This is a genomic window from Streptomyces sp. NPDC058371 (assembly GCF_042723265.1).
Taxonomy (GTDB): Bacteria; Actinomycetota; Actinomycetes; order Streptomycetales; family Streptomycetaceae; genus Streptomyces.
This window is the reverse complement of the sequence record NZ_JBHXJC010000024.1, coordinates 1-56380: the sequence shown is the minus strand read 5'-3', so window position 1 is coordinate 56380 and position 56380 is coordinate 1. Positions and strand designations below refer to the sequence as shown.

Below are 56380 nucleotides of genomic sequence, written 5' to 3'. Positions count from 1 at the left end.
GGCCTCGTGGAAGGCGTTGGACCTGGGGTCGTAGAACTGCGCCTTGAGGATGTTGCTGGAGCTGCGGCCCCGGTAGTCCTCCGAGCCGTTCGTGGTGAACACCGAGTCGTCCGGCATGATCACGCTGTTCAGATACCGCGTTCCCTGGGGGAGGTTGGGGCCGTCCTTGAAGGACGGGCTGTCCTTCGTCAGGTCGACCACGGCCGTGCGCGGGGTCGACCTCTTGGACTCGCCGACCCCTCCGCCGCCCAGGATCATCACCTTCTGGTCCTGGGCCGGGGGCAGCAGCAGGGAGGCCGAGGTCTCGGTCTCCTCCGCGTCCCGCAGCCCGGGCACCTTCTCGAACTTGTTGGTCTTCAGATCCCACAGCCCGGCCTCGCGGCCCTTGTCGGCGGGCCCGTAACCGGCGTTGGACGCCGGGTAGAAGAGCTTGCCGCCCTTGGTGAGGAAGAGCGCGGGATAGGTCGGGAAGTAGCGCTTGGGGCCGGGGGTCCACTTCTTCTTCTTCGGGTCGTAGATCTCGTTGTCGCCCGGGTCGATCACCCCGACGTCGTCGAGACCGGAGACCGCGAGCACCCGGCCGTCGTCGAGACCGACGAGCGTCGGGTACCAGCGCGCCTTGGCCATCGGGTCGACCGAGATGTACTTCTCGGCCTTCGGGTCGAACTCGTAGGCCGCCCTGATCCCCTGGAAGTCCTGCTTCTCGAGGGTGATCTTCTCGGAGAGCCCGTAGGTGTTGTCGGCGTCCTTGCCGCGCAGGCCGACGATCTCGTACTGGGCCTGCTTGTCGGTGGCCGAGAGCGGGCCGTCCTCGGTGGCCTCGACGAAGACCCGGGCCTCGCTCGCGGTGACCTTGGTCTTCCAGGGCTGCATGACGCCCGCCCGGTTGTACGTGATCTGCTGAGTGCGCTTGGCCTTGGGGAGCTTGACGTCGAACTTGCTGACGTACTCGACCCCGGCCGGTGAGCGGAAGCGGGTGCCCTTCTTCAGGACCATCGCCTTCTCGGGGTTCTCGTTCTTCACCCGCATACCGCCGCCGGCCCGCTGGACCTCGGCGCCCAGCCGCTCGTAGCGGGCGGTGCCGCCCGCCACCAGGAGCCTGCCGTCGGGGAGTTGGGCGTGACCCGAGCAGAAGAAGTCGTCGGGAGTCGGGATCTTCTTGAAGGTGTCCGTCCTCGGATCCCACAGGATGGTGTCGAAGGACCCCTTGTCGAACTTCTTGATCTCGTTCCCGGAGCCCGCGACGATGAGGACCTTGCCGGTGTGCAGCAGGGCCGCGTGGATGGCGTTGGTGCGGAACTCCTTGGGGATGCCGAGCTGCGTCCAGGAGCCGTACTTCGCCTTGTACGCGGGCTGGGCGATCTTGTACTCGTAGTACTGCTTCTCGGCGAAACCGAGCGCGGCCGGGGCGTTGAGGCCCGCGAGCACGGCGATGCCTCCGATGCCCAGGACGGTCTTCTTGGTCTTCTGCGAGGGCTGGTAGGCCATGGCCTAGTTGCCTCCTGTCGTGGAACCGGAGACCGAGGTCGGGGTGCCGCCGGTGGCGAGCGCGGGCTCCTTGGCGTCGGTGAGCCGCGCGGTCGAGCGCCGCGTCGCGACGGCCCTGCGGTCCTTGAACTGGGTGGACAGCCACACCCCGACCGGGGCCAGGGAGATCGCCATGGCGAGGACGGCCCAGGTGCGCATGGCCGCGTGGGTGTGGTCCAGGACGAACGACGCGACCAGCGAGACGCCGAGGAGCGTCGCCCAGAACAGATGGATACGGAAGGTCAGCGGCCGGTCGGGGCTGGCGTCGCCGCCCTTCGGGGTGACCACGAACCGGCAGGGCCGGCGGACCAGGGCGGACCCCAGCGACTTCAGGTAGATGGGGGCCGACAGAGCCGACATCGCCATGCCCGCGAGGCCGCCGGATCCCTCCGGTTCGTGCGGGGAGACGTTGTGCCGCCGGTTCCAGAGGTACAGCCCGATCTGCAGGGCCGCGGCATCGCTGTACAGCATCAGCCAGACGGACGCGGCGACCTGGGTCCCGGACGCCCCGAACCAGAGGAACAGGACACAACTGAGGATGCCCAGCAGCCAGTTGACGGCCGTCATCGGGTAGTAGACGAGCATCATCGTGTACGAGAAGAGGCGGCCGGGAGGCATCGTGAACGGCGCCTTCCAGTACTGCTTGAACAGCGTCTCGTACGTACCGCGCGACCAGCGCATCTGCTGGGTGAAGAAGTCCGTCCAGGAGGCGGGGCCCTCCCCCACGGCGAGCACGTCGGGGGTGTAGACGGACCGCCAGTGGCCGCCGGTCTTCGGGTTCTTGTGCCGGTGCAGCTCGAATCCGGTGGCCATGTCCTCGGTGATCGAGTCGTACAGGCCGCCGACCTGTTTCACGGCCGCGATGCGTACGACGTTGTTCGTGCCGACGAACATGGGGGCGCGGTAGCGGTTGCCGGCGCGCTGGATCAGCGCGTGGAAGAGGAACTGCTGGGACTCGGCGGCCTTGGTGACGGGGCTGTCGTAGTTGCCGTAGACCTGCGGTCCGACGACGAACGCCACGTCCGGGTCCCGGAAGTAACCCATCATCCGTTCCAGGAAGTTGGGCAGCGGGACGTGGTCGGTGTCCACGGAGGCGAAGAAGTCGTACTCGTCGCCGTGCATCGCGATCCAGGCGTTGTAGTTGCCGTGCTTGGTCCGCGCCTTGTGGACGCCCTTCTCGCGGTTCCACTCGGGCACGCCGTGCCGGGTGAAGTGCCGTACGCCGAGTTCGGTGCAGAGCGCCTTGGCCTGCTCGTCGTCGCCCTCGTCGAGGAGCCAGACGTCGAGCGGTCCGGTGTGGGTGATCTCGACCGCGCCCTCGAGCGTGGCGCGCACCATCGAGAGGGGTTCCTTGCCGGGCACGAACGTGGTCAGGAACGCGACGCGGGTGCCGGCCGCGGGGGTCACCGGGACGGGGTCACGGGCCACCATCGTCGCGTGGGCGATGGATGCCACGTTGACGACCATGAACAGTTCGATCAGACCGATGGATATGAGCATCGTGGTGTCGAGGCCGACGAGCCAGCGGGCGCCGCCCTCGCGTTCCACCCAGTGGGTCGGCCACACCAGGTAGACGAGGAGTGCGCAGGTGAGAAGGGGCGCGAGGGTCATCAGCAGGGTCGCGCGTATTCGGTGCGGCTCTCGTGAGAGGAGCTTGGTGTACTGCACCCGGTAGGCCTTGACGGACGGCTGCGTCAGCGGTCCGGCGAGTCGGCTGTAGGTGTCGTAGTCGTAGCCCTCGGGCCGCACAGCGCCCTCCAGTGATTGAACCGGTCCGGTGATGGAACAAGCCGATACCCATACACAAGTGGAGATTTGGTGGCGTGTCGAACTGGGCGCGTCCGAAGGGGTAATCGGCCCCCACCGGACCGGACACAGCAAAACCCCGGCCCAGAGGGACCGGGGTTCGCGTGGATGAGGGTCTACGCGGACAGGTGGCGTTCCACCGTCTCCACCTTGGAGGTCAGACCGTCCGTCACACCGGGACGGATGTCGGCCTTGAGGACGAGCGACACCCGCGGCACCCGCTCCTCGACCACGGCGACGGCACGCTTGACGACCGCCATGACCTCGTCCCACTCACCTTCGATCGAGGTGAACATCGCGTCGGTGCGGTGGGGCAGCCCCGACTCGCGTACGACCCGGACGGCGTCGGCGACGTACTCCCCCACGTCCTCGCCGACACCGAGCGGCGTCACGGAGAAGGCAACGATCATGACGTCTCCACCACGCCCTCGCGGCGGGCGCGGGAGGCGATCAGCGCGTCCTCGGACTCGCGGCGCAGCTTGCGCTCGGCGAAGAAGCCGCCGGTGGGCAGCACGGAGAGGACGAAGTAGAGGGCCGCGGTCTTCCGCGGCCACTTGGTGCGGTTCCAGGCGTCCGCCCAGAAGAGCACGTACAGGATGAAGAGGACGGCGTGGATCACACCCATGACGGGTACCGCGTTGAACTCCGTGGTCCGCTTCAGCACCGAGCAGACGAGGAGGATCAGGAAGGAGATGGCCTCGGGGGCGGAGACCAGGCGCAGGCGGCGGAGGGATGTGGCGGTCTTTATGTCCACGGGTCACCTTCGGTGGGAGATTCGCTTCGGCGGGAACGCCGCTTTGTGAACGCAAGCACAAGCGTCCCGGCCATTGTGGCATCCGGGGCCCGCCGGATACCCCCTAGGGGTCCGCTCAGGGTCGGGATCCACCCGTGGGCCCTGTTGGCGGCGGCACCCGGCGGCTACCTTCACAGCGTGGCAATGTTCCGACTCCAAGGCAGCAAGGTGCTGGCCGTGGACGTGACCGGCGACGCCGTGAAGGCGAAGAACGGCTCGATGGTCGCGTACGACGGGCAGATGGCCTTCAAGAAGCTCAGCGGCGGCGGCGAGGGTGTCCGGGGCATGGTCACCCGGCGCCTCACCGGCGAGCAGATGACCATGATGGAGGTGAGAGGCCAGGGGACCTGCTGGTTCGCCGACCGGGCCTCCGAGATCAACCTCGTCAGTCTCCAGGGGGACAAGCTGTACGTCGAGTCGAGCAATCTGCTCGCGACGGACGCGGGGCTGCGCACGGGCACGTCCTTCACCGGACTCCGCGGCGCCTCCCAGGGCAATGGACTGTTCACGACCACCGTCGAGGGCCACGGCCAGGCGGCGATCATGTCCGACGGCCCGGCGGTGGTGCTGCGCGTCAGCTCCCAGTACCCGCTGACCGTCGACCCGGGCGCGTACATCGCCCACCAGGGCAACGTCCGGCAGTCCTTCCAGTCCGGTGTGACGTTCCGCACGTTCATGGGCGAGGGCGGCGGCGAGGCCTTCCAGATCCGCTTCGAGGGCGACGGACTGGTCTACGTCCAGCCCAGTGAGCGCAACACGATCGCCGGGGATGTGTGACATGCCCTTCCGTGAGATCAACTCGAAGATGATCGAGGCGACCGTCGGCCCGGGCCAGCGGTTGTTCAGTCAGCGCGGCGCGATGCTCGCATACAAGGGCGAGGTCTCCTTCACCCCCAACATCCAGGGCGGCCAGGGGGGTGTGATGTCGATGCTCGGCCGTCGGCTGGCCAACGAGGCCACGCCCCTGATGACCGTCGAGGGCTCCGGCACCGTGTTCTTCGGGCACGGCGGCCACCACATCGAGGTCATCAACCTCACCGGGGACACCCTGTACGTGGAGGCGGACCGCCTGCTCGCCTTCGACGGCACCCTCCAGCAGGGCACGATGTTCATGGGCGCGCAGGGCGGGGTCATGGGCATGGTGCGCGGCCAGGTGACGGGCCAGGGCCTGTTCACGACGACCCTGAAGGGTCAGGGCGCGGTCGCGGTCATGGCGCACGGCGGTGTGATCGAGGTCCCGATCACCCCGCAGCGTCCGGTCCACGTCGACCCGCAGGCGTACGTGGCGCACCACGGCGACGTACGCAACAAGCTGTCCACGGCGCTCGGTTGGCGCGACATGGTGGGCCGCGGCTCGGGCGAGGCGTTCCAGCTGGAGCTGAGCGGCAGCGGTGCGGTGTACGTCCAGGCCTCGGAGGAGAAGCTGTGAGCGCGTACGGGGCCGCCGGCCCGGTCATCCTCGACCCGACGACCCTGCCGGTCGACGACAACGTGAACAAGTACACCTTCTGCGTGGAGCTCAAAGGGAGCCAGTGGTTCCTGCAGAAGGGCAAGATGATCGCCTACTACGGCTCGATGGAGTTCAACGGCATCGGGTACGGCCGTCTCGACCGTCTGGTGCGTACGTCGTTCCATTCGCCTCTGCACGCGAGCGACTGGGTGGTGGCCGAGGGCTCGGGCAAGATGCTCCTCGCTGACCGGGCCTTCGATGTGAATTCGTACGACCTGGACGAAGGCAATCTGACCATTCGCTCGGGCAACCTGCTCGCTTTTCAGCCAACTCTCTCGCTCAAGCAGTCGATCGTCCCGGGCTTCCTGACACTGATCGGAACGGGCAAGTTCGTAGCCGCGTCGAGCGGCCCGGTGGTGTTCATGGAACCGCCGATCCGGGTGGACCCCCAGGCGCTGGTCGGCTGGGCCGACTGCCCCTCTCCCTGCCATCACTACGACCACGGGTACATGACGGGCGTCATGGGCGGTCTACGTGCGATGACAGGCATCGGCGGGGCCTCCGGGGAGGAGCACCAGTTCGAGTTCGTGGGGGCCGGCACGGTGCTGCTCCAGTCGTCGGAGGCCCTGATGCCGGAGCAGGCCACGGGAGCGGTCCCGCAGCAGGCCGGCGTCCCGGGCGGCGGCGGGGTCGCCGGTCAGCACGGGCAGCAGGCCGGCGTACCGCGCCTTCCCGGACAGCTGGGGGACCTCCAGCGTCGCTTCGGGCTGTGAGCGGTAGTCTGCGGAGTGTGACGTCGAACGCGTGCGCGTAGTCACACAACCCTCACTAGTTCGCCTTTCAACCTTTTAGGTAGACTTCATTCATGGAGACCGAGACGGCCACGCGCTGGCTGACCGATGCGGAGCAGTGCGCCTGGCGCACCCACCTGGAGGTCAACAGGCTGTTGACGTATCAGCTCGAAAAGGACCTTCAGCCGTTCGGACTGACAATGAACGACTACGAGATCCTGGTGAATCTCTCCGAGTCGGAGGACGTACGGATGCGGATGAGCGACCTCGCGTCCGCCACCCTCCAGTCCAAGAGCCGCCTCTCGCACCAGATCACCCGCATGGAGAACGCGAACCTGGTCCGCCGTGAGAACTGCGAGTCCGACCGGCGGGGACTGTACGCGGTGCTCACCGAGCACGGTCTCGACACGATGCAGAAGGTCGCCCCGCACCATGTGGCGTCCGTCCGCCGGCATTTCATCGATCTGCTCTCCCCGGAGGCGCTCAACGACCTCCACAAGTCACTGGCGCCGATCGCGCAGCATCTGCGGGGGCACCGGGGCCGCCCCTAGCGAGCGGCCCCGGGCTCTTCCGGCGGATCATGCGGTTCGGCCGCACTGTGGGACCGACCCGCATGATCCCTCGGACCGGCGCCAAGGGACCGGGAGCCTGAGTTCGAAGAGAGCGCCGCCTTCCGGCGCCTCGCGGACGGTGAGTGTGCCGCCGTGCCGCAGCGCGACATCGCGGGCGATGGCGAGGCCGAGTCCGGCCCCGCCGTCGTCCCGGCTGCGGGCGTCGTCCAGCCGCACGAACCGTTCGAAGATCCGCTCCCGCTCGGCCGGCGGTACGCCCGCTCCGTCGTCGGCGACGCCCAGCACCGCCCAGCCGTTCTCCGTGCGCAAGGTGACCGCGACCCGTTGTCGCGCATGCCGGCGCGCGTTGTCCAGCAGATTGGCCAGCACCCGCGCCAGCTGACCCCGGGACCCGGCCACCTCCACGGACTCGGCCGCCACCGTGACTCCGGCCCGCTGGGCCGTCTCCTCCCGGACGAGCGTGCCCAGATCGAAACGGGCCTCCCCGGGCCCCTCCCCCGCGTCCAGCCGTGCCAGCAGCAGCAGATCGGCGGCCAGCCGCTGCAGCCGTACGGTGTCCTCGACGGCTCCCCCGACATCCAGCAACTCAGGGTGCGCGGCGCCCACTTCGAGCTGGGTGCGCAGGGACGCGATGGGGCTGCGCAGCTCGTGCGAGGCGTCGGCGACGAACCGCCGCTGCCGTTCCACGGACGCCTCCAGCGCGGCCAGTGTCTCGTTGGTCGTCCGGGCCAGCCGGGCGACCTCGTCGTGCGTCTCCGGCACCGGCACCCGTCGCGCGAGATCCTGCGAGGCCGTGATCGCCGCCATCTCGCGTCGGATGCCCTCGACGGGCCGCAGCGCCCGCCGGGTGACCAGCCACGTCACCCCCGCCACCACCGCCAGCAGCAGCGGCAGGCCGATCAGCATCACGGTCAACGCGGTGCGTACGGCGCTCTGTTCGGCCGCCAGCGGCGCCCCCGCGTACACCGTGAGCGTGCCCTTGCCCGTGACGCTCACCTCCACGGCGGCGAACCGGTAGTCCGCCGTGTCCCCGTCGATCGTGGCGGACCCGTCGCCGAAGTCCACGTCCTCGCCGATCTCGCCGGGCCGGAGCGCGTCGTCGTCCCCGTCGTCGCCCCGGCCCGGCTGCGCGGCCTGCACCCGTACCGCGTCCGTGCCCGTCCCGCTGATCCGCTCCAGGTCCTCGGTCGCCGCGACCAGCCGCTTCGAACCGTCCACGATCTGGACCGGCCGGTCGTCGTCGTCCAGCGACAGCCGGTCGTAGCCGGCCCCACCGGACAACTCGGTGGCCACCGCGCGCGCGGCCCGCTCCGCCTGCGTACCCGCCTGTCCGCTCAGGTTGGACCACAGCGACAGCAGTACGGCGGTCCCGGCGGCGACCAGCGCGATGGTGACGACGACGGTCGCGCCGAGGGTGGCCCTGGCCCGTACGGACCCGAAGAGGCGTCTCATTCCGCTGCCGCCTCCAGCCGGTATCCGGCGCCGCGCACGGTACGGATCAGCGTGGCCCCGAGCTTGCGGCGCAGCGTGCTCACGTACACCTCGACGATGTTCGGATCCCCGTCGTACGCGAAGTCCCAGACGTGCTCCAGGATGTCGGCCTTGGAGACGACCTCCCCGGCCCGCACGACCAGCTGCTCCAGCACGGCGAACTCCTTTGCCGTGAGGGTGACTTCGTCCTCGGCGCGGAAGACGCGACGGGCGGCGGTGTCGACCTTCAGATCGCCCACGACCCGCACGGGCGAGCCCCCGGCCTGGCCGCGCCGCCGGAGCAGCGCCTTGACCCGCGCCACCAGCACCACGTACGAGAACGGCTTGGTCAGATAGTCGTCGGCGCCGGTGTCGAGCCCCTCGGCCTCGTCGTACTCGCCGTCCTTGGCGGTGAGCATCAGGATCGGCACGTCGTGGCCGGCGGCGCGCAGGGTGGCGCAGACGCGGTAGCCGTTCATGCCGGGCAGCATGATGTCGAGGATCACGAGGTCGTACACCCCCTCTCCGGCGCGGTGCAGCCCGTCGATCCCGTCGTGGACGACGTCCACGGCGAACCCCTCGGCCGTCAGGCCCTTGGCGAGCGACAGGGCCAGCCGCTTCTCGTCCTCCACGATCAACAGGCGCATGGGCTCAGGGTCCCAAACGAAACCTGAAGACGGCTTCAGGCGGCTTCAGGTCCGCTTCAGCGTCGCCCCGGCAGATTGGAACCCGTCGAACAACGTCGTAGCAGGAGAAACCGGGAGGAACCCCATGAAGCGCAACATCGTCATCGCCGGCGTCACGGCCGCTGCCCTGGTCGGCGGCAGCGCCGCGGCGGCCCTGGCGACCACCGTTGACAGCGGGACGCCGACGCGGCAGTCGAGCGGAACGGCGGCGAACAGCCCCGTCCAGAGCACTTCCGTGCGGGATGACGACGGTGCCCGTGACGACGACGGCACGCGGGACGACGACGCCGCGGCGGTGAAGTCCGCGAAGGTGAGTGCGGCCGACGCCATCACGGCCGCGCTGAACAGCAACCCGGGCACCGCGGTCTCCGCCGACCTGGACGACGACGACAAGGGCGCCGTGGCGTGGGAGGTCGACGTCCTCGGCAAGGGCGACACCTGGCACAGCGTCCGCGTCGACCCCGGCACGGGCAAGGTCCTCGGCTCCCACACCGAGCACGAGGACGACACCGCCCAGGTGCGGGCCGTGCTGAAGGGCACGTCCACGTCGGCGGCGGAGGCCGCGCGGGCGGCCGCCGCCCGGGGCACGGTCACCTCGATCGACCTTGACGAGGACGGCAGCACCCACGCCTGGGAGGCGGAGACCCGTTCGTCCGACGGCACGGAGCACGAGTGGCGGGTCGGCCTGAACAAGGCCGACGTCACCGCGGACCGGACGTCGGACGACAAGGGCTCGGACGACTCGCGTTCCGACGCCACGGTTTCGGACGACTCGGACGACGACTGACCCGGACGTCCGAACCCGGACAACTCGACGCGTCGGACGACTCGGACAACGACTGAACCCGGCGCACGTCAGCCGGCGGACCGCGCGGCCTCCTCGGCGGGAGTGCCGCGCTTCGCCGTGTCACGGTGGGTGCGATCGCACTGGTCGGTCCGGTCGTCCTGCACGGAGCCGCGTCGGGCGGCGCCCCGGGCCGGGGCGGCGGCTGCCAGCAGGGCGACCGCGCCCGCGGCCCCGAAGCACAGCGCGAGGGGCAGCCGTCCCACCAGCAGTCCCACGGCCGCCGCACCGCCCGCACTGCCCGCGTTCACCGCGGTGTTGACCCAGGCCCCGGCCTGGGTGCGGAAGCCGGGCGGCGCGGATTCGTCGGCGATCAGGTACGCCGTGGTCAGCGCCGGCGCGACGAAGAACCCGGCGCAGGCCACCGCCACCGTGAGGGTGAGCAGGCCCGGGGCGAGGCCGGCGGCGGTCAGGGCGAGGCCCAGACCGACGGACATCCAGGGGAGCCTGGTGCGCGCCGGGCCGCGCCAGTCGATCGCGCCGTTCAGGAGGCCGCCGAGCGCGCTGCCCGCGGACAGCGCGGCGAGGATCCAGGCCACGACGGCGTCGCCGTGGTGCCGCTCCTCGGCGAACGCCATCACCATCAGGTCGACGGCGCCCAGGGACAGGCCGACGCCCGCCGTCACGACGACGGGCTGCACGAGCGCGCGGCCGGCCCGCCCGCGCCCTTCGGCGCGCGCCCCCTTCACCCGGCCCCGCGCCGGCCGCACCCGGCCGGCCAACGGGGACGTCACGAAGGCCACGGCTCCCGTCCCCACGAGCAGGGCGCTCAGGGCGACCCCGGCCGCGGGCGGCGCGAACTGCATCACACCGCCGACGATCAACGGCCCGGAGACGAACAGCACCTCCTCCGCGACACCGTCGAGGCTGTACGCGCGCTGCAACAGCCGCCGGTCGTCGATGACTTCACCCCAGACGGCCCGCATGGTGGGGCCCAGCGGAGGTGTGCAGGCGCCCGCCGCGACGGCTACGCCGGCCACCGCCACGACGGGGGCGCCGGGCCGCCAGGTGACCGCGGCCAGCACGCCGAGCAGCCCCGCGTACACCGAGGCCATCGGGATCAGGGACCTGCGGGGACCGTACCGGTCGACGAGGGCCGCTCTCGCCGGCGACAGGAAGACGCTCATGGCGCCGAAGAGCGCCAGCACGGTGCCGGCCACGGCGTACGAGCCGGTCGCGCGGGAGACGGCCAGCATCACGGAGAGCGAGACCATGCCGTACGACAGACGGCCCACCAGGGCGGCGGAGAAGGTTCTGCGGGCATGGGGGATGCGAAGGAGCGCGGCATACGTGGGCCGCGAAGAAGACGCAGACATGCGAAAGTTCCTCGGTCGAGGCGGATGAGGGACGCCTGGTCGCCGCGACTGCCGCAGCCGTGTGCTGCGAGGCGGTCGCGGGTCCGGGCGGGCCCTATGCCAAGAGAAGGAACATGCCGTCAACGTAACAGCGCCCCGGTCGAGTTGACCAGGGGTCGACTAACGGGTGGCGCTCTCCGCCTCCGTGAGCCCCGCCACCAGCTCGTCCGCCGCACCGTAGGGGTCCAGCTGCCCGGACACGATCCGCTCCGCCAGCGCACTGAGCCGCCGGTCGCCGTGCAGGTCCCCGATCCGCTCCCGCAGTGCCGTGACCGCGATCGTCTCGACCTCCCGGGCGGCGCGCGCGAGCCGCCGCTCGGCCAGCACCCCCCGCTCCTCCATCCACGCCCGGTGCTTCTCCAGCGCCTCGACGACCTCGTCGATGCCCTCGCCCCGCGCAGCGACCGTCTTCACGATCGGCGGCCGCCAGTCCCCCGGCCCCCGGGACTCCCCGAGTCCGAGCATGTGGTTCAGCTCGCGGGCCGTCGCGTCGGCCCCGTCGCGGTCGGCCTTGTTCACGACGTACACGTCACCGATCTCCAGGATCCCGGCCTTCGCCGCCTGGATGCCGTCCCCCATGCCGGGGGCCAGCAGCACCACGGACGTGTCGGCCTGGGAGGCGATCTCGACCTCCGACTGCCCGACGCCCACGGTCTCGACGAGCACCACGTCGCAGCCGGCCGCGTCCAGCACCCGGATCGCCTGGGGAGCGGACCAGGCAAGACCGCCCAGGTGCCCGCGCGTCGCCATCGAGCGGATGTACACCCCGGGATCCGACGCGTGCTCGGACATCCGCACCCGGTCGCCGAGCAGCGCGCCCCCGGAGAACGGCGACGAGGGGTCCACCGCCAGCACTCCGACCCGCCTGCCCTGTCGCCGGTAGGCGGTCACCAGTGCGGACGTGGACGTCGACTTGCCGACACCGGGCGACCCGGTCAGTCCCACCACGTACGCGTTCCCGGCGAGCGGGGCGAGCGCCGCCATGACCTCACGAAGCTGTGGGGACGCCCCCTCCACCAGGGAGATCAGCCGGGCCACCGCCCGCGGCCGCCCTTCCCTGGCCTGGGCCACCAGCGAGGAGACGTCCTGCATCACAGCTCCGTTCAGAGTCGTACAGAGGTCGGACAGGGGTCGGGCAGAGCAGCCCGGACCGGTCGGAAGGGCCGGCCGCTCAGCCCTTGGATACCCGCACGATCAGCGCGTCACCCTGACCACCGCCACCGCACAGCGCGGCCGCACCCACGCCACCGCCCCGCCGCTTCAGCTCAAGGGCGAGGTGCAGCACGAGCCGCGCACCGGACATCCCGATCGGGTGACCCAGGGCAATGGCGCCGCCGTTGACGTTCACCTTTTCCGAGGACACCCCGAGGTCCTTCATTGACTGCACCGCGACGGCCGCGAACGCTTCGTTGATCTCGATCAGATCGAGGTCCGCGACCTCCAGCCCCTCCTTCTTCAAGGCGTGCTGGATCGCGTTGGAGGGCTGCGACTGCAGCGAGTTGTCCGGCCCGGCGACGTTCCCGTGGGCGCCGATCTCGGCGATCCACTCCAGCCCCAGCTCCAGCGCCTTCGCCTTGCTCATGACGACGACGGCGGCCGCACCGTCGGAGATCTGCGAGGAGGTACCCGCGGTGATCGTGCCGTCCTTCGTGAAGGCGGGCCGCAGCTTGCCCAGCGACTCGGCCGTCGTCTCACCGCGGATGCCCTCGTCCTGGCTGAACACCACGGCCTCACCGCGTCGCTGCGGAATCTCGACGGGCGTGATCTCGGCCTCGAAGATGCCGTTCTTCTGGGCGGCCGCCGCCCGCTGGTGCGACCGGGCCGCCACCTCGTCCTGCTCGGGGCGGGCGATGCCGAGGCGCCCGTTGTGCTTCTCCGTCGACTCGCCCATGGCGATGCCCTCGAAGGAGTCGGTCAGTCCGTCGTACGCCATCGCGTCGAGCATCTGGACCGCGCCGTACTTGTAGCCCTCGCGGGACTTCGGCAGCAGATGCGGCGCGTTGGTCATGGACTCCTGGCCGCCGGCGACGATCACCTCGAACTCGCCGGCGCGAATGAGCTGGTCCGCGAGCGCGATCGCGTCGAGGCCCGACAGACACACCTTGTTGATGGTGAGCGCCGGGACGCTCATCGGGATGCCCGCCTTGACCGCGGCCTGCCGCGCCGGGATCTGCCCCGTCCCGGCCTGCAGGACCTGGCCCATGATCACGTACTGCACCTGGTCGCCGCCGATCCCCGCGCGGTCGAGGGCGGCCTTGATCGCGAAGCCGCCGAGATCGGCTCCGGAGAAGGACTTCAGCGAGCCCAGCAACCGTCCCATGGGCGTACGGGCGCCCGCGACGATCACCGAGGTACTGCTGTTCGTTCCAGACATGAGGTGCGATCCCCTTCCAGCTTGCACAGCTGAGGAGTGAACGAGTTGGGGGGGGTCTGGGGGGATCCCCCCGGATGAGGGTGTACTTGAATGTACTGAGCGGTAGGCCAGCCGTCATCCGGCGGCGAGTGTGATCGCGCGCACGTTGCGTAACCACCTTCGGAGCGCTGCACTGACTCCATGCTGACGCGAATCGACCACATCGGGATCGCCTGTTTCGACCTCGACAAGACCGTCGAGTTCTACCGTGCGACGTACGGCTTCGAGGTCTTCCACTCCGAGGTCAACGAGGAGCAGGGCGTACGAGAGGCCATGCTCAAGATCAACGAGACGTCCGACGGCGGCGCCTCCTACCTCCAGCTCCTGGAACCCACCCGCGACGACTCCACGGTCGCGAAGTGGCTGGCCAAGAACGGCGAAGGAGTCCACCACATCGCCTTCGGCACCGCGGACGTGGACGCGGACGCCGCGGACATCAAGGACAAGGGCGTACGCGTCCTCTACGAGGAGCCCCGGATCGGCTCCATGGGCTCCCGGATCACCTTCCTTCATCCAAAGGATTGCCATGGAGTCCTGACAGAACTGGTCACTTCGGCGGCGGTTGAGTCACCTGAGCACTGACCGCCGTATATCTGGGCCGGTAGGGTTGGGAGCGGCCGTCGCCGTATTCGGGGACGGCCGGGCTCCCGTCGACTTCGCACGACGGGATCCGAGGGCCGGGGTTCCAGGTTTCGGGGGACGAGCGTCGGAGCAGCAGCGCGTGCTCCGCCGTTGATCTGACACCATTCCCCGGGGGCCCCGTTCGGCGGATGGACGGAGCTCGTTCGGAAAGACTTGCGACCAGGGGACGGATGGGACCGCGCAGTGCGGGGCTACGAACGCCAGGAGCGAGAGCCGGCGGCTGACGTCGACCACCTCTCTCGGTTCGAGGCCGAGATGGAGCGGCTGAAGACCGAGCGGGAGAAGGCCGTCCAGCACGCCGAGGACCTCGGCTATCAGGTCGAGGTGCTGCGCGCCAAGCTGCACGAGGCGCGGCGCAGTCTGGCGACCCGTCCCGCCTACGACGGCGGCGACATCGGGTACCAGGCCGAGCAGCTGCTCCGCAATGCCCAGATCCAGGCCGACCAGCTGCGCGCCGACGCCGAGCGCGAGATGAGCCAGGCCCGCGCGCAGACGCAGCGGATCCTCCAGGAGCACGCCGAGCAGGCCGCGCGCCTTCAGGCGGAGCTGCATCAGGAGGCAGTCACCCGCCGCCAGCAGCTCGACCAGGAGCTGTCCGAGCGCCGCCAGACCGTCGAGTCGCACGTCAACGAGAACGTGGCGTGGGCCGAGCAGCTGCGCGCCCGCACCGAGCAGCAGGCCCGCCGGCTCCTCGAGGAGTCGCGCACCGAGGCCGACCAGGCCCTCGCCGCCGCCCGCGCGGAGGCCGAGCGGATCGCCGCCGAGGCCCGCCAGCGGCTGACGAACGACGCCGAGGCGGCCCGCGCGGAGGCCGAGCAGCTGCTGCGCCGCGCCCGCACGGACGCCGAGCGACTGCTGAACGCCGCGTCCAGCCAGGCCCAGGAGGCCACCGACCACGCCGAGCAACTGCGCAGCTCCACGGCGACGGAGTCGGACAGCGCCCGCCGTCAGGCCACCGAGCTGAGCCGGGCCGCCGAGCAGCGGATGGCCGAGGCCGAAGCGGCACTGCGCGAGGCGCGGGCCGCGGCGGACAAGGTCGTCGCCGAGGCGAAGGAGGCCGCGACCAAGGCCCTGTCGAGTGCCGAGTCGGCGAACGAGCAGCGCACGCGGACCGCGAAGGAGCAGGTCGCCCGGCTGGTCAGCGAGGCCACCAAGGAGGCCGAGTCCACCAAGTCCGAGGCGGAGCAGCTCGTCGCGGAGGCCCAGGCCAAGGCCGAGAAGATCGTCGCGGAGGCCGAGGAGACCGCCCACAGCCTCACGGCCGAGGAGACCGCCTCCCAGCTCGCCAAGGCGGCCCGTACGGCCGAAGAAGTACTCGACAAGGCGTCCGAGGAGGCGAAGCGGACCACCAGGGCCGCCTCCGAGGAGGCCGAGCGGATCCGCACCGAGGCGGAGACCGAGGCGGACCGGCTGCGCGCCGAGGCGCACGACATCGCCGAGCAGCTCAAGGGCACGGCGAAGGACGACACCAAGGAGTACCGCGCCAAGACGGTCGAGCTGCAGGAGGAGGCGCGCCGGCTGCGCGGCGAGGCCGAGCAGTTGCGCGCCGACGCGGTCGCCGAGGGCGAGCGGATCCGCAGCGAGGCCCGGCGCGAGGCCGTGGGGCAGATCGAGGAGGCGGCGAAGACCGCCGAGGAGCTGCTCGCCAAGGCGAAGGCGGACGCGGACGAGCTGCGCACGGCGGCCACCACCGACAGCCAGCGGGTGCGCACCGAGGCCATCGAGCGCGCCACGACGCTGCGCCGGCAGGCCGAGGAGACGCTGGAGCGCACGCGCAAGGAGGCCGAGCGGCACCGCGCCGAGTCGGTCGAGCAGTCCGAGACGATCAAGGCCGAGGCCGAGCAGGCGGCGCAGGAGCTGCGCGAGGAGACCGAGCGTGGCGTCGTCGCCCGGCGCGCGGAGGCCGCCGAGGAGCTGACCCGGCTGCACACCGAGGCCGAGGAGCGTCTCGCCGCGGCCGAGCAGGGGCTGACCGACGCACGTGCGGAGGCCGAGCGGATCCGCCACGAGGCCGCCGAGGAGACGGACCGGCTGCGCTCCGAGGCCGCCGAGCGGATTCGTACGCTCCAGGCGCAGGCCGAGGCCGAGGCCGACCGGCTGCGCAACGAGGCGGCGGCGGACGCGTCGGCCTCGCGCGCCGAGGGCGAGAACATCGCCGTACGACTGCGTTCGGAGGCCGCGGCGGAGGCCGAGCGGCTGAAGACGGAGGCCCAGGAGTCGGCCGACCGTGTACGGGCCGAGGCGCAGGCCGCGGCCGAGCGGCTGGCGACCGAGGGTGCCGAGACGCTGGCCGCAGCCCAGGAGGAGGCCGTCAGGCGCCGCCGCGAGGCCGAGGAACTCCTCGGTTCGGCGCGCCAGGAGGCCGACCAGGAGCGCGAGCGGGCCCGCGAGCAGAGCGAGGAGCTGCTGGCTTCCGCTCGCAACCGGGTGGAGGAGGCCCAGGCCGAGGCCGTACGGCTGGTCGAGGAGGCCGACCGGCGCGCGACCGAGATGGTCACGAACGCCGAGCAGACCGCGCAGCAGGTGCGCGACTCCGTGGCCGGGCTGCACGAGCAGGCGCAGGAGGAGATCGCCGGCCTGCGCTCGGCAGCCGAGCATGTCGCGGACCGTACGCGGACCGAGGCGCAGCAGGAGGCGGACCGGGTCCGGGCCGACGCGTACGCCGAGCGGGAGCGCGCCTCCGAGGACGCGGCGCGTCTGCGGCGGGAGGCGTCCGAGGAGACCGAGGCCGCCAAGTCCCTTGCGGAGCGCACCGTTTCGGAGGCGATCGCCGAGTCCGAGCGGTTGCGTTCGGACGCCGCCGAGCACGCCCAGCGGGTCCGCACCGAGGCGTCCGACACCATCGCCAACGCCGAGCAGGACGCTTCGCGCACCCGGGCGGAGGCCCGTGAGGACGCGAACCGGATCCGTTCGGACGCGGCCACGCAGGCGGACACCCTCATCACCGAGGCGACCGCCGAGGCGGAGCGGCTGGCGACGGAGACGAACGCGGAGGCCGAGCGGGTCCGTGCGGAATCCGTGGCCAAGGCCGAGCGGCTGATCTCGGACGCGACCGGGGACGCCGAGCGACTGCGTGCCGAGGCCGCCGAGACGGTCGGCTCCGCGCAGCAGCACGCCGAGCACATCCGCAGCGAGTCCGGGCGCGTCCGGGCCGAGGCGGCCGCGGAGGCCGAGCGGCTCACGTCGGCCGCCCGCGAAGAGGCGGACCGCACGCTGGACGAGGCGCGCCAGGAGGCCAACAAGCGGCGTTCCGAGGCGGCCGAGCAGGTCGACACGCTCATTTCGGAGACGGCGTCGGAGGCCGACAAGCTGCTCTCCGAGGCGCAGCAGACCGCGCAGAAGACCACGGCGGACGCCGAGGCACAGGCCGACGCGATGGTCGGCGCCGCGCGGAACGAGGCCGAGCGGCTGGTCTCGGAGGCGACCGTCGACGGGAACTCCCGGGTGGAGCGGGCCCGTACGGACGCGGACGAGCTGCTGGTCGGCGCGCGCCGGGACGCGACCGCGATAAGGGAGCGCGCGGAGGAGCTGCGCGACCGCATCACCTCGGAGATCGAGGAACTGCACGAGCGGGCCCGCCGCGAGTCGGCCGAGGCGATGAGGACGGCGGGCGAGCGCTGCGACGCGCTGGTGAAGGCCGCCGAGGAGCAGGTCGCCGAGGCCGAGGCGAAGGCCAAGGACCTGGTCGCGGAGGCCAACTCCGAGGCGAGCAAGGTGCGGATCGCCGCCGTACGGAAGGCCGAGGGGCTCCTCAAGGAGGCCGAGCAGAAGAAGAACTCGCTCGTCGCCGAGGCCGAGAAGATCAAGGCGGACGCCGAGCAGGAGGCGCGGCGCACGGTCGACGAGGGCAAGCGTGAGCTGGACGTCCTGGTGCGCCGGCGCGAGGACATCAATGCCGAGATCTCCCGTGTCCAGGACGTCCTGGAGGCGTTGGAGTCCTTTGAGGCCCCGTCGGGTACCAAGGACGGCGGGGTCAAGGCGGGAGCCGCAGCCGGCGCAACTCGTTCGGGTGGCAAGCCGTCAGAGGGGTAGCCACCAGCACCGATTCCGTGCTTGGCAAGACCTGTGACGGAGCCGCTGGCAAGCCCTCCGACGGTTAGCCACCCAAAAGGAGTGTCATTCTCCAGATCAAACACGTATCCGCTCGATGACACACCGCTTTGACCCCTAGGATTCCCCCTATCACCTCACCGGTCTCATTCGACAGGAACCCCATGAGCGACACTTCCCCCTACGGCTTCGAGCTTGTGCGGCGTGGGTACGACCGCGCTCAGGTGGACGAACGCATTTCGAAGCTCGTCTCCGACCGTGACAGCGCTCTGGCCCGTATCACTGCTCTCGAAAAGCGCATCGAGGAACTCCATCTCGAGACGCAGAACGCCCAGGCCCAGGTCAGCGACGCAGAGCCGTCGTATGCGGGTCTCGGCGCACGCGTCGAGAAGATCCTCCGCCTCGCCGAGGAGGAGGCCAAGGACCTGCGCGAGGAGGCCCGTCGCGCGTCCGAGCAGCACCGCGAGCTCGCCGAGTCGGCGGCCCAGCAGGTGCGCAACGACGCAGAATCGTTCGCGTCGGACCGCAAGGCCAAGGCGGACGACGAGGGCGTCCGGATCGTCGAGAAGGCCAAGAGCGACGCCTCCCAGCTGCGTTCCGAGGCGCAGAAGGACGCGCAGTCCAAGCGCGAGGAGGCGGACGCCCTCTTCGAGGAGACCCGCGCCAAGGCCGCGCAGGCCGCCGCCGACTTCGAGACGAACCTCGCCAAGCGCCGCGAGCAGTCCGAGCGCGACCTCGCCTCGCGTCAGGCCAAGGCGGAGAAGCGCCTCGCGGAGATCGAGCACCGCGCGGAGCAGCTGCGCCTGGAGGCCGAGAAGCTGCGCACGGACGCCGAGCGCCGCGCCCGTCAGACGGTGGAGACGGCTCAGCGCCAGGCCGAGGACATCGTGGCCGACGCGAACGCCAAGGCGGACCGGATCCGTTCGGAATCGGAGCGCGAGCTGGCGGCCCTCACCAACCGTCGCGACTCCATCAACGCGCAGCTCACGAACGTCCGCGAGATGCTCGCGACGCTCACCGGCGCCGCGGTGGCCGCGGCCGGCACGCCCGCCGAGGACGAGCCGATCACGCGCGGGGTCCCGGCCCAGCAGTCCCGCTGACCCGCACGACCCGAAGCACCGAGGCCCGCACCCTCCACCCGGGGGTGCGGGCCTTCGCGCTGCCCACGCGGGGATGCGTCCCGCAGGGGCACGAGAACTGCGCGACCAGCAGCAAGGCCGGACCTCATGGGGGCGCGAGGAACCGCGCGACCAGCCACGACGGCGCACCCCACCACCGGCGCACCCGCGGCAGGGCCCCGTGGGCACCTGCGGCACGCCCCGCGGCGCAAGCGGACAGCGGGCCCCACCGCACAAGCGACAGGCCGCACCCCCAAGTGGCAGGGCCCCAGGGCCCGACTTAGCGTGGCGACATGATCGAGCTCGAGGGGCTGACCAAGCGATACGGCGAGAAGGTGGCGGTCAACAACCTCACGTTCGCCGTCAGACCCGGCATCGTCACGGGCTTCCTGGGCCCCAACGGCGCCGGGAAGTCCACGACGATGCGGATGCTGCTCGGTCTTGACCGGCCCACTGCGGGCGACGTCCGGATCGACGGTCAGCACTACGACCGGCTCAAGGACCCGCTGACGTACATCGGCGCCCTGCTGGACGCCAAGGCCATGCACGGCGGCCGCAGCGCCTTCAACCACCTGCTGTGCCTCGCGCAGAGCAACGGCATCCCGAGGGCGCGGGTGCACGAGGTGCTCGACACGGTGGGGCTCACGGCGGTCGCCCGGAAGAAGGCGAAGGGCTTCTCGCTCGGCATGGGCCAGCGGCTCGGCATCGCGGGCGCGCTGCTCGGTGACCCGCGGATCCTGATGTTCGACGAACCGGTCAACGGCCTCGATCCCGAGGGCATCCACTGGATCCGCAATCTGATGAAGTCGCTGGCCGCACAGGGCCGCACGGTCTTCGTGTCCTCCCATCTGATGAGCGAGATGGCGCTGACCGCCGACCACCTCGTCGTCATCGGCCAGGGCCGGCTGCTCGCCGACACGTCCATGGCCGAGTTCATCCGGCAGAACTCGCGGTCGTACGTCCGGATCCGCTCCCCCCAGCGCGAGCGGCTGCTCGATCTGCTGCACGGCGCGGGCGTGATCGCCGTCGAGACGGGCAGCGGCACGCTCGAGGTGGACGGCGTGGCGGCGGAGCAGATCGGTGAGCTGGCCGCGCAGCACCAGGTCGTGCTGCATGAGCTGAGCCCCCAACAGGCTTCCCTCGAAGAGGCGTTCATGCAGCTGACCGCGGAGTCGGTGGAGTACCACGCGCACAGCGACACCCCGCTCGGGGCGGCTCCGGCGCCGGCGCCACCACCGCCCGAGCGGCAGCAGTGGGGCAGCGACTGGAAGAAGGGCTGACCATGGCGGTGATCCAGGTGGTCAGGTCCGAGTGGACGAAGATCCGGTCGGTGGCGTCCACGGTGTGGACACTGAGTCTCGCCGCGGTGGTGACGGTCGCCCTCGGCATTCTGATCTCGCTCCTGTCCAAGAACGACTTCGACAACATGAGCGAGAAGGACCAGCTCTCCTTCGACCCGACCTTCATCAGCTTCGCGGGGATGAGCCTCGGTCAGCTGGCGATGATCGTGTTCGGCGTGCTGGTCGTCTCGAACGAGTACAGCACCGGCATGATCCGCACCTCCCTCGCCGCCGTCCCGCAGCGCGGCACCTTCCTCTTCTGCAAGGTCGCGGTGGCGACCGCCCTGGCGCTCGTGGTCGGTCTCGTCACCAGCTTCGTCGCGTTCTTCCTGGGCCAGGCGATGCTCGGCTCGCACAAGGCCTCCATCGGCGACCCCGGTGTCCTGCGCGCCGTGATCGGCGGCGGTCTGTACATGACGCTCATCGCCCTGTTCTCGATGGCGGTCGCGACGATGCTGCGCAGCCCGATGCTCTCGCTCGGCATCCTGATGCCGTTCTTCTTCCTGATCTCCGCGATCCTGGGCAATGTCTCCGCCACCAAGAAGGTCGGCCGGTATCTGCCCGACCAGGCCGGCAGCAAGATCATGCAGGTCGTGACCCCGCTGGACGACGACACCCCGTACGGCCCCTGGGGCGGGCTCGGCATCATGGTGCTGTGGGTGGTGGTCGCCCTGATCGGGGGGTACGTGCTGCTCAAGAGACGGGATGCCTAGGGCCGTCGGCCACGTGCGTGACAAGCTCGTACGGGACTCTCTCTCCCGAAGGGCGCCACGTGACGACGGAGGACCGAAGCCTCGCAGCCCTCGGCCTGGACGACGTGCCGGTCGAGCGACCGCTCACGTATCCGGGCCGCCCGGCGCCGGAGCCCGCGCTCCTCGACGGTGACGAGCTGCTGCGGCTCGACGTACGGCCGCTGCGGCTCGGCGGCTGGTCGGTGGCGGACCACCCGGACCGGCCGCCGCTCGACGAGGCGCTGACGGCCCTCGGCCGGCCCGTCACCGGCCGCCGCCACCCGGTCGTCTCCGTCGGCTCGAACTCCTCCCCCGGCCAGATCGCCCACAAGCTCACCCGGCTCGGCATCGCGGCGACCGTACCGATGGTGCCGCTCCGGGTGCGGGGCATCGGGGTCGGCTGCTCGGGGCACATCAGCCCGGCGGGTTACGTGGCGGGGACGCCGTACATCGAGCGGACCGCGGACTCCACCCTGGTCGTCTCCTGGCTGGAATCGACGCAGCTCAGGGCCATCGACGGCACCGAGTTCCCCCGTTACCGGCGGGCGGTCCTGCCGGGCGACGTCTTCGAGATGACGATGCCGTCCGGGGAGCGGCTCGGCGGGGCGTACATCTACTTCAGCGTGCGCGGGGTGCTCGCCGACGCGGACACCCGGCGGCCGGTCCCCGCCGGCGGCGACCAGTCCGAGCTGCTCGCCGGCCTGCTGAGCCGGTCCGCGCGGCTGCGGGAGCTGCTGGGACCCGACCCGGCCGGCTGGACCCGCCGGATCCGGGCGGACGAGGCGCTGCGCGTGCGCTGCACGCGGATCCTCGGCGAGGAGGGCTGGGTCCTGCCGCAGACGGATTTCCTGCCGTACGCCGACGAATCGGCCGCGCTGTGGACCTACGACGACCTGCCCGCGCTGGACGGTTCGCTTCCGGATCTCGCCTGACCTGGGACGACACGTACCTGCCAAAACACAGGCGCCTCCGGCCGCGCCGTCACCCATGTGACCTGCGTATTTTTGCCTTCTCTTGGGTGGAACCGTCAGCGCCCGGATATCCTCCTAACCCTTACGGGGGCGTGTGCCCCGTCGTCCTGAACTTTTCGATGGGTGCGGAGCATGATCGAGGCAGTCGGCCTGACGAAGCGCTATGGCGCCAAGACGGCCGTGTACAACCTTTCCTTTCAGGTGCGGCCCGGTGCCGTCACCGGCTTCCTCGGGCCCAACGGGTCGGGCAAGTCGACGACGATGCGCATGATCCTCGGCCTGGACAACCCCACCTCGGGGCAGGTGACGATCGGCGGCTACCCGTACCGCAAGCTGCCCAACGCCCCCCGTCAGGTCGGCGCGCTCCTCGACGCCAAGGCCGTGCACGGTGGCCGGCACGCCCGCAACCACCTGCTCTGCCTCGCCCAGCTCTCGGGCATCCCGGCCCGGCGGGTGGACGAGGTGCTCGGGGTCGTCGGACTGCAGGAGGTCGCGAGAAAGCGGTCCAAGGGCTTCTCGCTCGGCATGGGCCAGCGCCTCGGCATCGCCGCGGCCCTGCTCGGCGACCCCCAGGTGCTCCTCTTCGACGAACCGGTCAACGGTCTCGACCCCGAGGGCATCCTGTGGGTCCGCAACCTCATGAAGTCCCTTGCCGCGGAAGGCCGTACGGTCTTCGTGTCGTCGCACCTGATGAGCGAGATGGCGCTCACCGCCGACCAGCTCATCGTCATCGGACGCGGCCAGCTGCTCGCCGACATGAGCGTCCGGGACTTCATCTCGCACAACTCGGCCGACTTCGCCCGGGTCCGCACCCCGGAGACCGAGCCGCAGCAGCGCGAGAAGCTGACGGCGGCGCTGACCGAGGCCGGGGGCCAGGTGCTGCCCGAGACGGACGGCGCGCTGCGCGTCATGGGCCTGCCGCTGCCGCGCATCAGCGAGCTCGCGCACTCCGCCGACGTACGCCTGTGGGAGCTGTCGCCGCACCAGGCCTCGCTGGAGGAGGCGTACATGCGGATGACGCAGGGCGCCGTGGACTACCGCTCGACCATCGACCAGAAGGCGGGCCTCCAGCAGCAGCTGCCGCCGGGTGCGATGCCGCCGGTCCAGATGCCCGTCCCGGGCCAGGGCCAGCCGGGGTGGTACGCCCCGCCGCCGCCCCAGCACGGCGGGCAGCCGTTCGCGATGCCGCAGCCGGGGCCCCCGGCGGGCCCGTACGGCGGCCCGGCCGCGCCCGGCGCCCCTGCCACCGGACAGCCGAACCCGTACGCGCAGTCCGCGCCCCAGGCCCCCGCGCAGCCCGCTCCCGCACAGCCTTCCGCCGCGCCCGCCGCCGCTCCCGACATGACCAAGCGCGACAGCGAGGACCCCCGATGAGCACGCCCCAGCACCCGATGCCGCAGCAGGCCGCGCCCGCCCCCCACTGGCAGGCGGGACCCGGCGCTTCGTACACCTCGCCGATCCCGGTCACCCGGACCCACCTGGGCCACGCGCTCACCTCCGAGTGGACGAAGATCAAGTCGGTGCGCTCCACTGTGTGGACGCTGGGCGTGTTCCTGGTGCTGGTGTTCAGCAGCGGGCTGCTGGTCGCCACCCAGACCCGGGACAGCGACTTCGTCGACCTGCCGTACACGTTCACGGCCTTCATCGGCCTGATGCTGGGGCAGATCTGCCTGATCACCCTGGGCGTGCTCGTGGTCTCCTCGGAGTACGGCACGGGCATGATCCGTACGACGTTCACCGCGTCCCCGCAGCGCCACCGGGTGCTCGCCGCCAAGTTCCTGATCTACTTCGGGCTCGCGTACGTCGTGTCCACCGGCTCGGTGCTGCTGATGGGCGCCGTCACCGCCGGGATGCACAGCGGACCCGAGGCCGGCGATGTGCCGTGGGTCGGCACGGCCTTCAAGGGTGGCCTGTACGTGTCCCTGCTCGGCATCCTGTCCCTCGCCGTGGGCTCGATGCTGCGGCACTCGGCGGGTGCGATCACCGCGATGCTCGGCCTGGTGCTGCTGCCCGCGATCCTGCCGGCCTTCCTGCTGATCTCCGAGTCCACCCGGAAGGTCGGCGAGAAGATGATGGACTACAACGCGCCCAACTCGCTCGCGAAGATCTTCGGCGCGGACCAGGGCAGCAGCGGGAACCCGCAGCTGGTCCTGCTCGTCGTGCTCACCGTGGCCGCGGTGGTCGGCGCCTTCGTCCTGCTGGACAAGCGGGACGTGTGACCCGCGCCGAGCTCAACCCCGCTAGAACTTCGGGGCGTTACGGGACCGCTGCACCCGCGAGGTGCGGCGGTCCTTCGCGTTCCAGCACGCCTTGTGCCAGTGGCGCCGCTCGTCCACGCCCGAGTGCTCCGGCCAGGCCACCACGTGCGGAACGCCGGAGGGGATCATCTGGTCGCACCCCGGGCAGCGGTAGGTCTTGCCCTGGGCACTGGCGCCCGCGACATGGCGCACGCTCCACTCATCGCCCTGCCAGCTTTCCGTGGACTGCCAGCCGCCGTAACGGCCGGACCGGTCCGCCTCCGCGCTCGGACCGTACGAGCCGGCGCCCTTCGGACGGTTGCGACGCGGGGACACAGGACACCTCACGGAGCTATACAGGGAGCAGGAGCCGCGTCCAGCCTACGCGGCACCCCCACGGGTAGGCGTACTCCAGCGACCCGATCGGATCTCCGGCCGACCGGCCCATTCGGCAGACAATCCGCAAATCTCCCCGACAGGCCGTGACTTCGGTACGTGTCAGGGGGTTATGCCGGGTGGGGGAGCTCCGCGTCGGCGCCAAGGAGGCAGGAGTGCGATGCGTGTAGGAAGTTTTGTACTGGCGGCCCAGTTCCCGGGCCAGGGCCCGGGGGAGGCGCTGCACCGCGCGGTGCGGTCCGCCGAGGTCGCCGAGGAGGCCGGGCTCGACTCGGTCTGGCTGGCCGAGCACCACTTCGTGCCGTACGGGACGTGCCCTTCGGCCGTCGCGCTCGCCGCCTTCCTGCTCGGCCGCACCCAGCGGATCCGGATCGGCACGGCGGTGAGCGTGCTGCCCACCGCGCACCCGGTCGCGCTCGGCGAGCAGGCCGCGCTGCTGCATCTGACCTCGGGTGGACGCTTCTCGCTGGGCGTCGGCCGCGGCGGCCCCTGGGTCGACCTGGAGGTCTTCGGAGCCGGCCTGGACGCGTACGAGAACGGGTTCCCGGAATCACTCGATCTGCTGGTGCGCTGGCTGCGCCAGCCGTCGGTGGCGGGCACGGGCGAGCGATTTCCCTTCCGTGAAGTCGCCGTCGTCCCCAGGCCGTCGGAGGATCTGAGCGGCGCGCCGGGTCCGGAGGTCGTCGTCGCCTGCACCTCACCCGCGAGTGTCCGGCTCGCGGCCGAGCGCGGTCTGCCCATGCTCCTGGGGATGCATGTGGGCGACGAGGAGAAGGCCGAAATGGTCGCACTGTGGCGGCGGTTCGCACGCGCCGCGGGGCGCCCGGCGGACGAGGTCCTCTCGGCTGCCCACGTCTCGGCGGGCGTCTGCCAGATCGCGGACCGCCGCAGCGACGCGGTGGAGACGCTGCTCAAGTCGATGCCCGGTTGGCTGAAGCAGGGCCTGGACGCCCATGTGACGGTCGACGGCCGCGCCCGCTCCATGCGGGACCCGTTGGCGTACACGGAACTGCTCTGCGGACTGCACCCGGTGGGGACGCCGAGGCTGTGTGCCGACCGGCTCGCGGCTACATCGGAGCGGACCGGCATCTCCCGCTTCGCGCTGCTGGTCGAGGGTTCGGGAGACCTTGCGGCGACGGAGGAGAACGTACGACGGCTCGGCGCCGAGGTGCTCCCTCACCTCGGCTGAGCGAACCGGTCGTGCGGGGAGCTTGCCGCCCCGTACTCATGCACCTCCCGCGTAAGGAGCGGCAAGCCACGCGCCATCGCCGCGTCAGCAGTCCCGGAACTCCGGCGACTGGTTCAGCAGCTGACTGCGGACCGAGGTGAAGCGTGCCAGCTTGTCGTCCACTGAGGCGTCCAGCGGGAACACCGCCACCCGGTGGCAGTTCTGGAAGGCCAGTCGCACTCCGAAGTGCCGCTGCAGGGCACCGCGTATCGCGTCACTCGCCAGCGCACGCAGCAGCTGGCCACGTGCCTGCTCGTCCGGTGGCGGCGTCTGGTTGTCGGCGAACGATCCGCCGTCCACCTTCAGCTGGGCCACCAGGGAGCTGATCATCTCCCATGCGTAAGGCAGGGAGGTCCGGACGCAGTCGACGAATTCAGCTTCGTCGACCTCGCCTCGCTCGGCCTGTTCGAGTAGGGCCGGTGAGACGTCGAGCGACATGGGTTCTCCTCTCGCACCCCCAGACCAACGGGGGTTGACGGACAGGGCGGGAGTCCGCGACATCAGACACGCTGCGTGCATGCATCGCGACCTCCTGTTTATACGGTAGGCAACGGACGATGGCGGCACCAGGAGAATGCCCACACAGTGGACTCCTGGTAGGCACACAATCGGCCACTACCGAACAGGTGACTTCCAGGGACAAGAAGGGCAGTCCGACGGGCCCGGGGGGCAGGGGTGACGGGTGGGCGAATCGCGTACAGCCGTGCCGGTCGAGTAGCGTTGCCCACCATGCGTCTCGTCATCGCCCGCTGCTCCGTGGACTACGCGGGCCGGCTCACCGCCCATCTCCCGTCCGCCCCCCGCCTGATCCTCGTGAAGGCCGACGGCAGCGTCTCCATCCACGCGGACGACCGGGCCTACAAGCCCCTCAACTGGATGTCGCCGCCCTGCACGCTGAAGGAGGGTTCCGGCGACGATGAGGGCGTGTGGACCGTCATCAACAAGGCGGGTGAGAAGCTCATCATCACGATGGAGGAAGTACTCCACGACTCCTCGCACGAACTGGGCGTGGACCCCGGCCTGATCAAGGACGGCGTGGAAGCGCACCTCCAGGAGCTGCTCGCGGACCGCATCGAGACCCTCGGCGAGGGCTATTCGCTCATCCGCCGCGAATACATGACGGCCATCGGCCCCGTCGACATCCTGTGCCGGGACGCCACGGGCCAGACCGTGGCCATCGAGATCAAGCGGCGCGGCGAGATCGACGGCGTGGAGCAACTGACGCGCTATCTGGACCTGTTGAACCGCGACCCGCACCTGGCGCCGGTCCGCGGCATCTTCGCCGCCCAGGAGATCAAGCCGCAGGCCCGCGTCCTCGCCACCGACCGCGGCATCGGCTGCACGGTCCTGGACTACAACGCCCTGCGCGGCATCGAGGACGACAAGCTGCGGCTGTTCTGACCGCCGGCTCCATGACGGGAGGACGTCGCGCGGTCAGATCACCGAGCCGCTGGGCGACTCGGCGGCGGGGCCGCTCGCCGGCGCACTGGCGGAGCTGCTGGCCGCGGGACCGCTGGCGGAGTCCGAGGTGGACGGGGTGGTCGACGGTGTGGCGGTCGGGGAATCCGACGGCGCCGGGCTGGTCGGCGGCTTGCTCGTGGGCGGCTTGCTCGTCGGAGGCTTCGACGTCGGGGGCTTGGACGTGGGCGATTTCGACGGCGACTTCGTCGGACCGCTCGGCCCCTTCGTCCCGCTCGGCTCGTCCGACGGCCGGCCACTGGAGGACGGCGTCGGGTCGTCCGACGTGCCGTAGGTGCCGTCCGGGCCCGGATCGGTCGGCGCGCTGGACGCCCCGGCGTCGCCCGAGCCCTTCTTGGCCTTGTCCGCGCCGAGACTGTCGTCGTTGGCGCCCTGGCTGGCCGACGGGTTCACGCCGACCTTCTCGGACGGGTCGTCGGTGTTGTCGCCCGAGGTCATGCCGAGCGTGACCACCGTGCCGAGCACGGCGGCGAGCAGCGCACCCGATCCCGCGGCGACCAGGTTGCGGCGCGTGCCGCTCACCAGGCGGCTCCCGATCCCGCCGGATCGCCGGACGGGTGCGGGCGCGGCGGTCCGGTGGGTGACCAGGGTCGTCGGCTCGGGCGGCGCGGGCAGCGCGAAGCCGGCCGGTACGCCGCCGGGTGGCGACGCCGACTCCTCGTACCGCGCGTCGGAGCCCTCCTCGCCCGCCGTTGTGCGCACCCCGGGCAGTGCCTCCCCGGAGCGGTCGGAGACCAGCGCCAGAGCGCGGCGTCCGGCGACGGTCCCGCGCTTGTCGGCGAGGGCGCCGCGCAGCCCGATGGAGGCCTCCAGCTCGGCGCGGGCCCGGTCCAGCTGGCCGCCGCAGAGGGCGAGGACGCCCAGTTCGTGGTGGAAGTAGGCCTGATCCGGGACCTCGCCGGCGAGCCGGGACGCCTCCGCGCCGGAGCGCAGCGCGCGCTCCCAGGCGCTCCAGTGCAGCCCGGCGGCGAACGCGGGCGCGGCCGTGCGGGCCAACTGGACGGAGGCGCTCTCCTCGTCGTCGAGGGGGGCCGTGGTGAGCGGCACCAGCACGCTCAGGGCGGCGAGGACCGCATCCGCCTCCGCGCAGACCCGCTCCGGGGTGACCGAGGGGTGCCCGGCCCACCAGGTGTAGTGCCGGGCCGCGCTGAGCGCCCGGTCGTCGATGTCGTCGGTGTATCCGGCGGTCTCCAGCTGGGCCTGTACACCCGCCGCGAGCCGGTAGCGCGAGCCGACCGGCGAGACGAGCCCGCAGCCCGCCAGTTCGGCGAGGGCGGCGTCCGCGTGGGTGTCGCCCACGAGGGCCGGCAGATGCGCCTGGTGGGGCACCTCGCCGCCGAGTGCGACCGCGAACCGCAGGGTGGCGCGCGCCGACTCGCTGAGCCGGGAGGCGAGCAGCGAGGCGGGTGCCGCACCCTCGGCGAGCGAGGGCAGCGGTACGTCGTGTCCGTCCTCGGCGTCGAAGGGCGCGTCGACGGGGGCGTCCTCGTAGTACCCGAACTGGTCGAAGGCGCCCGGGTCGGCGCGCAGCTGGTCGCGCTGCCGCAGCAGTGCGCCGGCCTGGACGAAGCGGAGCGGGAGCCCCTCGGACTCGAACCAGAGGTCGCCGGCCCAGTTCGACTCGTCCTCGGTCAGGACGCGTCCGACGGCCCGCTCCAGGAGTTCGAGGCTGGCGCTGCGCTCGAGCCCGCCGAGGAACACCTCTTCGAGGAGGGAGTCGGCGGACGGCGCGGCGACGTCGGGGGTCGCGGCGACCAGGAAGGCGCACTCGGGGGTGGCGTCGAGCAGCTCGTCGAGCGCGTTGCCGCCGAACTCCAGGTCGTCGAGGACGACGACCGCGCCGATCTCATGGACGAACCCGAGCAGTTCGTCCCGTTCCGGGCGGTGCCGGGGTGCGTTGTACACGGTGGCGAAGAGGTCGTGCAGCAGGTCGTTCGCGGTGCGCCGGTAGCCGCTGAGGCGGACGACGCCGTCGGGCGCGAGGTCGGCGCAGTCGTCGGCTACGGCGTCCAGGAGCGCGGTGCGGCCCGAGCCGGCGGGCCCGGTGAGGCGTACGGAGCGCCCGCGCGCGAGGAGTCGTACGAGCCGCTCGCGGACCTCTTGGCGCTCCAGGAGCGGCAGGCGCGGCTGGGCGGGACCGGGAGGTACGGGCGGATGGGCCGCGCGGGCCGGGTCGGCGCGCTCGGCGGCGCTGAACTTCGCCGGCCGCGGAGGGCGCTCCCGGGGCGGACAGGTCTCTATCTCGCTGCCGTCGACGGGGTTGACGGTGAGCAGGAAGTCGCCCGCGACGAGCTGGACGGTGCGGGCGAGTGCCGGTGCGGGCTGACCGAAGTCGGATGTGAGCGCTTCGCGTGGCGGGCGCTGCCGAGGCGCCTGTCCGTCATCGTCATGCCCGTACTCTTCGGGTCCCCGGTTGATCGGGTCCATGATGTCCTAGCCCCCCAAAAGCGTCGTGTGCCGAGCCCCTCCCGGCCTAGTGCACACCGCGCTGTCGCTTCTGGTCCGGTGTCCGCCTCAGGGTTGCAGACGGCGGACAGCCGAACCCTAAACCTTCGCACAGTATCTATGAACGTCCGGGGTACCGCGCCGCCCGAGACGTCACAGCTTCGTGAGGATTGGGTGCGACGTACGGTTCGTACGCCGTGTCAGACCCGGGGCAGTGATTCGACCCCGATGCCGCCTTCGATGGCCAGGATCCGGTGCAGCCGGGTGGCCACCAGCAGGCGCTGCATCTGTGGCGGTACGCCGCGCAGTACGAGCCGTCGGCCGCACCGCCCGGCCCGTCGGTGGGCTCCCATGATGACGCCGAGTCCGGTGGCGTCCCAGGAGTCCAGCTCGGACAGGTCGAGCACCAGATCGCCGACTCCGTCGTCGACGGCCGAGTGCAGGACCGTACGGGCGTCCGCCGCGCTGCGTACGTCGAGGCGGCCCCCGACGACCAGCTCGGCGTGGTCGCCCCTGATGTACATATGCGCTCCCCGAGAGTGCGTCTCGTACTCTGCGTCAGTCTGCCTATGCCTGTGTGCACCGTCTGACTGCCCGAGGGGCGCAGAGGTTGCCGTCTGTAAGCGAACCGATACCCAATTCACCCTGGCGGGTGATGGCCGAGAGGGCCGTACGGATTTCAGTGCTTGTAGAAGCCCTGCCCGCTCTTGCGTCCGATGTCACCGGCGTCAACCATCCGGCGCATCAGCTCGGGCGGCGCGAACTTCTCGTCCTGGGACTCCGTGTAGATGTTGCTGGTGGCGTGCAGGAGGATGTCGACGCCCGTCAGGTCGGCCGTGGCCAGGGGTCCCATGGCATGGCCGAAGCCCAGCTTGCAGGCGAGGTCGATGTCCTCGGCGGTGGCCACGCCCGATTCGTACAGCTTGGCCGCCTCGACCACGAGGGCCGAGATGAGACGGGTCGTCACGAAGCCGGCCACGTCCCGGTTCACCACGATGCAGGTCTTGCCGACGGACTCGGCGAACTCCCGTGCGGTGGCGAGGGTTTCGTCGCTCGTCTTGTAGCCGCGCACCAGTTCGCACAGCTGCATCATCGGGACCGGCGAGAAGAAGTGCGCGCCGACCACGCGCTCCGGACGCTCCGTCACGGCCGCGATCTTCGTGATCGGGATGGCGGAGGTGTTGGAGGCGAGGACGGTGTCGTCGCGGACGATCTTGTCGAGCGCCCGGAAGATCTCGTGCTTGACTTCCAGCTTCTCGAAGACGGCCTCGACGACGATGTCGGCGTCGGCGGTCGCGTCGAGGTCGGTGGTGGTCGTGATGCGCGCGAGCGCGGCGGCGGCGTCCTCGGCCGAGAGCCTGTCCTTGCTCACGAACCTGTCGTACGACGCCTTGATGCCGTCGGTGCCACGGGTCAGCGCCTCGTCGGTGACGTCACGCAGAACGACGTCCCAGCCCGCCTGCGCGGAGACCTGGGCGATACCGGACCCCATGAGTCCGGCTCCGATGACGGCGAGCTTCCGTGCCACTCCGACTCCCCTTAACACGCTGTTCAAAATGCCTCTTCGGCGGACCCTAGCGCCCGGGAGGGCCGCTGTGACCGGTAAGTAATGCGCGTCACGTCTCATCTGACGGACATCACACCGGCACGGCTCATTGCACCGCCCGTACGGCGTAGTTGAGGACCTTCTCGCTCATGAGGTCCTCCATGTCGTCGAGGAGCGCGAGTACTTCACGTGACACTTCGCCCGGATTGCGACCCGCCATCATCTCCCGTCCGACGACGGCCATGACCGTCTGGTGGACCCAGTTGATCTGGCCCGCGATCAGACCGGGCAGCGGGTCGTCGTCGGGTGCGCCGGTCTCCTCGCGCAGCGCCTCCTCCAGGTTCTCGAGGACCTCCTGGCCGATCGCCCACAGCCGGGAGCGGAGCGCGGGGGCGTCGTGGATGACGCGCATGAAGCGCGCGTAACCGGTCATCAGGCCGAGCCGGGGCGAGACCGCTTCGAGTTCCTCGCGCAGTTCGCGCAGCACGGCGGCCGCGGCGGACTCGCCCTTCTCCCGGCCGCGCACCCAGCGGGCGAGCCGGAAGACGACGCCCTGGGTCCGGTCGAGGAAGAGGTCCTCCTTGGCCGGGAAGTAGTTGTAGACGGTGTTCACGGAGACATCGGCGGCGTCCGCGATCTCCGCGACGGTCACCGCGTCGAAGCCGCGCTCCAGGAACAGGCCGGTGGCCACGTCCGAGATGTACTGCCTGGTCTGCCGCTTCTTCCGCTCCCTGAGCCCTTCTGCCATGCCCTCATCGTAGCTTTGCTGGGTCCACTGAAACTTTGGGGCCGTTGCAAATTTTCAGGGACTCTGTTTTTCTGGGCGCATGCCCATCATCAGTACGGCCGGACTGGCCCGTACCTTCCAGACGAAACGGGGCCCGGTCGAGGCGGTCCGCTCCATCGACCTGACCGTCGCGCCCGGCGAGATCCTCGGCTTCCTCGGCCCGAACGGGGCGGGCAAGACGACCACGCTCCGGATGCTCACGACCCTGCTGGAGCCCACCGGCGGCGCCGCCACGGTGGCGGGCCACGACCTGGCCACGGATCCGAACGGGGTGCGGCGGGCCTGCGGTTACGTGGCCCAGTCGAGCGGCGTCGACCCGCACGTCACCGTGCGGGAGGAGCTGGTGACCCAGGGGCGGCTGTACCGCCTCACGAAGTCCCGTGCCCTCGAACGCGCCGCCGAACTGGCCCGCGATCTGGACCTGACCGAGCTGCTCGACCGCAGGACAGCGGCCCTCTCCGGCGGCCAGCGCCGGCGGCTCGACATCGCGCTCGGGCTCACCCACCGCCCACGGGTGCTGTTCCTCGACGAACCGACCACCGGTCTCGACCCCGGCAGCCGGGCCGACCTCTGGGACCTGGTCCGCCGGCTGCGCGACCAGCACGGCACCACCGTCTTCCTGACCACCCACTACCTCGACGAGGCCGACGCCCTCTCCGACCGGCTCGTGATCGTCGACAAGGGAGTCGTGGTGGCCGAGGGGACCCCGACCGCGCTGAAGCTGGCGCACGGCGGCTCGATCGACGCGACGCTCCAGGACACGTTCCTCGCCGTCACCGGCCGCGGCCCGGCGCCGGCCGACTCCGCCCCCGTAGCCGTATAGGAATCCGATGCTCCTCCGGCCGTACAGGAATCCGATGCTTCTCCACGACACCGCGCTGATCTTCGGGCGCTACGCCCGCCAGACGCTGCGCTCCAAGTTCGCAATGCTCTTCGGCGTACTGATGCCGCTGCTGTACCTGCTCTTCTTCGGCCCGCTGCTGACGGACCTGCCGTTGGGCTCGGGCACCTCGTCCTGGCAGGTCCTGGTACCCGGGCTGCTGCTCCAACTCGGCCTGTTCGGGGCGTCGTTCGCCGGTTTCAGCATCATCATCGAGCAGGGGCAGGGAGTGCTGGAGCGGATGCGGGTCACCCCCGTGAGCCGGCTCGCCCTGCTGCTCGGCCGGGTACTGCGCGACGCCGCCCTCTTCGTCTTCCAGGCGGTGCTGCTGGTACTGGCGGCGCTGGCGATGGGGCTGCGCGCGCCGGTCGCCGGCATCCTGATCGGCTTCGCCTTCGTGGCCCTGCTGACGGTCTCGCTCGCCTCGCTGTCGTACGCCCTGGCCATGCGGGTCCACACGCCGCAGGAGTTCGGGCCGGCCGTCAACGCCCTGACCATGCCGTCGATGCTGCTGTCCGGTCTGATGCTCCCGATGACGCTGGCCCCCGGCTGGCTGGACGTGCTCTCGCACTTCATGCCGTTCCGCTATCTGGTGGACGCGGTGCGGGACGCGTACACCGGCCAGTACGCGACCGCCGCCATGCTGTACGGGGTGCTGGTGGCCCTCGGCTTCGCGGCACTCGCCGTGACGGTCAGCACACGTGTCTTCCGGACGGCCGGAGCCTAACTAGGCTGGCCGCATGGTCAATCTGACGCGCATCTACACCAGGACCGGCGACCAGGGCACGACGGCCCTCGGTGACATGAGCCGCACCGCCAAGACCGATCTCCGGATCTCGGCGTACGCGGACGCCAACGAGGCCAACGCGGTGATCGGCACGGCGGTCGCGCTCGGCGGGCTCGACGAGGAGATCGTCAAAGTCCTCACTCGCGTCCAGAACGACCTGTTCGACGTGGGCGCGGACCTGTCGACGCCGGTCGCCGAGAACCCGCAGTTCCCGCCGCTGCGCGTCGAGCAGTTCTACATCGACCGGCTCGAGGCCGACTGCGACCTCTTCAACGGACAGCTGGAGAAGCTGCGCTCCTTCATCCTGCCCGGCGGCACGCCCGGCGCGGCCCTGCTGCACCAGGCCTGCACGGTCGTCCGCCGGGCCGAGCGCTCCACCTGGGCGGCGATGGAGGTGCACGGCGAGGTGATGAACCCGCTCACCGCGACCTACCTCAACCGGCTATCGGACCTGCTGTTCATCCTGGCCCGTACGGCCAACAAGGCGGCCGGGGACGTGCTCTGGGTCCCGGGCGGGGAGCGCTGACCCCGGCTCCTCCTCCGGCTTCTTCGGCTTCTTCGGCCAGATCAGATAGGTGAGCGCGATCACCCCGTGGATGCCTGCCGCGCGCAGCGCCACCCACTGGAAGGCGCGCAGGGACTCCGTGCCGCCCTCGCCGACGTACTGGATCGCACCTTGCAGCAGGGCGCAGGCGACGGCCGCCGCCAGCAGCGTACGGAGCCAGAGCCGGCCCTCGTGGCGGGCCCGGGCCAGTCCGTGGCGCGGCGGCTTCGGCGGGGGCGGGCCGCCGGCGAGGCGGTGGGCGGCGTGGCCGTCCAGCCGGCGGATCGTGTAGTGGCCGTAGCCCACGGTGAAGCCGATGTAGAGCGCGGCCAGGCCGTGCTCCCAGCTCGGCTCGGCGCCTCGTTTCAGGTCGATCGCCGTGGCCACGAAGAGGACCAGTTCCAGCAGTGGCTCGCACAGCAGCAGCGCCACACTGGTGCGGCGCAGCTTCAGCAGGTAACGGGCGGCCAGGCCGGCCGCCAGCAGTACCCAGAAGCCGACCTCACAGGCGACGACCAGTCCGACGATCACGGTGCGCTCCTCTCGGTCACCTCTCCAGGCTCGCCGCCGGGTCCGTCCGAGGCGTCGTCGTCGGTGACGAAGTCGGACTGCATCGTTCGATGTAGCCGCGGACCGTTCCCGGGCATCAGGCAGGGCGCCCGTACGCCGTGTTGGATGGAGTCATGACCGACCGACTCCCCCGCCCGCACCGCGCCGATGCGACCATCGCCGCCGCCGGCCTGTTCGGCGGGTTGTTCCTGTGGGGCGTCGGCCTCTACACGCGCGGGCCCGACGACCCGATCTCCCTGATCCAGCCGGGCTGGGCGGTCCTCGTCCCGCTGGCCGTCACGGCCGGCTGCGAGTTGCTGCGCCGCACCCGACCGCGCACCGCGCTGCTCATCGGCACGGTCGCCCTCACCGCCGACCTGTTCACCCGCGGCAGCCTCGCCACCATCGTGATGTTCACGGACCTCGTGTACGCGGCCGTGCTGTACGGCTCGCCCGGCGCGGCCCGGCGCATCCCCTGGATCACGGGTCTGGTCACGGTGATCGCGACCGTGTGGCCCGTCGCCGCCTGGCAGCAGCCGGAGGGGCTGCTGATCGGGGTGTTCACCGGTCTGGTGACGTTCACTCCCGCCGCCACCGGCTGGATCGTCCGCAACCATCGCGACACGGCCGTCGCCGAACGGCTGCGCGCGGAACAGACCGCGCTGCTCGCCGAGATCGACCGCACCCAGGCGGTGACGGCCGAACGCGCCCGGATGGCACGGGAGTTGCACGACATGGTTGCCAACCACCTGTCCGCGATCGCCATCCACTCGACGGCCGCGCTCTCCATCGACGACCCCCGGACCTCGAAGGACGCGCTGGCCGTCATCCGCGAGAACAGCGTCGAGGGACTCGCCGAGATGCGGCGGCTCATCGGCATCCTGCGGGACGACAGCGGCGACCGGGAACCCGCCGCGGCCCCCACCCTGGACGGCCTCGAGGCGCTGGTCGCGGGCGCCCGCACCAACGGACTCGACGTCACCCTCGAAGCGGTGCACGAGGACCGGCTGCCCGCCCCGGTCGAACTCGCCGCCTACCGCATCGTCCAGGAGTCCCTGACCAACGCCCTCAAGCACGCCTCCCCCGGCCGGGTCACCGTGGCCATCGCCCGACCCGACGGCTCCCTCAGCGTCCGCGTGAGCAGTCCGTACGGCGACCGGGACGGACCGCGTGCGCCCGGCTCGGGGGCCGGTCTGGTCGGGATGCGGGAGCGGGTCGCGCTGCTGCGGGGCACCTTCGAGGCCGGCCCGGAGGACTCGCCCGCGGGCAGGGTGTGGACCGTGTGCGCCGCCCTGCCCCTGACCCGAGGAGAAGACGCATGATCCGCGTGCTCGTCGCCGAGGACCAGTCCGCCGTACGCGCCGGACTCGTGCTCATCCTGCGTAGCGCGCCCGACATCGAGGTGATCGGTGAGGCCGCGGACGGGGAGCAGGCGGTGGAGCTCACCCGCAGTCTCCGGCCGGATCTCGTTCTGATGGACGTCCAGATGCCCCGCCTCGACGGCGTCACGGCCACCCGCCGGATCGTCGCCGACCACCTCGCCGACGTCCTCGTGCTCACCACCTTCGACCTGGACGAGTACGTCTTCGGGGCGCTGCGCGCGGGTGCCTCCGGGTTCCTGCTGAAGAACACCGAGGCGAGGCAGCTGCTGGAGGCCGTGCGCACGGTGGCGCGCGGGGAGGGGCTGATCTCCCCGGCCGTCACCCGGCGGCTGATCGCCGAGTTCGCGGCGAAGCCCGTACGCGAGGCGACGGCCGACCCGGCCCTCCTGGACGCCCTCACACGACGGGAACGGGAGGTGCTCTCCTGCCTGGGTCAGGGGCTCTCCAACACGGAGATCGCGGCCTCCCTCGCGATGGCGGAGGCGACCGTGAAGACCCACGTCAGCCGCCTGCTGGGGAAGCTTGAGCTGCGCAGCAGGGTCCAAGCCGCTGTCCTCGCACAGGAGTTGGGCGTCTAGTCGCTTCACGGCCGGTCGCGCGGCCCGCCCGAACCTCACTGGTCCAGACCTATTGACCTGTGGTCCAGACCTTTCTATTCTCGCCGCACTGCGCTTAGCCATGCCCACGACATCCCCCGCCCGAGGGCGCGACGGTGGCGAGCAGACAAAAGAGGAGAGGCATCATGCGCTTCAGACAGAGAGCCAGACAGAGAACCGTGGCAGGGCTCACCACTCTGCTGCTCCCGCTGGCCGCTCTGGTCGGCCTCGCGAGCCCCGCACACGCGGCAAGCACCGCCACCGCCACGTACACCAAGACGCAGGACTGGGGCACCGGCTTCGGCGGCCAGTGGACCGTCAAGAACACCGGTACCTCCAGCATCAGTTCCTGGACGATCGAGTGGGACTTCCCCTCGGGCACGTCCGTCAGCTCGGCCTGGGACGCGGACGTCACCAACTCCGGCACCCACTGGACCGCCAAGAACAAGTCCTACAACGGGACGTTGGCCGCGGGCGCCTCCGTCTCCTTCGGCTTCAACGGCGCGGGCTCGGGAGCACCCTCCAACTGCAAGCTGAACGGCGGCAGTTGTGACGGCGACACCCCCGTCCCCGGCGACAACCCGCCCACCACGCCCGGCACTCCGACCGCGTCCGCCATCACCGATACCTCGGTGAAGCTTTCCTGGAGCGCGGCCACCGACGACAAGGGCATCAAGAACTACGACGTCCTGCGCGGCGGCACCAAGGTCGCCACCGTGACGACCACGTCGTACACGGACACCGGCCTCAGCGCCGGCACCGACTACTCGTACACCGTGCAGGCCCGTGACACCGCCGACCAGACCGGTCCGGTGAGCGGCGCGGTCGCGGTGCACACCACGGGCGGCACCACCACTCCCCCGCCGACCGGCTCCAAGGTCAAGCTCGGATACTTCACCGAGTGGGGCGTCTACGGCCGCAACTACCAGGTCAAGAACCTGGTGACGTCCGGCTCCGCGTCGAAGATCACGCACATCAACTACGCCTTCGGCAACGTCACCGGCGGCAAGTGCGCGATCGGTGACTCCTACGCCGACTACGACAAGGCCTTCACCGCCGACCAGTCGGTCAGCGGCGTGGCCGACACCTGGGACCAGCCGCTGCGCGGCAACTTCAACCAGCTGCGCCAGCTGAAGGCCAAGTACCCGAACATCAAGGTCCTCTGGTCCTTCGGCGGCTGGACCTGGTCCGGCGGCTTCGGTGAGGCCGCGGCCAACCCGGCGGCCTTCGCCCAGTCCTGCTACGACCTGGTCGAGGACCCGCGCTGGGCGGACGTCTTCGACGGCATCGACATCGACTGGGAGTACCCCAACTCCTGCGGCCTGTCCTGCGACACCAGCGGTGCCGCGGCCTACAAGAACCTGATGGGCGCCCTGCGCGCCAAGTTCGGTTCGAACAACCTGGTCACCGCCGCCACCACCGCGGACGGCTCCTCCGGCGGCAAGATCGACGCCGCCGACTACGCGGGCGCCGCGCAGTACGTCGACTGGTACAACGTGATGACGTACGACTTCTTCGGCGCCTTCGACGCGGACGGTCCGACCGCTCCGCACTCCCCGCTCACCTCGTACAGCGGCATCCCGCAGCAGGGCTTCACCACGGCCGACGCGATCGCCAAGTTCAAGTCGAAGGGCGTGCCCGCCAAGAAGCTGCTGATCGGCATCGGGCTCTACGGCCGGGGCTGGACGGGCGTCACCCAGGACGCACCGGGCGGCACGGCGACAGGCCCGGCGGCGGGAACGTACGAGCAGGGGATCGAGGACTACAAGGTCCTCAAGACATCCTGCCCGGCCACCGGCACGATCGCCGGCACGGCCTACGCGCACTGCGGCAACAACTGGTGGAGCTACGACACCCCGGCCACCATCGGCACGAAGATGACCTGGACCAAGGACCAGGGTCTGGGCGGCGCGTTCTTCTGGGAGTTCAGCGGTGACACCAGCAACGGTGAACTGGTGAGCGCCATCAACAGCGGCCTCTCATAGGCCGGTTGTACGACCTGGCCGACTAGGCGACATGGACGCTCCCCCCGGGCTTCGTCCGGGGGGAGCCCCACCCAGCGAGTGAACGTGGCCTTTCAGGCCACGTTCACTCGCTGTCCGGGCGGGGCCGCCTCCAGCCACGCGAGGAAACCGGTCAGCGCGTCCTCGCTCATCGCCAGTTCAAGACGCGTACCCCGGTGCAGACAGGTCAGGATGGTCGCGTCGGAGAGCAGTGCCAGCTCCTCCTCGCCCTCCGGAGGGCGGCGGCCGGCCACCTCGATCGCCTGGCGCTCCAGGACGCGGCGCGGGCGGGGCGCGTAGGAGAAGACGCGGTACCACTCGATGCGGTCGCCGTTGTAGCGGGCGACGCCGTAGCTCCAGCCCTTGCCGTTCCGCTCGCTCTTCTCGGGGACGTCCCAGCGGAGGCTGCAGTCGAACGTTCCGCCTGAGCGCTGGATCAGCCGCCGGCGGAGGCCGAAGACGAACAGCCCCACCACCGCGAGCGCCACTACCAATCCGCACACAGTCAGAGCGAGGACCATCGACACCGACCTCCTCGTCTCCTAGGTAAAACAGGTAACGGAACGGAAAAAAGCACCCTCATCGCCTCAGCCGCGGCCCGGTCTGGATTGCTCCAGTCCCGGCCGCGGCTGAGTCACGTCATCACGTGTGCTCCCCCAGAGCCTAAAGGGCCTGGGAGGTACCCCCGGGGCGTCAGCGTGCCGACACCGCACGCAGGCGGACGTCCGCACGACGCTCGGCGGAGGCATCACCCTCCGCCTTCGCGCGCTCGAGCTCCCGCTCCACGCGCTGGACATCGATCTCGTCCGACAGCTCGGCGATCTCGGCCAGCAGCGACAGCTTGTTGTCCGCGAACGAGATGAAACCGCCGTGCACCGCCGCGACGACCGTTCCACCATCACTCGTACGGATGGTCACCGGGCCCGACTCCAGCACACCGAGCAGCGGCTGGTGACCGGGCATGACCCCGATGTCGCCGGAGGTGGTGCGCGCGACGACCAGGGTGGCCTCGCCGGACCAGACACTGCGGTCCGCGGCGACGAGCTCGACGTGCAGCTCAGCAGCCAAGGTGGGCTCCTCGGGTCACCACCCGGCTTTGCTGCCGGGTGTTGGGTCAAAGTCTAGTAGGCGTACGAAGAGGGGCGGGACGCACCCGCCCCTCTTCGTGAAGCAGTGCTCGATCAGAAGCGCTGGTTCAGGAGACGCCGAGCTCCTTGGCGTTGGCCTTGAGGTCCTCAATGCCACCGCACATGAAGAACGCCTGCTCCGGGAAGTGGTCGTACTCGCCGTCGATGATCGCGTTGAAGGCCGCGATCGACTCCTCCAGCGGGACGTCCGAACCGTCGACGCCGGTGAACTGCTTGGCGGCGTGGGTGTTCTGGGACAGGAAGCGCTCCACGCGACGGGCACGGTGGACGACGAGCTTGTCCTCCTCGCCGAGCTCGTCGATACCGAGGATCGCGATGATGTCCTGGAGGTCCTTGTACTTCTGCAGCACCGTCTTGACGCGCATGGCGGCGTCGTAGTGGTCCTGCGCGATGTAGCGCGGGTCCAGGATGCGGGACGTGGAGTCCAGCGGGTCCACGGCCGGGTAGATGCCCTTCTCGGAGATCGGACGGGAAAGCACCGTCGTCGCGTCGAGGTGGGCGAACGTGGTGGCCGGGGCCGGGTCGGTCAGGTCGTCCGCGGGGACGTAGATCGCCTGCATCGACGTGATCGAGTGACCACGCGTCGAGGTGATGCGCTCCTGCAGCTGACCCATCTCGTCGGCCAGGTTCGGCTGGTAACCCACCGCGGACGGCATACGGCCGAGCAGGGTGGAGACCTCGGAACCGGCCTGGGTGAAGCGGAAGATGTTGTCGATGAAGAACAGCACGTCCTGCTTCTGCACATCGCGGAAGTACTCCGCCATGGTCAGACCGGCCAGGGCCACGCGCAGACGGGTGCCCGGGGGCTCGTCCATCTGACCGAAGACAAGGGCGGTCTTGTCCAGAACGCCGGACTCTTCCATCTCCGCGATGAGGTCGTTGCCCTCACGGGTGCGCTCACCGACGCCCGCGAAGACGGAGACGCCCTCGTGGAGGTTGGCGACACGCATGATCATTTCCTGGATCAGCACGGTCTTGCCGACACCGGCACCACCGAACAGACCGATCTTTCCACCCTTGACGTACGGGGTGAGCAGGTCGACGACCTTCAGGCCGGTCTCGAACATCTCGGTCTTCGACTCGAGCTGGTCGAACGCCGGGGCCTTGCGGTGGATGGACCAGCGCTCGCCGTCGTACGTCTCGTCGACGTTCAGCACCTCACCGAGGGTGTTGAACACCTTGCCCTTGGTGAAGTCGCCGACCGGGACGCTGATGCCCGAGCCGGTGTCGGTCACCGTGGCCTGGCGGACCAGACCGTCGGTGGGCTGCATCGAGATGGTGCGGACCACGCCGTCACCCAGGTGCTGGGCGACCTCGAGGGTCAGCGTCTTCTTCTCGCCGGCGTTGGCCGGGTCGGCCACCTCGACGTGAAGGGCGTTGTAGATCTCCGGCATCGCGTCGACGGGGAACTCCACGTCGACGACCGGGCCGATGACCCGGGCGACGCGGCCCGTGGCAACGGCCGTCTCAACAGTGGTCGTCATTACTTGTCACTCCCCGCGGTCGCGTCGGCAAGGGCTGCGGAGCCACCGACGATCTCGCTGATTTCCTGGGTGATTTCGGCCTGGCGGGCCGCATTGGCAAGGCGGGAGAGCGAGGTGATCAGGTCTCCCGCGTTGTCGGTCGCCGACTTCATCGCGCGGCGCGTGGCGGCGTGCTTGGAGGCAGCCGACTGGAGCAGCGCGTTGTAGATACGGCTTTCGACGTACCGCGGCAGCAGGGCGTCCAGGACGTCCTCCGCCGACGGCTCGAACTCGTACAGCGGAAGGATCTCGCCCTTGGGCGCGATCTCTTCCGCCACCTCTTCGAGGCGAAGGGGCAGCAGGCGGCTGTCGAGGGCCGTCTGCGTCATCATCGAGACGAACTCGGTGTAGACGATGTGGAGTTCGTCCACGCCGCCGTCCGCCGTCTCCTTCTCGATGGCCTCGATCAGCGGAACCGCGACCTTCTTGGCGTCCGCGTAAGTGGGCTCGTCGGTGAAGCCCGACCACGACTCCGCGACCTTGCGCTCACGGAAGTTGTAGTGGGCCAGACCACGGCGGCCGACGATGTACGTGTCGACCTCCTTGCCCTCCGCCTCGAGGCGGACGGTCAGCTGCTCCGCCGCCTTGATGGCGTTGGAGTTGAAGGCGCCGGCCAGTCCGCGGTCGCTCGTGAGGAGCAGCACCGCGGAACGGGTCGCCGTCTCCGCCTCCGTGGTCAGCGGGTGCTTGGTGTTCGAACCCGTTCCGACCGCCGTGACCGCGCGGGTGAGCTCGGTCGCGTACGGCGTGGAGGCCGCCACCTTGCGCTGCGCCTTGACGACGCGCGAGGCGGCGATCATCTCCATCGCCTTGGTGATCTTCTTGGTCGCGGTGACGGATTTGATGCGACGCTTGTAGACCCGGAGCTGGGCTCCCATGAGTCAGGTCCCTTCCGTCGTCACTTGCCCGAAGCGGCAGGGGTGTCCTCGCCGAGGAGCTTGCCGTCCGACGTCTCGAACTGCTTCTTGAAGTCCGCGATGGCGTCGGCGATGGCCTGCAACGTGTCGTCGGACATCTTGGCGCCCTCCTTGATGGAGGTCATGAGGCCCTGCTCCTTGCGGTGCAGGTACTCGAGCAGCTCCTTCTCGAAGCGGCGGATGTCGTTGACCGGCACCTCGTCCATCTTGCCGGTGGTACCGGCCCAGACGGAGACGACCTGGTCCTCGGTCGGCATCGGCTGGTACTGCGGCTGCTTGAGCAGCTCGACCATCCGCTGACCGCGCTCCAGCTGCGACTTCGACGCGGCGTCCAGGTCGGAACCGAAGGCGGCGAACGCCTCCAGCTCACGGAACTGGGCGAGGTCCACGCGGAGCCGTCCGGAAACCTGGCGCATCGCCTTGTGCTGCGCGGAGCCACCGACTCGGGAGACGGAGATACCGACGTTCAGCGCGGGACGCTGACCGGCGTTGAACAGGTCCGACTCCAGGAAGCACTGGCCGTCGGTGATGGAGATGACGTTGGTCGGGATGAACGCCGACACGTCGTTCGCCTTGGTCTCGACGATCGGCAGACCCGTCATCGAACCGGCGCCCATCTCGTCGGACAGCTTCGCGCAGCGCTCCAGCAGACGGGAGTGCAGGTAGAAGACGTCACCGGGGTAGGCCTCGCGCCCCGGCGGACGGCGCAGCAGCAGGGACACGGCGCGGTAGGCGTCGGCCTGCTTCGAGAGGTCGTCGAAGATGATGAGGACGTGCTTGCCCTCGTACATCCACTGCTGACCGATGGCCGAACCGGTGTACGGCGCAAGGTACTTGAAGCCGGCCGGGTCGGACGCCGGGGCGGCGACGATGGTCGTGTACTCGAGCGCGCCGGCCTCTTCCAGGGCACCGCGCACGGAGGCGATGGTGGAGCCCTTCTGACCGATGGCGACGTAGATGCAGCGGACCTGCTTCTTCGGGTCGCCCGAGCGCCAGTTGTCGCGCTGGTTGATGATCGTGTCGACGGCCAGAGCGGTCTTGCCGGTCTGACGGTCGCCGATGATCAGCTGACGCTGGCCACGGCCGATCGGGGTCATCGCGTCGACAGCCTTGTAGCCGGTCTCCATCGGCTCGTGCACCGACTTACGGACCATGACGCCCGGTGCCTGCAGCTCGAGGGCGCGGCGGCCGGACGTCTCGATCTCGCCGAGGCCGTCGATCGGGGTGCCGAGCGGGTCGACGACGCGGCCGAGGTAACCCTCGCCCACCGCGACGGACAGGACCTCGCCGGTACGCGTGACCGGCTGACCCTCCTCGACACCGCTGAATTCACCGAGGACGACCGCACCGATCTCGCGCTCTTCCAGGTTCAGCGCGAGACCGAGAGTGCCGTCCTCGAACTTCAGCAGTTCGTTCGCCATGGCCGAGGGAAGGCCCTCGATCTTGGCGATACCGTCGCCGGCGACGGTGACCGTACCGACCTCCTCGCGCGAGGCCGCGTCCGGCTTGTACGACTGGACAAAGTTCTCCAGCGCGTCCCGGATCTCCTCCGGCCGGATCGTGAGCTCCGCCATCTGGGTTCCCTGCTCTCCTTGTTGGGCCCGAAGTTTTCTTGGGGGGTCTGGGGTCAGCCCCCAGGAATCCTCTGCACGGCCCAACCAGGGCCGTAAGCACTGCGTTCTTGCGTATTGAGTTGCTGCTAGCCGGCCATACGGCGACTGGCGTCCTCGATCCGGTCCGAGATCGAACCGTTGATGACCTCGTCACCGACCTGCACCCGGATCCCGCCGAGGACCTCGGGGTCCACGTCGAGGTTGAGGTGCATCTGCCGGCCGTAGAGCTTCGCCAGAGCGGCGCCGAGGCGCTGCTTCTGTCCGTCACTCAGCGGTACCGCCGAGGTCACGACGGCGACCGTACGGTCCCGGCGCGCGGCGGCCAGCTTGGACAGGGACTCCAGTCCCGCTTCCAGGCTACGTCCACGCGGCGCGGTCACAAGGCGCGTCACCAGACGCTCGGTCGCTGCGTTGGCCCGGCCGCCGAGCAGGCTGCTCAGCAGCTCGCCCTTCGCGGCCTTGCCGGCGGTGCGGCTGGTCAGCGCGGCGCGCAGCTCGGTGCTCGAGGTGACGATCCGGCCGAACCGGAACAGCTCGTCCTCCACGTCGTCGAGCGCACCGGCCTGCTGCGCGGCGGTGAGGTCTGCGGTGTTCGCCAGGTCCTCGAGGGCGTCCACCAGGTCGCGGGGCTGCGACCAGCGGGAACGCACCAGTCCGGACACCAGATCGATGGTCGTGCTGCTGACCTGGCCGCCGAACAGGCGCCCGGCCAGCTCGGCCTTGGCCTCACCGGGCTGCGCCGGGTCGGTCAGGACCCGACGCAGCGACACCTCGCGGTTGAGCAGCGCGGTGACGGCGGCCAGCTCGTCGGCGAGCTGCGCCGCGTCCACGGACGTCGAGTCCGTCAGCGCGTCGAGTCGCTCACGTGCGGCTGCCAGTGCCTGGCGGCTCGCTCCCGCTGTCATCGAGTCGCCTCGGCCTTCTCCTCGAGCTCGTCGAGGAAACGGTCGATCGTGCGGCTCTGCCGGGCGTGGTCCTCGAGGGACTCACCGACGAGCTTGCCGGCCAGGTCGGTGGCAAGCTTGCCGACGTCCTGACGCAGCGAGGACGCGGCGGCCTTGCGGTCGGCCTCGATCTGCGAGTGACCCGCGGCGATGATTTCCTCACGCTGCCGCTGGCCTTCCGCACGCATCTCGGCGATGAGCGTGGCGCCCTGCTCCTGCGCCTCCTGGCGCAGACGCGCGGCCTCGTGCCGGGCCTCGGCGAGCTGAGCCTTGTACTGCTCAAGCACGCTCTGGGCCTCGGACTGAGCGGCCTCGGCCTTCTCGATACCGCCCTCGATGGCCTCGCGACGCTCTTCCAGAACCTTGTTGATGGTCGGGAGAAGCTTCTTGGCGAGGAAGCCGAAGACGATGACGAACGCGATCAGACCGATGACGAGCTCGGGGATCGGCGGAACGAGAGGGTTCTCCGTCTCCTCGGCCGCCAGAATGAGCAGCTGGCTCATGTCAGTGCCTTTCGTCTAGTCGGCTGGTCGTGGATCCGTAGATCACTTGCCGTAGACGAACGGCATGACCAGACCGATGAGGGCGAGCGCCTCACAGAAGGCGAAGCCGAGGATCTGGTTGGCGCGGATCAGGCCGGCAGCCTCGGGCTGGCGGGCGAGGGCCTGGGTGCCGTTACCGAAGATGATGCCGACGCCGACGCCGGGGCCGATGGCAGCGAGGCCGTAACCGATGGAGCCGAGCGAGCCGGAAACAGCGGCAAGGGTCTGGGACATGCCAGTTCTTCCTTTTCTGTACGGACCGGTGGGGGTTGGCCACCGGACGTCTGCGGGTTGGTGGGGACGTGGCTCAGTGGTGCTCGGCGAGCGCGCCCTGGATGAAGGTGCAGGTCAGCAGCACGAACACATAAGCCTGCAGGGCCTGGATGAACAGCTCGAAGGCCGTCATGACGAGGACCATGATGAACGAGACGCCGGCATACGCGATTCCGATGCCGTTCAGCAGGTACCAGCTGGCGATCGTGAAGAGCAGCAGCAGCGTGTGACCCGCGAACATGTTCGCGAAGAGTCGAACCGCGTGCGTGAACGGCCTGACGAGCAGGTTCGAGAAGAACTCGATCAGCATGGCCAGCGGCAGCACCGGGCCGAGCGACTTGTCGTAGCCCGTGAAGTTCTTGAAGGCACCGACGAAGCCGTGGCGCTTGAAGGTCAGCGAGACCCAGAGCACGTAGACGATCAGCGCGAGAACAACCGGGTACGAAATGATCGACGTGACCGGGAACTGGGCGACCGGCACGATCGACCAGAGGTTCATCATCCAGACGAAGAAGAAGAGCGAGACGACGAGCGGTACGTACTTCTCGCCTTCCTTCTTGCCGATGGTCTCGTAGACGATGCCGCGCCGGACAAAGTCGTAACCCGCCTCGGCGACCATCTGGAGCTTGCCCGGGACGACCTTCGGCTTGCGGAAGGCGGCCCAGAAGAACCCGACGATGATGATCGAGCCGAGCAGCGCCAGCAGCATCGTCTTGTTGAAGTACACGTTGCTGTCCCCGTCGCCCCAGAGGGGTTCGAACAGGAACGAGTGCAGGCCGGGAGCCGGGAAGCCACAGCCGTCGAAGATGTGGCAGTCGGTCTCGAAGGCGAGCACCTGCGTCGGGTCAGCACTCACCGCGGGCTCCTTCAGCGTGGCGCATAGGTACGGCAACCTCGTTGTGTCGGCGCGGCGCGCAGCCGCGGTTCGGCACTGGACTGGTGTTTCGGATGTGGGGGCGGCTGTCGGGCATCAAGCCTCGCGTTTGAGCAGGCGTCAGCTCAGATGCCCGCGCCCGCGATGCCGCAGTTGGCACCGGACGATAGCAGGATCTCCTGGGCGCCTTTATCCCGGCCCTACCCCTCACGACGAGTGCCCGGTCTTTTCGGGCTTGTCGCCCTTCGAGGAGTCGGGTTCGACATAGAGGATCTTGGCCTTCATGAAGGCGCGCGCCTGTGCGCCGATCCACGCGAGGGTGGCGGCGACGAGCGTGATGGCGAAAGCCTTGGGGTTGAACAGCGATGTGTTCTTGAACGCGGCGACGAAGATGAACAGCAGAAGAATCTGCGCCGCGTAGAGCATGAGGCCCATCGCCTGGAACAGGTGCGGAAGCGATTTGGCAGTGCGCTGCAGTACGTAGAGCCCGATGCCCATGAAGAGGATCACGACCAGCGTCGCGACGAGCGCCCCGATGGCTCCCTTGCCACCGGCGACCACACCGCTGACGACGGCGGCAATCGCGCCGACGGCAGCCGTGGGCACGGCAGCCTGAAGGAGAATCCGGACGTCATTGGACGGCATGGCGGCAACTCCGCTTGTAAGGGGGGCGGTCGTCATGGACGAGCGTAGTCCCGGGCTGAGAGAGAACCTCACGCCAAGAGACCCTCGCACTACGGTCCTTCGGCTCTGTCCCGGGTTCTCGTGAACCGTATCACAAACTATTTGATGAGGTCTTTACCTGGTTGGTGTGCCAACTGTCACACATGAGAGTGAAGCTGCGCGTCTGTGCGCTCGCGCGGTCAAGTTGTCTGGTATTGGGGCGGTTTGCCGACGCCGCCTCTTGCAAGATTCTTACCTTGCGTCAACGTGACGAGCCGGCCCCGCGCCTGTCCGCCAACCGCGAACGAGCGCCAACTGCCGTCGCCCCATTGGCTCCTGAGACCCCCGCCGCGACCGGAGCGCGGTGCTCCTCAGCGCTCGGCACACAGGCCGCGGGCGGTACGCCGTCCGCTGCCAGGACCTCCGGCTCGCCCTCGCCGCCACGGCGGTAGCGGGGCGGCACGAAACGCTCGGCCCAGCGCGGGATGCGCGGAGTGAAGCGCGGCAGCAGGAGCAGCACCAGCCCGACCGCACTGCATCCCATGATCCCGAGCACGATCCACATGGACGCCGAGTTGACCGAGAAGGCCAGGGCGCCGAAGGCGATCACCGCCGACCAGAAGTACATGATCAGGACGGCCCGGCTGTGCGAGTGGCCGACCTCCAGCAGACGGTGGTGCAGATGTCCGCGGTCGGCGGCGAACGGCGACTGTCCGCGCCAGGTGCGCCGCACGATGGCGAGCACCAGGTCGGCGGCCGGCACCGCGATGATCGTCAGCGGGAGCAGCAGCGGGATGTACACGGGCACCGTCTGGTGCACGGTGTTGCGCTCCGAGCCGGAGAACAGGTTCATCGCGTCGGGGTCGATCTGCCCGGTGATGGAGATCGCGCCGGCGGCGAGCACCAGCCCGATCAGCATCGAGCCGGAGTCGCCCATGAAGATCCGCGCGGGGTGCATGTTGTGCGGCAGGAAGCCCAGGCACATGCCCATCAGGATCGCCGAGAAGAGCGTCGCGGGGGCGGCGGCCTCGATGCCGTAGCTGTACCAGATGCGGTACGCGTACAGGAAGAACGCGGCGGACGCGATGCACACCATGCCCGAGGCGAGGCCGTCGAGGCCGTCCACGAAGTTCACCGCGTTGATGGTGATGACGACGAGCGCGACGGTGAGCAGGGTGCCCTGCCACTGGGTCAGCGCGACCAGGCCGACGCCCGGGATGGGCAGCCACAGGATCGTCAGACCCTGCATGACCATGACGCCGGCGGCGATCATCTGGCCGCCCAGCTTGATCAGGGCGTCGATCTCGAACTTGTCGTCCAGGACGCCGATCAGCCAGATCAGGGCGGCTCCGGAGAGCAGGGCCCGCGGTTCGTTCGAGTTGGCGAAGACCTCGTTGAGGTTCTCCAGGTGGTCGGCGACCAGCAGGCCGGCGCAGAGCCCGAAGAACATGGCGATCCCGCCGAGTCGCGGAGTGGGTTCCCGGTGCACGTCACGTGCCCGGATCTCCGGCATGGCTCCGGCCACGATCGCGAACTTCCGTACCGGCCCTGTCAGCAGATACGTCACCGCGGCCGTGATGCAGAGCGTCAGCAGGTATTCACGCACGGGCTTCCCCACAGGTCTCGCTGGCCATCTCAGCCCCACACCCTAGCTTCGCGCGCATATGAGTGGGGACATCCGGGTAGCGACGATGGTTGCACGAGAGACTGTGGGCGTGATCCCGACCACCCCCCGCTAGCCGGGATACGGCGGAAATCCGCCGGTCAGCTCCCGCACCTCGTCACGTGCGCGCTTCCCGTCGATCTCGGCACGCAGCACACCCCCGAAGAGTACGGCGATCCGCACCATCTCCGTCGCACCCATGCCCTGGGTGGTGATCGCCGCGGTGCCCAGGCGCAGCCCCCGGGCGTCTCCGTAGGGCAGCGCACAGGTGTCGAGGACCATGCCGGCGGCGGCGAGCCGGCCACGCGCGGTACGTCCGTCGAGGCCGAGCGGTGCGGGGTCCACGGTCAGCAGGTGGGTGTCGGTGCCGCCGGTGGTGACGGCGAGACCCTGGCCGGCCAGCGCCTCGGCGAGCACCCGCGCGGAGGCGACCACCTGATGGGCGTACGCCGTGAAGGCCGGTGTTGCCGCCTCGCCGAACGCGACCGCCTTGGCGGCGATGGTGTGCATCTGCGCGCCGCCCTGCGTGAACGGGAAGACGGCCCGGTCGACCCGCTCCGCCAGCTCACCGCCGCACAGGATCATCCCACCGCGCGGGCCGCGCAGAACCTTGTGGGTGGTGGCACACACGACATCGGCGTACGGCACCGGACTGGGCGCCGCTCCCCCGGCGACGAGCCCGATGGGATGGGCGGCGTCGGCGATGAGATAGGCGCCCACCTCGTCGGCGATCTCCCGGAAGGCCGCGTAGTCGATGTGCCGCGGATAGGAGATGGAGCCGCACACGACGGCTTTGGGGCGGTGGGCACGGGCGAGCGCGCGCACCTGCTCGTAGTCGATCAGGCCGCTCTCCGCGTCGACGCCGTAGCCGACGAAGTCGAACCAGCGGCCGGAGAAGTTCGCGGGTGAGCCGTGGGTGAGGTGGCCGCCGAAGGGCAGGCCCATCGCGAGCACCGTGTCGCCGGGGCGCAGCAGCGCCGCGTACGCGGCGAGGACGGCCGAAGACCCGGAGTGGGACTGCACGTTGGCGTGTTCCGCACCGAAGAGGCCCTTGGCCCGGTCCACGGCGAGACGTTCGGCGACGTCGACGATCTCGCAGCCGCCGTGGTGACGGGCACCGGGGTAGCCCTCGGCGTACTTGTTGGCGAGGGGAGAACCCAGGGCGGCGAGGACGGCCGGCGAGGTGAAGTTCTCGGCGGCGATCAGCTGCAACGTCGTCGACTGCCGGTCGAGCTCACCCAGCAGGATCTCGGCGAGCTCGGGGTCCTGGCGACGCAGGGCATCCGCTTCCAGCGTTTGTGTGACCGGCATGGTGGACTCCGGACCTCGGCGGGGGGTGCGCTACGTCCAATGTAGAACCGCGACCGCCCAGGCGCCCGGTGTTACGTCCGTGCAGGTACACCCGTCAGCGCCGTCACGACCGGATCGAGTGCCTCGTTGAGCCCAGTCCTCGACGCGCCCTCGCACCGCTCGGCCCTGACGGGCCTCCCGGGCTTCGCGCCGCTGCGCCGGACTCCGTCCGTCGGTCCTGGTCGCGGCCCGATCACGTCCGTGCAGGTACACCCGTCAGCGCCGTCACGACCGGATCGAGTGCCTCGTTGATCTCGTCCCCGATCGAGCGGAAGAACGGGAGGGGCGCCCCGTACGGGTCGTACACCTCGTCCGCCTCCGCGGTCGGCGCGAGCAGCCAGCCGCGCAGCGCCGCGGCGGCCCGCACCAGGGCGCGAGCCCGCTCGATCACACCGTCCTCCAGGGGCGGCAGTGTGGCTGGATCTATCGCCCTGACGAGGCGGGTGAACTCCTTCAGGGTGAAGGTGCGCAGGCCTGCCGAGTGGCCCATGGAGATGACCTGGGCCCGGTGGTCGCGGGTGGCGGTGAGGACCAGGTCGGCCCGGATGACGTGCTCGTCGAGGAGTTCGCGGCCGACAAAGCCGGAGGCGTCCGCGCCGAAGTCCGCGAGGACGGCCTCGGCGTTGGCCTCCATGGGCGCGCCCTCGTGTCCCCAGGTGCCGGCGCTCTCCACGGTCAGACCGCCCCACAGCGGGTCGCCCAGCCGGTCCGCCAGGGCATGGCGGGTCAGCCGCTCGGTGATCGGCGAGCGGCACACGTTGCCGGTGCTGACGTGGAGGATGCGGAAGGACCCCCTGGGGGACCCGTTGGCCCCCGTGATCCCCGTGCCTATGCCACGCCCCGCGTCAGGGGCTGTCAATTCGCCACCTCGAGGTCGGGTACGACCTTCCGCAGCTCCTCGGCCGACAGTGCCCCCTCGCGCAGCAGCACGGGCACCCGGCCGGTCACGTCGACGATCGAGGAGGGGACGATGCCGGGGGTCGGACCGCCGTCCAGGTAGACGGAGATGGAGTCGCCGAGCATCTCCTGCGCGGCGTCGCAGTCCTCCGGCGACGGGTGTCCCGTGAGGTTGGCGGAGGACACCGCCATCGGGCCGACCTCCGTCAGCAGTTCGATGGCGACCGGGTGCAGCGGCATGCGCACGGCGACGGTGCCCCGGGTGTCCCCCAGGTCCCACTGCAGGGACGGCTGGTGCTTGGCGACGATCGTCAGCGCGCCCGGCCAGAACGCGTCGACGAGCTCCCAGGCCATCTCGGAGAAGTCCGTGACCAGCCCGTGCAGCGTGTTCGGGGAGCCGATCAGGACAGGGGTGGGCATGTTGCGGCCCCGGCCCTTGGCGTCCAGCAGATCGGCGACGGCCTCGGAGCTGAACGCGTCGGCGCCGACGCCGTACACGGTGTCCGTCGGCAGCACCACGAGCTCGCCACGGCGGACGGCGGACGCGGCCTCGCGCAGACCGGTGGCGCGGTCGGTCGCGTCGTTGGTGTCGTATCGCCGTGCCATCTAGCGGGCCTCCTCGTACACGTACTGCTGGCTTGAAGAAACGGTGGGCGTGCTCACGGCATCGCCCTGCGTGCGGTCGCGAACCGCGGCCGGTTGTTGAGGTCCGGGTGATCGGCCGCGTCGGCCCAGCCCCGCTCCTCGGTGAAGATCCACGGAACCTGTCCGCCCTGCGTGTCGGCGTGCTCGATGACGACGACGCCGCCCGGGCGCAGCAGGCGGTGTGCGGTGCGCTCGATGCCCCGGATCAGGTCGAGGCCGTCCTCCCCGGAGAACAGGGCGAGTTGGGGATCGTAGTCCCGGGCCTCGGGCTGGACGTACTCCCATTCCGTGAGCGGGATGTACGGCGGGTTGGAGATCACCAGGTCCACCTGGCCGTCGAGGTCGGGGAAGGCCTCCAGGGCGTCTCCCTGGCGCAGGTCGACCCTGGACCCCTCGACGTTCTTGCGCGTCCACTGGAGGGCGTCCTCGGACAGCTCCACGGCGTGTACCCGGGAGCGCGGGACCTCCTGCGCGAGGGCGAGCGCGATGGCGCCGGAGCCCGTGCACAGGTCCACGATCAGCGGTTCCACGACGTCCATCGCGCGGACGGCGTCTATGGCCCAGCCGACGACGGACTCGGTCTCCGGCCGGGGCACGAACACCCCTGGCCCGACCTGGAGTTCCAGATAACGGAAGTAGGCCCGCCCGGTGATGTGCTGGAGCGGCTCGCGGGCCTCGCGGCGCGCTGTCACCTCCCAGTAACGGGCGTCGAAGTCGGTGTCCTTGACGGTGTGCAGCTCGCCCCGCTTCACGCCGTGCACGAAGGCGGCGAGCTCCTCCGCGTCGTTGCGCGGCGAGGGCACGCCGGCGTCGGCCAGCCGCTGGGTGGCCTGGGCCACTTCCGCGAGCAGCAGGTTCACGCTGGTCCTCCGGGGGCTGAGCTGTTGTCGTCGTACGGCTTACGACTGTTGTCCACGTGCCTGGTCGGCGGTACGGCTCTTACGCGGCGGCGAGCTTGGCAGCCGAGTCCGCGTCGACGCACGCCTGGATCATGGCGTCGAGATCACCGTCGAGCACCTGGTCCAAGTTGTACGCCTTGAAGCCGACGCGGTGGTCCGAGATGCGGTTCTCCGGGAAGTTGTACGTACGGATCTTCTCGGAGCGGTCGACGGTGCGGACCTGGCTGCGGCGGGCGTCCGCGGCCTCCCGCTCCGCTTCCTCCTGGGCCGCCGCGAGGAGCCTGGAGCGCAGGATACGCATCGCCTGCTCCTTGTTCTGCAGCTGGCTCTTCTCGTTCTGGCAGGAGGCGACGACTCCGGTCGGAATGTGCGTGATGCGCACCGCGGAGTCGGTGGTGTTGACGGACTGGCCACCGGGGCCCGACGAACGGTAGACGTCGATGCGCAGATCGTTCGCGTGGATCTCGACGTCGACCTCCTCGGCCTCGGGCGTGACCAGTACGCCGGCGGCGGAGGTGTGGATCCGGCCCTGCGACTCGGTCGACGGCACGCGCTGCACGCGGTGCACTCCGCCCTCGTACTTGAGGCGGGCCCAGACACCCTGGCCGGGCTCGGTCGCGCCGTTGCCGCCCTTGGTCTTCACGGCGACCTGGACGTCCTTGTAGCCGCCGAGCTCGGACTCGGTGGAGTCGATGATCTCGGTCTTCCAGCCGACCCGCTCGGCGTAGCGCAGATACATGCGCAGCAGGTCACCGGCGAACAGCGCCGACTCGTCGCCGCCCGCGCCCGCCTTGATCTCGAGGATGACGTCCTTGTCGTCGCTGGGGTCGCGCGGGACGAGCAGCAGACGCAGCTTCTCGGTGAGCGCCTCGCGCTGCTTCTCCAGGTCCTTGACCTCGGCGGCGAAATCGGGGTCGTCGGCGACGAACTCCTTCGCCGTCTCGATGTCCTCCCCGGTCTGCTTCCAGGAGCGGTACGTCGCGACGATCGGGGTCAGCTCGGCGTAGCGCTTGTTGAGCTTGCGCGCGTTGGCCTGGTCGGCGTGGACCGACGGGTCAGCGAGCTTCTTCTCCAGATCGGCGTGCTCGCCGATGAGTTCCTCGACCGCCTCGAACATCTCCGGCTCCAATGGGCTGTCCCCGGCTCCTCAGGAGCGTGGGGACGTAGGTACTACGACGAATGGGGGCTGCACCGCAAAGCGCCGGTCCCGATGCCCCCTGCGCGGGGGCACCGGAGACCGGCGCTGTGGGCTCGCTACTTCTTGGCAGCGGCAGCCTTGCCGAAGCGGGCCTCGAAGCGGGCCACACGGCCACCGGTGTCGAGGATCTTCTGCTTGCCCGTGTAGAACGGGTGGCACTCGGAGCAGACCTCGGCGCGGACGGTGCCGCTGGAGATCGTGCTGCGGGTGATGAACGACGCGCCACAGGTGCAGCTGACCTGCGTCTCGACGTACTCGGGGTGGATGTCGCGCTTCAAGGTGTCTCCTAGTTTCGGGAGGGCGCCGGGTCGCCGCCGCGGATTGCGGGAGCGTGAACCGGAGCCGACGTACCAGTCTGCCAGCACTGGCGTCATCCCCCAAAACCGGGGGGACGGGTGATCTATTCCCGGCGGGGGTCCGGCGCGGCTCAGCCGGAGCTGACGACGCCCTTCGCGCCACCGCCGGCCGTGCCCTCGGTGGCCGCCTTCGGGATCGCCCGGTCGTTCTTGAGGGCGTCCCAGACCAGCTGCGCCTTGGACTTGTCGACCAGGACGCGGTTGGCGTCCGCACTGTCGTACTGGACCGGCATCGTCACCATGTTCATCTTGGACGAGCTGATGCCCTTGAGACCGCTCGCGAAGGACGCGAGGTTCTTGACGGAGGCGAGATCGGAGTCGGTGGTGACCGTCTTCGTCGCCGTGTCGGCGAGGTCGTACAGCTTCTTCGGGTTGGTCAGCACGCCGACGTCCTTGACCTGGTTGGTCAGGGCCTTGATGAACGCCTGCTGGAGCTGGATGCGGCCGAGGTCGGAGCCGTCGCCGACGCCGTGCCGGGTGCGGACCAGGCCGAGTGCCTGCTCGCCGTCGAGCGTGTGCTTGCCGGCCTTCAGGTTCAGGTGGCTGTCCGGGTCGGCGATGTCCTTGGTGGTGGTGATGTCCACCCCGCCGAGGTCGTCGATGAGCTTCTGGAAGCCGCTGAAGTCGACCTCGACGTAGTGGTCCATGCGGATACCGGTCATGGACTCGACGGTCTTCACCGCACAGGCGGCGCCGCCGGTGGAGTACGCGGAGTTGAACATGACGCTCGACGCGGCGTCGTGCGTGGTGCCCTTGGGGTCCGTGCACGAGGGCCGCTCGACGAGGGTGTCGCGGGGTATGGAGACCACGCTGGCCTTCTTGTGACCCTCGTAGACGTGCACGACCATCGCCGTGTCCGAGCGGGCGCTGCCGTCGTCGGTACCGCCGCCGAGCTGCTTGTTCGTGCCGGAGCGGGTGTCCGAGCCCAGGACGAGGATGTCCTCGGAGCCGTTGTCGACGTTCACCGGCCGGTCGTTGCCGAGTGCCTGGTTGATGTCGACGCTCTTGATGTTGCCGTTGAGCTTGAAGTACACGTACCCGACGCCGGTGCCGCCAAGGACGACGACGCCGGCCGCGGCCCAGGCCGTGATCAGCAGGGCCTTGCGGCGCTTGCTGCGGGTCTTGCGACGGCGGCCCTTCGCACGGCGGCGCGGCCCGGTGGTACCGGGTTCGGGCGGTGTGCCGGGTTCCGGCATGCTCTCGGCAGACATGTGCTCCTCAGTCCTCGTTCGGTCGGTTACCCCCTGCTTTCAGGGCTAGGCCCGGTCGGGCCCTGGGCCCGGTCCGTCGTGACGCGTACGGCTCCATGGTCACTCCGTACGGTCAGACGGCGAAACTCGGAAAAGGGTTGCACAACGCAGCGTGCCCGCCGAGTACGGCGGCGGGCACGCTGCGTGATCACGAATCCGCGTGAAACGGCGCTCACCTTCGATTTCCGCCCGTCGCGCCGACCCCCC

At 70.0% G+C, this 56380-nt stretch carries 55 protein-coding genes (1 of these 55 cut by a window edge); 21 read left to right on the top strand and 34 right to left on the bottom strand.

Going from position 1 to position 56380, the window contains the following annotated elements; translation table 11 throughout:
- The 4 genes from ACFWM2_RS39125 to ACFWM2_RS39110 all read right to left on the bottom strand — a co-directional run.
- A protein-coding gene (locus tag ACFWM2_RS39125; RefSeq protein WP_383290787.1) for a galactose oxidase-like domain-containing protein crosses the window boundary here: on the bottom strand, positions 1-1488 show its 5' portion. It extends 468 nt beyond the left edge of the window; 1488 of the gene's 1956 nt are visible here — the first part of the coding sequence; the start codon lies at positions 1486-1488; its stop codon lies off the left edge, out of view.
- 3 nt (positions 1489-1491) lie between these two features.
- Positions 1492-3276 (bottom strand): glycosyltransferase family 2 protein, encoded by a 1785-nt coding sequence (locus ACFWM2_RS39120; RefSeq protein ID WP_383290784.1) that lies wholly within the window; start codon positions 3274-3276, stop codon positions 1492-1494.
- 173 nt (positions 3277-3449) lie between these two features.
- Complete coding sequence (locus tag ACFWM2_RS39115) at positions 3450-3743, bottom strand: MTH1187 family thiamine-binding protein (RefSeq protein ID WP_383290781.1); 294 nt, start codon at positions 3741-3743, stop codon at positions 3450-3452.
- Entirely contained in the window at positions 3740-4087 is a 348-nt protein-coding gene (locus ACFWM2_RS39110; RefSeq protein WP_383290778.1) for a DUF3817 domain-containing protein, read from the bottom strand. The genes ACFWM2_RS39115 and ACFWM2_RS39110 overlap by 4 nt, the downstream gene beginning before the upstream one ends.
- 183 nt (positions 4088-4270) lie before the next feature.
- On the opposite strand from ACFWM2_RS39110, the gene ACFWM2_RS39105 reads away from it, so the two are divergent.
- From ACFWM2_RS39105 to ACFWM2_RS39090, 4 genes are all read left to right on the top strand, one after another.
- On the top strand, positions 4271-4903 hold the full coding sequence (locus ACFWM2_RS39105) for an AIM24 family protein (RefSeq protein ID WP_383290887.1): 633 nt from the start codon (positions 4271-4273) through the stop codon (positions 4901-4903).
- A 1-nt stretch (position 4904) separates the two neighbouring features.
- Positions 4905-5555, top strand: a complete 651-nt coding sequence (locus ACFWM2_RS39100) for an AIM24 family protein (RefSeq protein WP_383290775.1) — start codon at positions 4905-4907, stop codon at positions 5553-5555.
- The gene (locus ACFWM2_RS39095) at positions 5552-6349 is read left to right on the top strand and encodes an AIM24 family protein (protein ID WP_383290772.1); all 798 of its coding nucleotides are present in this window, start codon (positions 5552-5554) and stop codon (positions 6347-6349) included. The genes ACFWM2_RS39100 and ACFWM2_RS39095 overlap by 4 nt, the downstream gene beginning before the upstream one ends.
- Before the next feature lie 92 nt (positions 6350-6441).
- Complete coding sequence (locus ACFWM2_RS39090; protein WP_383290769.1) at positions 6442-6918, top strand: MarR family winged helix-turn-helix transcriptional regulator; 477 nt, start codon at positions 6442-6444, stop codon at positions 6916-6918.
- A 27-nt stretch (positions 6919-6945) separates the two neighbouring features.
- On the opposite strand, the gene ACFWM2_RS39085 is transcribed toward ACFWM2_RS39090, so the two are convergent.
- Both ACFWM2_RS39085 and ACFWM2_RS39080 read right to left on the bottom strand, forming a co-directional pair.
- Positions 6946-8391, bottom strand: a complete 1446-nt coding sequence (locus ACFWM2_RS39085; RefSeq protein WP_383290766.1) for an ATP-binding protein — start codon at positions 8389-8391, stop codon at positions 6946-6948.
- Entirely contained in the window at positions 8388-9056 is a 669-nt protein-coding gene (locus tag ACFWM2_RS39080; protein WP_383290763.1) for a response regulator transcription factor, read from the bottom strand. Before ACFWM2_RS39080 ends, ACFWM2_RS39085 begins: the two co-directional genes overlap by 4 nt.
- A 124-nt stretch (positions 9057-9180) precedes the next feature.
- Here ACFWM2_RS39080 and ACFWM2_RS39075 point away from each other — a divergent pair, with 124 nt between their 5' ends.
- Positions 9181-9882, top strand: a complete 702-nt coding sequence (locus tag ACFWM2_RS39075) for a PepSY domain-containing protein (RefSeq protein ID WP_383290760.1) — start codon at positions 9181-9183, stop codon at positions 9880-9882.
- Positions 9883-9950: 68 nt separating this feature from the next.
- On the opposite strand, the gene ACFWM2_RS39070 is transcribed toward ACFWM2_RS39075, so the two are convergent.
- From ACFWM2_RS39070 to ACFWM2_RS39060, 3 genes are all read right to left on the bottom strand, one after another.
- Positions 9951-11255, bottom strand: a complete 1305-nt coding sequence (locus tag ACFWM2_RS39070) for an MFS transporter (RefSeq protein WP_383290757.1) — start codon at positions 11253-11255, stop codon at positions 9951-9953.
- A gap of 159 nt (positions 11256-11414) precedes the next feature.
- The gene (meaB, locus tag ACFWM2_RS39065; protein ID WP_383290755.1) at positions 11415-12386 is read right to left on the bottom strand and encodes a methylmalonyl Co-A mutase-associated GTPase MeaB; all 972 of its coding nucleotides are present in this window, start codon (positions 12384-12386) and stop codon (positions 11415-11417) included.
- Positions 12387-12465: 79 nt separating this feature from the next.
- Entirely contained in the window at positions 12466-13668 is a 1203-nt protein-coding gene (locus ACFWM2_RS39060; protein ID WP_383290752.1) for an acetyl-CoA C-acetyltransferase, read from the bottom strand.
- 180 nt (positions 13669-13848) lie between these two features.
- On the opposite strand from ACFWM2_RS39060, the gene mce reads away from it, so the two are divergent.
- The 8 genes from mce (at position 13849) to ACFWM2_RS39020 (ending at position 24778) form a co-directional block, all read left to right on the top strand.
- The gene (gene mce, locus ACFWM2_RS39055; protein WP_383290749.1) at positions 13849-14289 is read left to right on the top strand and encodes a methylmalonyl-CoA epimerase; all 441 of its coding nucleotides are present in this window, start codon (positions 13849-13851) and stop codon (positions 14287-14289) included.
- Positions 14290-14532: 243 nt separating this feature from the next.
- On the top strand, positions 14533-18381 hold the full coding sequence (scy, locus tag ACFWM2_RS39050) for a polarized growth protein Scy (RefSeq protein WP_383290746.1): 3849 nt from the start codon (positions 14533-14535) through the stop codon (positions 18379-18381).
- Positions 18382-18563: 182 nt separating this feature from the next.
- Positions 18564-19499: a cellulose-binding protein gene (locus tag ACFWM2_RS39045; RefSeq protein ID WP_383290743.1), complete on the top strand. Its 936-nt coding sequence runs from the start codon at positions 18564-18566 to the stop codon at positions 19497-19499.
- A 311-nt stretch (positions 19500-19810) separates the two neighbouring features.
- The gene (locus ACFWM2_RS39040; RefSeq protein WP_383290740.1) at positions 19811-20797 is read left to right on the top strand and encodes an ABC transporter ATP-binding protein; all 987 of its coding nucleotides are present in this window, start codon (positions 19811-19813) and stop codon (positions 20795-20797) included.
- A 2-nt stretch (positions 20798-20799) separates the two neighbouring features.
- Positions 20800-21570 carry an ABC transporter permease gene (locus tag ACFWM2_RS39035; protein ID WP_383290738.1) on the top strand — a complete coding sequence of 257 codons (771 nt, stop codon included), beginning with the start codon at positions 20800-20802 and terminating at the stop codon, positions 21568-21570.
- Between the two features lie 59 nt (positions 21571-21629).
- The gene (locus ACFWM2_RS39030; protein WP_383290735.1) at positions 21630-22520 is read left to right on the top strand and encodes a hypothetical protein; all 891 of its coding nucleotides are present in this window, start codon (positions 21630-21632) and stop codon (positions 22518-22520) included.
- 171 nt (positions 22521-22691) lie between these two features.
- Entirely contained in the window at positions 22692-23933 is a 1242-nt protein-coding gene (locus tag ACFWM2_RS39025; protein ID WP_383290732.1) for an ABC transporter ATP-binding protein, read from the top strand.
- On the top strand, positions 23930-24778 hold the full coding sequence (locus ACFWM2_RS39020; protein ID WP_383290729.1) for an ABC transporter permease: 849 nt from the start codon (positions 23930-23932) through the stop codon (positions 24776-24778). Before ACFWM2_RS39025 ends, ACFWM2_RS39020 begins: the two co-directional genes overlap by 4 nt.
- 21 nt (positions 24779-24799) lie before the next feature.
- Here ACFWM2_RS39020 and ACFWM2_RS39015 read toward each other — a convergent pair whose 3' ends face one another.
- Positions 24800-25132, bottom strand: a complete 333-nt coding sequence (locus tag ACFWM2_RS39015; protein ID WP_383290726.1) for an ATP/GTP-binding protein — start codon at positions 25130-25132, stop codon at positions 24800-24802.
- A gap of 220 nt (positions 25133-25352) precedes the next feature.
- On the opposite strand from ACFWM2_RS39015, the gene ACFWM2_RS39010 reads away from it, so the two are divergent.
- The gene (locus ACFWM2_RS39010) at positions 25353-26381 is read left to right on the top strand and encodes an LLM class flavin-dependent oxidoreductase (RefSeq protein ID WP_383290723.1); all 1029 of its coding nucleotides are present in this window, start codon (positions 25353-25355) and stop codon (positions 26379-26381) included.
- A gap of 84 nt (positions 26382-26465) precedes the next feature.
- On the opposite strand, the gene ACFWM2_RS39005 is transcribed toward ACFWM2_RS39010, so the two are convergent.
- Positions 26466-26858, bottom strand: coding sequence for an SCO5389 family protein (locus tag ACFWM2_RS39005; protein WP_383290720.1), 393 nt, complete (start codon positions 26856-26858; stop codon positions 26466-26468).
- A gap of 291 nt (positions 26859-27149) precedes the next feature.
- Between ACFWM2_RS39005 and nucS the strand changes: the two genes are divergently transcribed.
- Positions 27150-27821 (top strand): endonuclease NucS, encoded by a 672-nt coding sequence (gene nucS / locus ACFWM2_RS39000; RefSeq protein ID WP_383290718.1) that lies wholly within the window; start codon positions 27150-27152, stop codon positions 27819-27821.
- 33 nt (positions 27822-27854) lie between these two features.
- On the opposite strand, the gene ACFWM2_RS38995 is transcribed toward nucS, so the two are convergent.
- The 4 genes from ACFWM2_RS38995 to ACFWM2_RS38980 form a co-directional block, all read right to left on the bottom strand.
- Entirely contained in the window at positions 27855-30326 is a 2472-nt protein-coding gene (locus tag ACFWM2_RS38995) for an ATP-binding protein (protein WP_383290715.1), read from the bottom strand.
- A 218-nt stretch (positions 30327-30544) separates the two neighbouring features.
- The gene (locus tag ACFWM2_RS38990; RefSeq protein WP_030672301.1) at positions 30545-30868 is read right to left on the bottom strand and encodes an STAS domain-containing protein; all 324 of its coding nucleotides are present in this window, start codon (positions 30866-30868) and stop codon (positions 30545-30547) included.
- Positions 30869-31023: 155 nt separating this feature from the next.
- The gene (locus ACFWM2_RS38985) at positions 31024-31872 is read right to left on the bottom strand and encodes a 3-hydroxyacyl-CoA dehydrogenase family protein (RefSeq protein ID WP_383290712.1); all 849 of its coding nucleotides are present in this window, start codon (positions 31870-31872) and stop codon (positions 31024-31026) included.
- Positions 31873-31996: 124 nt separating this feature from the next.
- Entirely contained in the window at positions 31997-32638 is a 642-nt protein-coding gene (locus ACFWM2_RS38980) for a TetR/AcrR family transcriptional regulator (protein WP_383290709.1), read from the bottom strand.
- Positions 32639-32717: 79 nt separating this feature from the next.
- Between ACFWM2_RS38980 and ACFWM2_RS38975 the strand changes: the two genes are divergently transcribed.
- The 3 genes from ACFWM2_RS38975 to ACFWM2_RS38965 are packed head-to-tail and all read left to right on the top strand — an operon-like array spanning position 32718 to position 34870.
- On the top strand, positions 32718-33500 hold the full coding sequence (locus ACFWM2_RS38975) for an ABC transporter ATP-binding protein (RefSeq protein ID WP_383290706.1): 783 nt from the start codon (positions 32718-32720) through the stop codon (positions 33498-33500).
- 34 nt (positions 33501-33534) lie between these two features.
- Positions 33535-34284 (top strand): ABC transporter permease, encoded by a 750-nt coding sequence (locus ACFWM2_RS38970; RefSeq protein WP_383290703.1) that lies wholly within the window; start codon positions 33535-33537, stop codon positions 34282-34284.
- 13 nt (positions 34285-34297) lie between these two features.
- Positions 34298-34870, top strand: coding sequence for a cob(I)yrinic acid a,c-diamide adenosyltransferase (locus tag ACFWM2_RS38965; protein WP_383290700.1), 573 nt, complete (start codon positions 34298-34300; stop codon positions 34868-34870).
- Here ACFWM2_RS38965 and ACFWM2_RS38960 read toward each other — a convergent pair.
- The gene (locus ACFWM2_RS38960; protein ID WP_383290697.1) at positions 34787-35419 is read right to left on the bottom strand and encodes a hypothetical protein; all 633 of its coding nucleotides are present in this window, start codon (positions 35417-35419) and stop codon (positions 34787-34789) included. The two genes, ACFWM2_RS38965 and ACFWM2_RS38960, sit on opposite strands and share 84 nt — an antisense overlap.
- A gap of 152 nt (positions 35420-35571) precedes the next feature.
- On the opposite strand from ACFWM2_RS38960, the gene ACFWM2_RS38955 reads away from it, so the two are divergent.
- From ACFWM2_RS38955 to ACFWM2_RS38945, 3 genes are all read left to right on the top strand, one after another.
- Positions 35572-36759, top strand: coding sequence for a sensor histidine kinase (locus ACFWM2_RS38955; protein ID WP_383290692.1), 1188 nt, complete (start codon positions 35572-35574; stop codon positions 36757-36759).
- Entirely contained in the window at positions 36756-37397 is a 642-nt protein-coding gene (locus ACFWM2_RS38950) for a response regulator (RefSeq protein WP_383290689.1), read from the top strand. The genes ACFWM2_RS38955 and ACFWM2_RS38950 overlap by 4 nt, the downstream gene beginning before the upstream one ends.
- 164 nt (positions 37398-37561) lie before the next feature.
- The gene (locus ACFWM2_RS38945) at positions 37562-39400 is read left to right on the top strand and encodes a glycosyl hydrolase family 18 protein (RefSeq protein ID WP_383290687.1); all 1839 of its coding nucleotides are present in this window, start codon (positions 37562-37564) and stop codon (positions 39398-39400) included.
- A 92-nt stretch (positions 39401-39492) separates the two neighbouring features.
- Here the strand turns inward: ACFWM2_RS38945 and ACFWM2_RS38940 are convergent, their stop codons facing one another.
- The 18 genes from ACFWM2_RS38940 to ACFWM2_RS38855 form a co-directional block, all read right to left on the bottom strand.
- Positions 39493-39939, bottom strand: a complete 447-nt coding sequence (locus ACFWM2_RS38940) for a DUF2550 domain-containing protein (RefSeq protein ID WP_383290684.1) — start codon at positions 39937-39939, stop codon at positions 39493-39495.
- Between the two features lie 172 nt (positions 39940-40111).
- The gene (locus ACFWM2_RS38935; RefSeq protein WP_168530269.1) at positions 40112-40486 is read right to left on the bottom strand and encodes a F0F1 ATP synthase subunit epsilon; all 375 of its coding nucleotides are present in this window, start codon (positions 40484-40486) and stop codon (positions 40112-40114) included.
- A gap of 127 nt (positions 40487-40613) precedes the next feature.
- Entirely contained in the window at positions 40614-42050 is a 1437-nt protein-coding gene (gene atpD / locus ACFWM2_RS38930) for a F0F1 ATP synthase subunit beta (RefSeq protein ID WP_383290680.1), read from the bottom strand.
- A complete protein-coding gene (locus ACFWM2_RS38925) occupies positions 42050-42967 on the bottom strand; it encodes a F0F1 ATP synthase subunit gamma (protein WP_383290677.1) in 918 nt (305 codons plus the stop codon). Before ACFWM2_RS38925 ends, atpD begins: the two co-directional genes overlap by 1 nt.
- Positions 42968-42987: 20 nt before the next feature.
- Positions 42988-44580, bottom strand: a complete 1593-nt coding sequence (gene atpA / locus ACFWM2_RS38920; protein WP_383290674.1) for a F0F1 ATP synthase subunit alpha — start codon at positions 44578-44580, stop codon at positions 42988-42990.
- Between the two features lie 125 nt (positions 44581-44705).
- Complete coding sequence (locus ACFWM2_RS38915; protein WP_383290671.1) at positions 44706-45524, bottom strand: F0F1 ATP synthase subunit delta; 819 nt, start codon at positions 45522-45524, stop codon at positions 44706-44708.
- Entirely contained in the window at positions 45521-46066 is a 546-nt protein-coding gene (locus tag ACFWM2_RS38910) for a F0F1 ATP synthase subunit B (RefSeq protein ID WP_383290668.1), read from the bottom strand. Before ACFWM2_RS38910 ends, ACFWM2_RS38915 begins: the two co-directional genes overlap by 4 nt.
- Positions 46067-46108: 42 nt before the next feature.
- Entirely contained in the window at positions 46109-46339 is a 231-nt protein-coding gene (atpE, locus tag ACFWM2_RS38905; protein ID WP_024884520.1) for an ATP synthase F0 subunit C, read from the bottom strand.
- Positions 46340-46412: 73 nt separating this feature from the next.
- Complete coding sequence (atpB, locus tag ACFWM2_RS38900) at positions 46413-47234, bottom strand: F0F1 ATP synthase subunit A (RefSeq protein ID WP_383290665.1); 822 nt, start codon at positions 47232-47234, stop codon at positions 46413-46415.
- A 225-nt stretch (positions 47235-47459) separates the two neighbouring features.
- Positions 47460-47897 carry a hypothetical protein gene (locus tag ACFWM2_RS38895; RefSeq protein WP_383290662.1) on the bottom strand — a complete coding sequence of 146 codons (438 nt, stop codon included), beginning with the start codon at positions 47895-47897 and terminating at the stop codon, positions 47460-47462.
- A 280-nt stretch (positions 47898-48177) separates the two neighbouring features.
- On the bottom strand, positions 48178-49521 hold the full coding sequence (locus ACFWM2_RS38890; RefSeq protein ID WP_383290659.1) for an MraY family glycosyltransferase: 1344 nt from the start codon (positions 49519-49521) through the stop codon (positions 48178-48180).
- A gap of 129 nt (positions 49522-49650) precedes the next feature.
- Positions 49651-50889, bottom strand: coding sequence for a serine hydroxymethyltransferase (gene glyA / locus ACFWM2_RS38885; protein ID WP_383290656.1), 1239 nt, complete (start codon positions 50887-50889; stop codon positions 49651-49653).
- Between the two features lie 232 nt (positions 50890-51121).
- Complete coding sequence (locus ACFWM2_RS38880) at positions 51122-51787, bottom strand: protein-tyrosine-phosphatase (RefSeq protein WP_383290654.1); 666 nt, start codon at positions 51785-51787, stop codon at positions 51122-51124.
- Positions 51784-52431, bottom strand: a complete 648-nt coding sequence (locus ACFWM2_RS38875) for an L-threonylcarbamoyladenylate synthase (protein WP_383290651.1) — start codon at positions 52429-52431, stop codon at positions 51784-51786. The genes ACFWM2_RS38880 and ACFWM2_RS38875 overlap by 4 nt, the downstream gene beginning before the upstream one ends.
- Positions 52432-52484: 53 nt before the next feature.
- Positions 52485-53330: a peptide chain release factor N(5)-glutamine methyltransferase gene (prmC, locus tag ACFWM2_RS38870; protein ID WP_383290648.1), complete on the bottom strand. Its 846-nt coding sequence runs from the start codon at positions 53328-53330 to the stop codon at positions 52485-52487.
- A 79-nt stretch (positions 53331-53409) separates the two neighbouring features.
- Positions 53410-54486 carry a peptide chain release factor 1 gene (prfA, locus tag ACFWM2_RS38865; RefSeq protein ID WP_383290645.1) on the bottom strand — a complete coding sequence of 359 codons (1077 nt, stop codon included), beginning with the start codon at positions 54484-54486 and terminating at the stop codon, positions 53410-53412.
- 137 nt (positions 54487-54623) lie between these two features.
- Entirely contained in the window at positions 54624-54845 is a 222-nt protein-coding gene (gene rpmE / locus ACFWM2_RS38860; RefSeq protein ID WP_383290642.1) for a 50S ribosomal protein L31, read from the bottom strand.
- Positions 54846-54994: 149 nt separating this feature from the next.
- Complete coding sequence (locus ACFWM2_RS38855) at positions 54995-56134, bottom strand: LCP family protein (RefSeq protein WP_383290639.1); 1140 nt, start codon at positions 56132-56134, stop codon at positions 54995-54997.
- Positions 56135-56380: the final 246 nt, after the last annotated feature.

Bases quoted from the DNA above. Each gene is read 5' to 3' on its own strand.
- ACFWM2_RS39115 (WP_383290781.1), bottom strand. From the start codon at position 3,743: ATGATCGTTGCCTTCTCCGTGACGCCGCTCGGTGTCGGCGAGGACGTG.
- ACFWM2_RS39105 (WP_383290887.1), top strand. From the start codon at position 4,271: ATGTTCCGACTCCAAGGCAGCAAGGTGCTGGCCGTGGACGTGACCGGC.
- ACFWM2_RS39100 (WP_383290775.1), top strand. From the start codon at position 4,905: ATGCCCTTCCGTGAGATCAACTCGAAGATGATCGAGGCGACCGTCGGC.
- ACFWM2_RS39090 (WP_383290769.1), top strand. From the start codon at position 6,442: ATGGAGACCGAGACGGCCACGCGCTGGCTGACCGATGCGGAGCAGTGC.
- ACFWM2_RS39085 (WP_383290766.1), bottom strand. From the start codon at position 8,391: ATGAGACGCCTCTTCGGGTCCGTACGGGCCAGGGCCACCCTCGGCGCG.
- ACFWM2_RS39080 (WP_383290763.1), bottom strand. From the start codon at position 9,056: ATGCGCCTGTTGATCGTGGAGGACGAGAAGCGGCTGGCCCTGTCGCTC.
- ACFWM2_RS39075 (WP_383290760.1), top strand. From the start codon at position 9,181: ATGAAGCGCAACATCGTCATCGCCGGCGTCACGGCCGCTGCCCTGGTC.
- ACFWM2_RS39070 (WP_383290757.1), bottom strand. From the start codon at position 11,255: ATGTCTGCGTCTTCTTCGCGGCCCACGTATGCCGCGCTCCTTCGCATC.
- meaB (WP_383290755.1), bottom strand. From the start codon at position 12,386: ATGCAGGACGTCTCCTCGCTGGTGGCCCAGGCCAGGGAAGGGCGGCCG.
- ACFWM2_RS39060 (WP_383290752.1), bottom strand. From the start codon at position 13,668: ATGTCTGGAACGAACAGCAGTACCTCGGTGATCGTCGCGGGCGCCCGT.
- mce (WP_383290749.1), top strand. From the start codon at position 13,849: ATGCTGACGCGAATCGACCACATCGGGATCGCCTGTTTCGACCTCGAC.
- ACFWM2_RS39045 (WP_383290743.1), top strand. From the start codon at position 18,564: ATGAGCGACACTTCCCCCTACGGCTTCGAGCTTGTGCGGCGTGGGTAC.
- ACFWM2_RS39040 (WP_383290740.1), top strand. From the start codon at position 19,811: ATGATCGAGCTCGAGGGGCTGACCAAGCGATACGGCGAGAAGGTGGCG.
- ACFWM2_RS39035 (WP_383290738.1), top strand. From the start codon at position 20,800: ATGGCGGTGATCCAGGTGGTCAGGTCCGAGTGGACGAAGATCCGGTCG.
- ACFWM2_RS39025 (WP_383290732.1), top strand. From the start codon at position 22,692: ATGATCGAGGCAGTCGGCCTGACGAAGCGCTATGGCGCCAAGACGGCC.
- ACFWM2_RS39020 (WP_383290729.1), top strand. From the start codon at position 23,930: ATGAGCACGCCCCAGCACCCGATGCCGCAGCAGGCCGCGCCCGCCCCC.
- ACFWM2_RS39010 (WP_383290723.1), top strand. From the start codon at position 25,353: ATGCGTGTAGGAAGTTTTGTACTGGCGGCCCAGTTCCCGGGCCAGGGC.
- ACFWM2_RS39005 (WP_383290720.1), bottom strand. From the start codon at position 26,858: ATGTCGCTCGACGTCTCACCGGCCCTACTCGAACAGGCCGAGCGAGGC.
- nucS (WP_383290718.1), top strand. From the start codon at position 27,150: ATGCGTCTCGTCATCGCCCGCTGCTCCGTGGACTACGCGGGCCGGCTC.
- ACFWM2_RS38995 (WP_383290715.1), bottom strand. From the start codon at position 30,326: ATGGACCCGATCAACCGGGGACCCGAAGAGTACGGGCATGACGATGAC.
- ACFWM2_RS38990 (WP_030672301.1), bottom strand. From the start codon at position 30,868: ATGTACATCAGGGGCGACCACGCCGAGCTGGTCGTCGGGGGCCGCCTC.
- ACFWM2_RS38980 (WP_383290709.1), bottom strand. From the start codon at position 32,638: ATGGCAGAAGGGCTCAGGGAGCGGAAGAAGCGGCAGACCAGGCAGTAC.
- ACFWM2_RS38975 (WP_383290706.1), top strand. From the start codon at position 32,718: ATGCCCATCATCAGTACGGCCGGACTGGCCCGTACCTTCCAGACGAAA.
- ACFWM2_RS38970 (WP_383290703.1), top strand. From the start codon at position 33,535: ATGCTTCTCCACGACACCGCGCTGATCTTCGGGCGCTACGCCCGCCAG.
- ACFWM2_RS38965 (WP_383290700.1), top strand. From the start codon at position 34,298: ATGGTCAATCTGACGCGCATCTACACCAGGACCGGCGACCAGGGCACG.
- ACFWM2_RS38955 (WP_383290692.1), top strand. From the start codon at position 35,572: ATGACCGACCGACTCCCCCGCCCGCACCGCGCCGATGCGACCATCGCC.
- ACFWM2_RS38950 (WP_383290689.1), top strand. From the start codon at position 36,756: ATGATCCGCGTGCTCGTCGCCGAGGACCAGTCCGCCGTACGCGCCGGA.
- ACFWM2_RS38945 (WP_383290687.1), top strand. From the start codon at position 37,562: ATGCGCTTCAGACAGAGAGCCAGACAGAGAACCGTGGCAGGGCTCACC.
- ACFWM2_RS38940 (WP_383290684.1), bottom strand. From the start codon at position 39,939: ATGGTCCTCGCTCTGACTGTGTGCGGATTGGTAGTGGCGCTCGCGGTG.
- atpD (WP_383290680.1), bottom strand. From the start codon at position 42,050: ATGACGACCACTGTTGAGACGGCCGTTGCCACGGGCCGCGTCGCCCGG.
- ACFWM2_RS38925 (WP_383290677.1), bottom strand. From the start codon at position 42,967: ATGGGAGCCCAGCTCCGGGTCTACAAGCGTCGCATCAAATCCGTCACC.
- atpA (WP_383290674.1), bottom strand. From the start codon at position 44,580: ATGGCGGAGCTCACGATCCGGCCGGAGGAGATCCGGGACGCGCTGGAG.
- ACFWM2_RS38915 (WP_383290671.1), bottom strand. From the start codon at position 45,524: ATGACAGCGGGAGCGAGCCGCCAGGCACTGGCAGCCGCACGTGAGCGA.
- ACFWM2_RS38910 (WP_383290668.1), bottom strand. From the start codon at position 46,066: ATGAGCCAGCTGCTCATTCTGGCGGCCGAGGAGACGGAGAACCCTCTC.
- atpE (WP_024884520.1), bottom strand. From the start codon at position 46,339: ATGTCCCAGACCCTTGCCGCTGTTTCCGGCTCGCTCGGCTCCATCGGT.
- ACFWM2_RS38895 (WP_383290662.1), bottom strand. From the start codon at position 47,897: ATGCCGTCCAATGACGTCCGGATTCTCCTTCAGGCTGCCGTGCCCACG.
- glyA (WP_383290656.1), bottom strand. From the start codon at position 50,889: ATGCCGGTCACACAAACGCTGGAAGCGGATGCCCTGCGTCGCCAGGAC.
- ACFWM2_RS38875 (WP_383290651.1), bottom strand. From the start codon at position 52,431: ATGGCACGGCGATACGACACCAACGACGCGACCGACCGCGCCACCGGT.
- prfA (WP_383290645.1), bottom strand. From the start codon at position 54,486: ATGTTCGAGGCGGTCGAGGAACTCATCGGCGAGCACGCCGATCTGGAG.
- ACFWM2_RS38855 (WP_383290639.1), bottom strand. From the start codon at position 56,134: ATGTCTGCCGAGAGCATGCCGGAACCCGGCACACCGCCCGAACCCGGT.